Raw genomic sequence first — 56758 nt, forward strand, 5'->3', positions numbered from 1 at the left:
AACTTCTGGTCCATGGGCGTCCCCGGACCGTGCGGGCCGTGCTCCGAGCTGTACTACGACCGGGGCCCGGCGTTCGGCCGGGAGGGCGGTCCGGCGGTCGACGAGGACCGGTACATGGAGTTCTGGAACCTGGTCTTCATGCAGTACGAACGTGGCCCGGGCCCCGGCAAGTCCGGCTACCCGATCCTCGGCGAGCTGCCCCGCCGCAACATCGACACCGGCATGGGCCTGGAGCGCATGGCGACCCTCCTCCAGGGCGTGGACAACCTCTACGAGATCGACCAGACCCGCCCCGTCCTCCAGCGCGCCGCCGACCTGGCCGGGCTCCGTTACGGCGCCGATCCGGAGGTGGACGTACGGCTGCGGGTCGTCGCCGACCACGTACGTACGGCCCTGATGCTCCTCGCGGACGGCACCGCCCCCGGCAACGAAGGCCGCGGCTACGTGCTCCGCAGGATCCTGCGCCGCGCCGTCCGCTCCATGCGGCTGCTCGGCTACGAGGACCTGGCGCTGGCCGAACTGCTGCCGGTGGCCCGCGACTGCATGGCGCCGAGCTATCCGGAGGTCGCTGCCGCCTATCCCCGCATCGCCGACCAGGCCGGGGCGGAGGAGGACGCCTTCCGCTCCTCGCTCCGACAGGGCACCACGGTCCTGGACACCGCCGTCGCCCGGGTCAAGGAGAACGGCGGCCGGTCCCTGCCCGGCGCGCAGGCGTTCCTGCTGCACGACACGTACGGCTTCCCCATCGACCTCACCCTGGAGATGGCCGCCGAACAGGGCGTCGAGGTCGACCGCGAGGGCTTCACCGCGCTGATGAACGAACAGCGCGAGCGGGCCCGCGCGGACGCCCGCGCCCGCAAGGCCGGCGGCACGGCGGACACCACAGCCCTGCGTACGGTCCTGACCACGCACGGCCCCACCGACTGGCGCGCCTGGGACACCCTGGAGACCGAATCCCGCGTCCTCGCGCTGCTCGGCCCGGCCGGCCCGGTGCCGGTGGCGCGTACCGGCGACGTCGTCACCGTCGTCCTGGACCGCACCCCGTTCTACGCCGAGTCCGGCGGCCAGGACAGCGACGCCGGGCTCCTGTCCGGTACGTCGGTGGAGGCCGAGGTCCTCGATGTCCAGCGCCCACTGCCCGGCCTGGTCGCGCACCAGGTCCGCGTCACCGCGGGCGAACTCGCCCCCGACGACACCGTGCACGCCGCCGTCGACCCGGAGTGGCGGCTCGGCGCCCGCCAGGCCCACTCCGGCACCCACGTCCTGCACGCCGCCCTGCGCGAGATCCTCGGCCCGAACGCCCTCCAGGCCGGCTCCTACAACCGCCCCGGCTACCTCCGCCTCGACTTCCCCTGGCGCGGCGCCCTGTCCCCCACCGTCCGCGGCGAGATCGAGGAGGCCGCCAACCGCGCCCTGCGCCGCGACCTGCCGGTCGGCGTGCGGTGGATGACCCTGCCGGAGGCGAAGGAGCTCGGCGCGCTCGCCCTCTTCGACGAGACGTACGGGGAGAAGGTGCGGGTCGTCGAGATCGGCGGCGCCTGGTCCCGGGAACTGTGCGGCGGCACCCACGTGGACCGGTCCGCGCAGATCGGCACGGTCGCGCTCACCTCGGAGGGCTCGGTCGGCGCGGGGATGCGCCGCCTGGAAGCGGCCGTGGGCATCGAGGGCTTCGGCTACCTGGCCCGCGAACGGGACCTGGTGGCGCAGCTCGCCGAGCAGCTCGGAGCCCCGCGCACCGAACTGCCCGACCGCGTCGCCGCCCTCTTGGACCGCCTGAAGACCGCCGACCGGGAGAACGCCCGCCTGGGGCAGCAGGCCACCACCGCCCGCGCCGCCGAACTCGCCACCACGGCCACCGATGCGCACGGCGTACGGACCGTCACCACCACGACGCCCGGCACCCCCCAGGAGGCCCGCACCCTCGCCCAAGCCATCCGCGACCGCCTCCCCACCGACCTGCCCGGCGCGGTGGCGGTCGGCACGCAGGACGGGGCCCTCGTCCTCGCCCTCAACAAGGCGGCGCAGGCCACCGGCCTGAACGCCTCTCAGCTGGTGAAGCAGCTCCTAGGCGGCCGCGGCGGCGGCTCCGCGGAGGTCGCCCAGGGCGGCGGCCTCCGCCCCGAGACGGTCACCGCCACACTCGCGACCCTGCCGACGGTGCTCGCCGCGCACTGACGCGAGCGCCCGCTCTTCCTGACCGGCAGGCGGTAGCGTCCCCGGGAGACCGACTGCGAGAGGGGTCGAACGCCGGATGTCGTCCAGCACAGAGGTCTCCCACGGGCGTGAGCAGCGCGGTCTGATCCTCGACTTCGCCGGAGTGCTCACCGCCGGTCCCGTCGACGTCCACCACGCCTGGTGCGTCTCCCAAGGGCTGTCACCCGGAGCGTGGCACAGCACCCTCGGCGATCACCTCCCGGCTCACCGCCGCCCGTGCTGCAGGAGACCGCGCAACACGTCCTGATGCGTGAGGCCATCATGAAGACCAGCGGATTGGCCGAACGGCTGCGCACCGCGCAGGAAGCTCTGCGCGGGAGCGCCGGCTGAGAACGGGCAGGAGTGAGAGCCGATGGACATCAGCAGTGCCGCACTGGTCGTGATCGACATGCAGAACGGCTTCGTGAACCACCACAGTCGCCACGTCGTGCCCGCCGTCGCGGAGCTCGCCGCCAGATGGTCCGCCGCCGGGCGCCCTGTCGTCTTCACCCGCTACTTCAACTATCCCGACAGCCCCTACGAGCGCTCCTTCCCATGGCGCCGGCTCCAGGAACCACCCGAGACCGACATCGTTCCCGAGCTCGCCGAGGCGGCGGGCCACGCGCACGCAGGCGTCGACAAGACCGGATACACGCTCTTCACACCCGAGGCCGCAGAACTGATGCGACGGGCCGGCTGGACCGACCTCGTCTTCTGCGGAATCGCCACCGAGAGCTGCGTTCTGAAGTCCGCCGCAGACGCCTTCGAGCACGGATACGCGCCCTGGATCGTCACCGACGCCTGTGTCGGCGACGCCGGCCCGGACGTCCACGACGCCGGCCTGCTCGTCGCCCGGCGCCTGATCGGAACAGGCCAACTCGTGGACGCCGAACATGTGATGAGCCAACTCGATACGCGGGTGGCCGACCCGGTGCTGGAATAGCCTCATGGCCGGCACACCGCTCGACACCGACCTGATCATCATCGGCGGAGGACCGGCGGGTTGCGCCGCCGCCCGTATGGCCGCCGGCGTGGGCATGCGCTCGGTCCTGGTCGAGCCGGACCGGCTGTGCCGCAACCTCTACCGGATCCCGGCCCTGAACAATGTCCTCGGCGGCCACACCAACGGCACCGACCTGGCCGACGCCATCGTGGCGGAACTGAAGGGCACCGAGCTGTGCCGCCTCGAACTCGGCAGGCGTGCCACCGAACTCCGCGCCGATGAGGACCGGGTGACCGTCACGGTCGACACCGGTGCGCGTCTCACGGCTCCGTACGCCGTCGTCGCCACCGGCGTCCGGCCCCTCCAGCCCCACGACGTCACCTGGATCACCGCCCCCGGCGGCCTCACCTTGGCTCCTCTCTGGGAGGCCGAAGCTGACGACGCCCAGGGGCGCACCCTCCTCGTCCTGGGTGGTGACCGCCCGATCGGAACGTTCCTGCGCGCCCACCCGACCACAGACACCCGCCTGCTCGTGGTGTACCCGGCAGCCGACGCGTACAAGATCGAGGAGATCCGAGACGATCCCCGGGTCACCCTCGTTCCCGTCGAGCACCTGACGTTGAAGGCTGCAGAGGGCACATCGGTGTCGGCGGAAGCAGTGGGCCAGGACGGCACGAGGCGGAAGATCGCAGCGGATTCGGCCTATCTCAGCATCGGCAACGCCCCGACCGCCCCGCCCGGCGACCTGACCCGGGCCCCGGACGGATACTGCCCGCCGACCGACCAGCACCCCCGCATCATCGTGGCCGGCGACCTCCGCTCCGCCCGCTTCCAACGGATCATGACCGCCCTGGGATCAGGCAGCGAGGCCGCACTGCACGCCTACTACGCGACCAGGGACGTGCCGATCAAGGGCTGAGAACCCTGCGGCGGGGGCGTGACGGCCACGCACTCAGCGAGAAAGTCCTGTACGAGGCAGGCTCACGGTCGGCGAGTGGCTGGACGCCTGGTTCGCGTCGAAGAAGCACCGCAGGACCGCCCTCAGCGGCCACGTGTCGCGCATCCGCATCCACCTGAAGCCCCGCGTCGACCCCCGCCACTCCCCGTGTAACTCGGCGGCAAGACATCCCCTCCGCCTCGACAACGGAGCGCCCCGACCGATCAAACCCGGTCGGGGCGCTCCACCGCAGTTCAGGAGCCTTCCGCTGCCCTGCTGTCGGTAGGCCGTGTGGGACTCGAACCCACAACCAACGGATTAAAAGTCCCCGCCGGGTTCGGGTGGGTGGTGCCGGGCGCTGCCGCCGCGTCCCGAAACGACTGGTCGGAGGGGGTGGTCGGTGCCGCGCGGTCCGGACGCGAGCGGGCTGTGCCGGAACGTCCGCTCACGCATCGCTCACGCATGGACGGCGTTGCGGCGTGCTCGACGCCGACCCCAACGGGACGGATCCGGGGCCCGATCCGTCGGACGCCGGATCCCCGTCGGCGGAGTGGCACCTCGGGCGGTCTCGGTGGAGCGGTGGACCCGGCGGAGGGGTGTCCCGGGAGAACCGCCACGCAGGCCAGGCCACCGGCGACCGAGCCGTATGGCAGGGCGTTCGGGCCGGGCGTACCGTGAGAATCAGGGAGGAATACGGCATGTGAGGGCTGCGTGCACCGATCCGACTTGCCGGGAGGTCGCGGCATGGTACGGGGTATCCGCAACACCGTGGGGCTCGTTCTAGCCGTACTCGGCGCGGCTGCGGCGCTCTGGGCTCCCTTCCGCAACTGGAACGACGGCCGGCTCGGACGCGACTTCCGGGTATGGGAGCTGTTCACCGGCGCCGGCGTCACAGATTCTGGCGCGGGCCTCTTCGCATCCATGTTCCTGCCGCTTCTCGTCGGAGCGCTTCTCACCGTTCTCGGCGTCGCGTTCCGGTCAAGACTTCTTGTTCTGGTCGCCGGGATCATCACGCTCGGATTCGCCGTTCTCTGGATGGTTCGCCAGGCGCAGGCTCAAGGCAGCCTGACGGTGACGGGCGACAGTGACGGGCTCGGCAGCGGTGTGGGGCTGGCTCTGCTGGGTGGTCTCCTGATGCTGATCGGCTCGGCTGTCATGAGCGGGCGCGAGCGCAGGGCGGTGCGCCGTGCGCGGCGTGAGCAGGAGGGGCGGGCACAGGACGCGCTGGACCGTGAGGACGCGGAGCGTCATCGCGCCGGGGTCGAGGACTCCTACGGTACGGCCGCGCGGGACGTGGCAACGGGGAGCGAGGCCGACCGCCCCGGCGCGGCCGGTGCGCAATCCGACACGAGTGCCGGCCCCCGTCGGAGCGCTCCGGTCCGGGACGACGCACCGCCGCGCACCGTCCGTCCGTCCCGGGAACAGGCACCTGCGCCACGCGGCCGACCGGTACCGGCGAGGGACGCCGACGGTGCGGGGCCTCCGCGAGGGGAGGCGGACCGGACACAGTACGAGCAGAGCGACCAGCCCACGGGATCCCACCGGTCCGATCCTGGACGCGGCCGGACGGGCGGGACGCACCCTGGTCGCGAGGACCAGCGGTAAAGCGCTCGAACAAGCCCCTTGCCCAGATCTGCGTACCCCGTCCCGATACGGGTAGGTGGCCCGTATGCCGTCGGGTCTCCGCGGCAGCTTCTGGGGCAGGGGAATCATCGCAATGCCGATATCCACGACGGCTCCGGCCTTGGCCACGGATGCGCCGCACGCACCGCTCCCGCAGATCCGCGACCCTCGCAAGGTGGCTCCGAAGGACGCTCGCGTTCTCAGCACCATCTTCTTCGAGCGGCTGAGGGTGCTGGAAGAGGGCACGCACGAGTACCAGTACGCGCGTAACACCCTGATCGAGACGAACCTGTCACTGGTCCACTTCGCCGCACGCCGGTATCGCAGCCGCGGCAGCGGCGAGATGGAGGAGATCGTCCAGGTCGGAACCGTGGGCCTGATCAAGGCGATCGACCGGTTCGACCTCAGCCGGGAGGTGGAGTTCACCTCCTTCGCCATCCCTTACATCGTCGGGGAGATCAAGCGTTTCTTCCGCGACTCCACCTGGGCGGTCCATGTACCGCGCCGCCTTCAGGAGCTGCGCGTCACCCTGGCCAAGGCCAAGGAGGAACTCGCCGGACGGCTGGACCGGGATCCCACCGTCCAGGAACTCGCCCGCCATCTGGAACTCAGCGAAGACGAGATCATCGAGGGCCTCGTCGCCTCGAACGGATACACCGCGGGATCCCTGGACAAGCCCGTCGGGAGCGAACGGGACAACGCGTCGGCCGTCACCTACGGCGACACCGAAGGGGACATCGATCCCGCCATCGAGAGGGTCGAGGATCTCCATGCGCTGGCGCCCCTGCTCGAAGACCTGAACGACCGCGACCGGTCCATCGTGGCCATGCGCTTCGGCCAGGAGATGACCCAGTCCGAGATCGGCCGGCAGCTCGGCATCTCCCAGATGCACGTCTCCCGGCTCCTGACCCATCTGCTCGGCCGCCTCCGCACCGGGATGCTGGCGCACGGATGAATCCTGCGGAGTGAGCCTCACATACCCGAGCGAGGTCCACCGCCCCGCCGGGCGGCCACTCCGATCCGAGGGGAGTTGGCCGAGGCCGCGCCCCTTCGACCCACCAGTCCAGCGACAGCGGTCACGTCCTCGGCTGTTCCGTTCCCACCACATCGCGGTGACCGCCCAACGGCTGTCCGGTGTCGGCCACGAGAGGTTCGTACCCATGACCGCAGATGTCTCCGTCCGCCCCGAGCGGACGACCGGGAGCGATTTCGCCCGGCTGTCCAAGAGGATCGTCGATCACGGCCTGATGGCCCGGCGACCCCGCTACTACGCGGTCCGGATCGTGGCTGTGGGTGCCCTGTACGTCGCCGGCTGGACCGCGTTCGTCCTCGTCGGCGCCTCCTGGTGGAACCTGGCCGTCGCCGTCTTCCTGGCCGCGGTCTTCGGCCAGGTGGCGCTGCTGGCCCACGACATCGCCCACCGCCAGGTCTTCCGTCTGCGCAAGGCCAGCGAGAGGTCGGGGCGCATCACCGCGAACGTCGGCATCGGCATGGGCTACGGCTGGTGGCAGGACAAGCACACCCGCCACCACGCCAACCCCAACCACGAGACACTCGACCCCGACATCGAGCCCGATCTGCTGGTCTGGTCGCAGGACCAGGCCCGCGCGGCCAAGGGCCTGCCCCGGCTGATCGGCCGCTCGCAGGCGTACCTGTTCTTCCCTCTCCTCACCCTGGAAGCCTTCAACCTGCACGTGTCGGGCCTGCGGGCGCTGGCCGACCGTTCGCTCAAGCACCGGCTGCTGGAGGGGTCACTGCTCGTGGCGCACTGCGCGGTCTACCTGACGGCGCTCTTCCTGGTGCTGCCGCCCGGCATGGCGATCGCCTTCCTAGCCGTCCACCAGGGCCTCTTCGGTCTGTACCTCGGCTCCGTCTTCGCCCCCAACCACAAGGGCATGCCGATCCGGACAGGCGACGACCGCCCGGACTTCCTGCGCCGCCAGGTCCTGACGTCACGCAACGTCCGCGGAAATTGGTTCACCGACATCGCCCTGGGCGGGCTGAACTACCAGATCGAGCACCATCTCTTCCCGAGCATGCCCAGCCCCAACCTGCGCAGGGCCCAGATCGTCGTCCAGCGCTACTGCGAAGAGCTGGACGTCGCCTACCTGGAGACAAGCCTGATCGCCTCCTACCGGCAAGCACTCCGCAGCCTCCACCAGGCAGGCGCTCCCCTGCGCCGGGCGGAGGCACGCCCCGCATGATCGGTGATCCCTCACCCCGCCCACGGGGCCGTGCCCGCCACAACGGCGCGACGCTCCCGCCGCACGCGGCCGTAGGCCCCGGCCACGAGCCACGGGAAAAGCCCTCCCGCCGGGGGTCTGCGACGATGGCGGGCATGGACGTGCGGAGCAGGAACCATGTCAGGGTGACCGGGCGGACCGGTGCACCGGTGGTGATGCTGGCGCACGGGTTCGGGTGCGACCAGAACATGTGGCGTCTGGTGGTGCCGGCGCTGGAGCAGCATTTCACTGTCGTCCTCTTCGACCATGTCGGCTCGGGAAACTCGCAGCTGTCTTCCTGGAGCCGGGACCGGTACGGATCGCTGGACGGGTACGTAGCCGATGTCCTGCAAATAGTTCGGGAGTTGGCGCTGGGGCCGGTCATGTTCGTGGGGCATTCGGTGAGCGCGATGATGGGCGTGCTGGCCGCCGCGCACGAGCCGGAGGCGTTCTCCGGGCTGGTGCTGCTCGCACCGTCTCCCTGTTTCATCGACGATCCGGCCACCGGGTACCGGGGTGGCTTCAGCGCCGCCGACATCGATGAGCTGCTGGAGTCGCTGGACGCCAACTATCTCGGCTGGTCGGGCGCGATGGCACCGGCGATCATGGGGAACCCGGGGCGGCCCGCGTTGGGCGAGGAGCTGACGAACAGCTTCTGTCGTGCGGATCCGGAGATCGCGCGAGTCTTCGCCCGGGTGACGTTCCTGTCCGACAACCGCGCCGACCTCGCGGCGGTGCGGGTGCCCACGCTGGTCGCCCAGTGCTCCAGCGATGCGATCGCACCGCCGGAGGTCGGCGCATACGTCCACGCCCAGATCCCGGGAAGCCGACTGGTGACGCTGAACGCGACGGGGCACTGCCCTCAGCTCGCCGCACCGGAGGAGACCGCCGCGGCGATCGCAGCGTTCGCCGGGACGGCGCGGTGATGTGCGGGACGGGCGAGGCTGCGGACAGCAAGGACCAAGCACCGGTGGATGAGGAGGCCCGCTTCTCCGAACTGCTGGAGGACAGTGCCGAGGACCTCTACGAGCGCGCCCCGTGCGGCTACCTCTCCACCCTGCTGGACGGCAGGATCGCGAAGGTCAACGCGACGCTGCTGGACTGGCTCGGCTACCGGCGCGGCGACCTGGTGGGCCGCATGGCCTTCTCCGACCTTCTGACCGTCGGGGGCCGGCTCTACCACGAGACCCACTTCGCCCCGTTGCTCCAGATGCAGGGCGAGATCAGCGGCATCGCCCTGGAACTCAAGGCGGCCGACGGCTCCCACCTGCCCGTCATGGTCACCTCGACGGTCAAGACCGGCAGCGACGGACAGCCCCTGCTGATTCGCACCACCCTCTTCGACGCCCGCGACCGCCGCGCCTACGAGACGGAACTGCTGCGCGCCCGCCAGGAGGCCGACCAGGAACGCGACCGCCTCAAGCTCCTGAACACCACTCTGCAGAAGACGCTGCTGCCCCCCACGCTGGCCAACGTACCCGGCCTCGACGTCTCAGCGCACTACCACATCGCCTCCGTCGACGAAGTCGGCGGCGACTTCTACGACCTGTTCCCCCTCGCCGCCGGCACCTGGGGCCTCTTCCTGGGCGACGTCTGCGGCAAGGGCGCCGCCGCCGCAGCCGTCACCTCCCTGGCCCGCTACACCCTGCGCGCCGCTGCTGTCTACAACCCGGACCCGGCCGCCGTTCTCGCCAACCTCAACACCGTCCTCAACCACGAGTACCAGGGCACCGACCCCCGCTTCTGCACCGTCGTCTTCGGCCTGCTCACCCCCGACCCCGACCGCGGCGGGTTCCACATAACCCTGGCCAGCGGCGGCCACCCCCCGGCCCTGCTGATGCGCGCCGACGGCACCGCCGACTACCTGCCCACCCCCGGCGGGCAGCTCATCGGCGCCCTGCCCAACGCCCACATCGCCACCACCACCGTCCACCTCTCCCCCGGCGACACCCTGCTCCTGCACACCGACGGCCTCACCGAAGCCCACACCACGGCCGCCGGCGGCGATGACCGCTACGGCGACGACGCTCTCCTCGACTTCGGCCGCGACCTCGCCCCCACCACCGCATCGGACACCATCGGTGCCGTTCGCGACCTGCTCGACGCCTTCGGCACCGGCGTGGACGACGACACCGCCGTCCTCGCCATCCACGTGCCCCGACCCCTCAGTGAAGAGCAGCAGTGACCCAGCACTTGACCCTGAGCACCCGCACCACCGCTGCCGGCCCGGTCATGGAACTCGCCGGGGAACTCGACCACCACACCGCGCCACGGGTCCGCGACGCCCTGGCCGGTCTCGCTCTGCGCCCTGGGCAGCAGCTCGTCGTGGACCTCAAGGGCATCACCTTCTGCGACTCCAGCGGCCTCACCGTCCTCATCGCAGCCCGCAACCACGCTCTGGCCGCCGACGCGACCATCGCGCTGGCAGCCGTCCCCGAACGTCTCTCCCGGATCCTCGGCATCACCGGTCTGGACGATGTCTTCCCCAGCCACCCCACCGCACAGGACGCTGAACACGCCTGGCGAACCACCTCGGACTGACCGCCGGACCGCACGTACGAGTCACGCGGTGGTCGTAGTACCCGCTCCAGCCAACGCCCTGTCAGGTGCGGAGGGTGCGGAAGAAGGCACGGATGTCGTCGACGAACAGGTCGGGAACCTCGAAGGCGGGAAAGTGCCCGCCCTCGGCGTGCTCGCGGAAGAAGGTGGTGTCGTCACGCGGGCCGAGGACCTTGCGGACCAGCGGGTCGCTGGAGAACAGCGAGGAGGCCATGGGCACCCCGGAAGGACTGCCCCAGCCCGGGTCGTCGGCGTGGGCCAGCTCCCAGTAGAAGTCACCCGCCGCCGGTCCGGTCCGGGTGAACCAGTACAGGCTCGCGGTGATCAGCACGTTCTCGCGGCTGATCGGGGTGGCGGGATTGGCCCATTGCACGAACTTCTCGGCGATCCACGCCAACTGCAGGACCGGAGAGTCGGCGAGGCCCGCCGAGAGGGCGTTGGGTGCGGTCATGTGCAGCACCTTGTAGCCCTTCATCTGCGACCAGTTGCGCTGCGCCGCTTCGAGCCCGGCTTGCTCGTCCGGGCTCAGCCCGTCCGGCACGGGGAGGTCCTCGCCGGCCATGCCGAGCTGGAGCCGGTCGCCGTGGGTGTGCGCACCGATGACCCGGTCCGGCATCAGGGTGACCACTCGACCGGTCACGCCGGCCCCGAGGTCGCCCCCTTCGACGCCGAATCGCCCATAGCCCAGGCGGGTCATCAGCTCGCCGAAGGCCAGGGCGGTGCGCTCCAGGTTCCAGCCGCGCGCCGAGAGAGGGCTGGAGAAGGCGAAGCCGGGCAGCGAGGGAATGACTACGTGGAACGCGTCGGCGGGATCCCCGCCATGAGCGCGCGGATCGGTCAGCGGCCCGCTCGCTTCCAGGAACTCCACGAACGAGGTCGGGTAGCTGTGGTTCAGCAACAGCGGCGTGGCGTCCGGCTCCGGCGAGCGCAGATGCAGGAAGTGGATGGTCTGCCCGTCGATCTCGGTCAGAAACTGCGGATAGGCGTTCAGCCTGGCCTCATGTGCCCGCCAGTCGAATCCGTTCCTCCAGTGGTCGGCCAGTTCGTGGAGGTGGTCCGGCGAGATGCCGTGATCCCACTCCGATGCGGCGCCGGGTACCGGGTACGGCGATCGGGTGCGCGCCAGGCGGTCCTGTAGATCGTCGAGAGCGGCCTGCGGGATCTGGATCCGGAACGGGCTGATGTCAGCAGACATAATGCTGAACATATACATATATTCATTGGCGTGTCGCCATGAAAGAGTCATACAGGTGACGGCATAACCACCAGGTCCGGAGTCGCGCGGGTCCCTCAGGCAGATCGCGATCAGGGACAACAATCAGCTCGTCTCGCTGTCGAGCCGCATCGCATCAGTGCCCGCCCCGGAGCCCGGGTATTCGATCTGTGCTGACGACCTGCGCGGGATCACATGACTCGCCACTCGGCAAACTGCCATGGTGACTTCGCAGCAGCCACGAAGGCGGAGGGGCCCCTGAAGGCGGGCGAGGACGGCCAGTTAACAGGGTGCGGGAGACGCTCTCCCCGTGCATCTCAGCGGCAAGGCAGTCCCTCCGCAGGAGAACCGGTGACGATCCGCTCACGCACGAACCCCCGAACACCAGAACGCCTCGGCCGGCTTCCGCCGGCCGAGGCGCTAAGTAGCAGGTCAGAGGAGGTTTCCCCGCCCTGCTGTCGGTAGGCCGTGTGGGACTCGAACCACAACCAACGGATTGAAAGTCCTGGTCAGGGGCGGTCGGGCAATGTCGGCCGATGCCGCTTCGTCCGGAACGGCCTGGCCAGACGGGCTGCCCGGTGCCGCGCGATCCGGAAGAAACCAGGCTGTTCCGGAGCGTCTGCTCACGCGTTGCTCACGCATCCTGCGCATTGACGAGCAAACTGAGCTTGCCTGTGCAGCGCAGTCTCGTTGCACCAAGTCGGCGCCGTGACCTTCGAAGCTTCACAGTGCTCCGGTCCCGGCATGGGGGAATCAACCAGGGCTACTTCGCCTGGACATCCCAACAGCCGGACTGTCGCCCGAGACCAAATGCCCTGATGTCGGCGAACCACATCAACGTCGGCATCAAGTCATGAAGTCAATCGATCACTCATCTACTTGGTCAAAAGTCATGACTGACCTATCAGGACCGAATGTGCGCACCTTCATGCTTGCTGGGCGTCCCGGGGTGGAATCCAAAATCCCTGTTACAACGACTCGCCGCCGCTCACCATGATATTGGGCAGCGCGCCTATAGGTTGCGAGATCCAATTCGAAAGAGACGGAACGTCGGCGACCGTCAATAACCGTCTCGAGCGCGACGCGACCGCTCTCCTCGTTAGCCTTGAGTGACATTCTCCTGATCACACCATAAAGAACTGTATCTGAAGGGGTTTCCGAATCTTTAAGTTCTTTACTGATACTGGAGAGGATGGCTTCATGCTCCCGTGCGAAGAAGACATGACTCCTCAAGTCGACTGGAACGGGCGATGCGGGCGCCCAATTGAAGGCTACGTCAAAGATTCCAACCTTTCCCTTTCCGATTACCTCCAGAACTGCAGCACATAGCTCACTTGAAACTCCCTCGCCAACCGAATCAAGAACTTCACTTCGCGATGGCACCCTGTCTCGATCGACTGACATTTCAGAAAGTGTTTCCAGTGAGCGAGATAGCGTAGCAAGCACCCTTCGATCGAAGTATGTGTCCTCCGAATGGACCTCCAGGAGCGGAATCCCGTCCTCATTCCGAGCAGTGGCACCGAAACGAGCACTGCTGATGATCGGAACTACATAGGAACCTTCTCTTGTCTGACCGAGGCGGAGTCGCCGAGCATGAGCGTGGGCAGCCTTCGGAATGGAGGTGCCATAGTAACTTTGGCGATTAATTGTCGCAGCGGCAGCCGAAACCATTAGATGGTTAGCGGCATTAAAGAGTCCCATTCCCGCCTGAAGCGAGATAGTCCCCTCCGCAATATCCTCCCCCTGAGCGCGGAGATCCGTCACATCGAGAAACTGCCTAGAAATATCTCGAAGAACATCCTCCGGCAGCCTCTGCTCTCGCCTAGCGACCTCATCAGTGAGAATATTTACAATCTTCCTAAAATCTTCGGCATCTGCAGAGCGTGGAACCAGGACGGAAGAACCTGAATCTCCGTTTGGCTGCCAAAGCTCCGCCAAAGGTCCAGCCTTGGCGCGCCTCCATCCGGCGCGACTCAGATAGCTGACCATTTCGTTGAATCCCACGTCGGAGGTAATCACGCGATAGCCTCCCCAATCGAGGCACGCGGCCCCCAAAGTCGCTCGTCAGAGAATTCAAGCATTACGTCAAGGCCGAAACTATTGAGCCTCTGAGGCTGCGGAAGGTGGATTCTCTTGGTTACGCTACCTTCAGCCTCGGGAAGATCTTGAATCTGAGCGTAGAAACCGGAGCAGCGCATCAATACAGAATCGAGGCTGTGCTCAAGCCAGGTGTCAACATCGCGTGGAACGACCACCAGCCCTAGGTAGCCTGCTGCGGTCCGTCGGGGTCCACGCAGCTTGTTGTAGGTAGCTACATCAAGGTCAAAAGTGTGCGTCGTACCGTCCGCGAGGAGCTGAGGGTCGAAGGTGCACTTCATCTGCAGCTCGACGAGGGTGTGGTCACGCTTGAGTGTCACGTCGACGCCGTCCTTGTCAACGTTCCAGGTCGCGATCGTGGCGTTCGCCTGCGTAGCCACGCCAAGCACATAGGCAAGGCTGATCTGCTCCTGTTGCCAGGTTGCAGGCTCCCCCATATGGCCCCCTCCACGCTGCCCCAGCACAGGTAGCCAGAGTAGCGGCCGACACTCGCAGCAGTGAGGGTAGGGCCAAAGATCCCGCCCTGCCCACGCGATTCGACGTTCCCCATGCCGCTCTGCCTGTGCTCACAGTGCAGTCACCTCCCGGAGGCTCGGCTTTGCTACTCCCTAGGTTGGCATGCGGGTCGGACAGGTGCCTTGAGAGGCACGACAGGCCAGAGTCTTCTACCTCGTGCCCGTCGACAATAGGTACTACGCACTGGGTAGAAGCAGGGGTGGGAGCAGCGCTTTGTCTCCTATGGCCTGCGTGGATCGGCGGCAGTGGTGGGCTCTGCGCGCGATCGCTGTGGTACGCGGTAGCGTCCTCGGGAGACTAACTGCGGCAGGGAGAAACACGGGATGTCGTACAGAGCAGAGGTCGCCAACGTGCACGAGCAACGTGGGCTGATCCTCGACTTCGCCGGCGTCCTCACCGCCAGCCCCGTCGACGTCCACCGCGCCTGGTGCGTCTCCGAAGGACTAGCCCCCGGAGCATGGCGCAGGACTCTCAACGATCACCCTGAAGGGCGCCGTCTCTACACGGCGTTGGAGATCGGCGAGATAGGGCAAGCCGAGTGGAACCAGAGCACGGCCCCGCTTCTCGGTGATCACGTCGATCCCGTGAACCTTATGGGGCGGGCCTGGGCCAAGGTGCCTGTGGCTAGTCGTATGGTGGCGCTTGCCCGCGCCGCGCGGGCGGCCGGTCATCGGCTCGCGTTGCTCTCCAACAGCTTCGGCCTCGATCCGTTCAACCCGTACGAACATGTCGGCATCTGGGACCTGTTCGACGTACACGTGGTGTCCGAGCTCGTGGGGCTGGCCAAGCCCGACTCCGCCATCTATCAGCTCACTCTCGAACTCATCGGCGTCCCAGCCGAGCAGTGCGTCTTCGTGGATGATCACGCGGTCAACCTCCCGCCGGCTGCCGAGCTGGGCATCACCACCGTCCACGCGACTGACGAGGACATCGCGGTGGGCGAGCTGGAGGCGCTCCTCGGCGTGACGGCGACGACCGTCGCATAGGGCCAACTACTGTCCGGTCAAAGCCTGTCGGCACGATCGTTCCACCCAGTACTGTCCGTGTGGATCCCATCACGCGGAGGTTCTAGATCATGCAATGGTCGGAATACACCACCGCGGAGCGTATGAAGGCGCTCCGCGGCGCCATGACCCAAGAGCAGTTAGCCGAGGCCGCCGCTGTGTCCGTCGGTGTGGTCCGCAAGCTCGAACGCGGAGGAACGGCGTCCCTCCCCTCTCTGCTTTCGATCGCCGACGCGCTCGGCACGGACATCGCCGTGCTTCTCGGGCAGCAGGCTCCCCGGCGGTCCATGGACCGCGACGAACGCGCCGCTCTGCGCCTAGTTTCGGCAGCCACCCATGACGCTGCCATCGGTATCCCCGCCGATGTCGAGCCCGGCACCACCGAAGAGCTCCGTGCAGTCGTCCGTCGCGCGGACGCCGCCTACTGGGGAGGCAGGTACACCGAGCTCGGCACCCTCCTGGGCCGGCTCCTGCCCGAGGCGCGAGCCAGGCTCGACGCTGCAAGCAGCGTCGAGCGGGAAGCGGCAGCAGGCGTTCTGATCGACACCTTCCAGACTGCGGGCATGGCGGCCAACGTGCTCGGTTCGCGCGATCTCGCGTACGCGGCGCTGACGTACGGCCGCCAGATCGCCGTGCAGACCGGGGACGATCTACGGGACGCCCACCTCGCCGCGACGACCGCGTGGGTCAACCTTCGAGACGGCCGTACGAAGCAGGGCTTCCTTCTCGCCGCAGCCCAGGCCGACCGGATCGAACCCAGGATGAGCGAGCACGATCCGGACCGGTTGAGCGTGTACGGCCAGCTCGTCACGAACGCTGCTGTCGCCGCGTCCCGAGGCGGTGCCGGAGCGGACAGTGCCCGCGAATATCTGTCTCAAGCCCATGCCGTTGCCGCCCGCATAGGTGAGGAACGGGCTCGTGGCTCCCATGCCCAGCCGTACGGGCCCATGTACGCCGCCACGCAGGCCATGAGCATCGCAGTGGCGCTCGGCGACACTGCCGGAGCGCTGCGGCTGATGGATACCGTTCGCCTGGACGAGGCCGTCCCCCTGGCAACCCGGGCCCGCTACGGCTTGGACGTCGCCCTCACCCAGGTCGAATGTCGGCGGTGGGACGCCGCCGCCGACACGCTCCAAAACGTCTGCACGATGGCTCCGGGATGGGTGCGCCACCAGATGCTCCCCGGGGTAATCATCAGTCGGCTCGCCGGAGTGTCCGTTCACCGGCTCAGGGGTCTCGCTGACTCCGCAGGCGTCCCACTCGCTGTGCGCTGATCCTGGTCGGCACTGCAACGGTCCGTAGCAGTCCGGTTGCTGACATCTGCACGACTGACACGGATCGTTGCACCTAGCCAAGCTGGCTTCCCTGCCATGCCACGAGGCGTGGCAGGGCAGTTGAGTACGGGCCACCGTCGGAGTCACGGGCCGTGTCTGGGCCTGTGCCTGACAGCCCAGCAGCCTTGTGGGCATGCCGATCAATCCATCAGGCGCTCTGGGACACGTTCCCGTTGCCGTCTACGTCTGCGCCCTCGCCCCCACCGCCGTCCGTGAGGGAGAGGAGCGGGGTCGCTACTACGCCGACGCACGCCACTGGCACGTCGCCGGCGCATGGTCCGACTCCGACCCGGGCCTGCCACTCGCGGAACGCCCCGGTTGGCAGGCAGTCACGGCCGCCCTGTCCACAGGCATGATCCGGGGGATCGTCGTCGGTGCGCTGACTCATGTCGCGTCCGATGCGGCCCAGTTCGCCAGCCTCGGTGTCCTCATCCGCGAACGAGGCGGGTTCCTCACCGATGTCGCCGGGGCCTTGCCGACCCGCTACACGCCCGGCCAGCGCGAGCGGCGACGCGACATCGCAGACGCGGCCTCCGGATGGTCACCACAGAGCCAAGCGGCCGAAGAAGGTGCTTCGTGACTGCGGCAAGGGCGTGGGTCGGCGACCTCGTCAGGGACGGATGCGGCACGCGAGCGATCGTCACCGATGTCCGAGCCCGCGGCACCGTCTGGGTGTTGCGACCGCCGGTCGGCGGCGGCCCCCACTGGGAGACCGACGACCCCGACACCCTGGAGATCATCGCCCGCCGCGGAGTCCACGACAGCCCGTAGGCCCCTGCTGCTCGTCTCCTCCGACAGCCTTCGACCCGTTCGTCATGCCCGTGCACCACTCCCGGAAGGCGGATCACCCATGTACGCGTTCGGCCTGTGCATCGACCAGCAATACCTCGTCCCCGGTCTCGCCGCCCTATGCGGGCTGGCGGACGGACTCACTCCTGCGGCCCGCCGCAGCGCCGCCGTGCGCGTGCTGACGCTCGACCTCACCCGAACACAGGCCCTGCTCTTCTCCGACCTCGCCAAGCGAAGGGGCTTCGGCTCCTTCGACATTCGCCGTTGCGTCCCGTTGCGGACCTTGCGGATGGCTGACGCCTCCTACATCAGCATCACCACCTATCTGCGTTTCGAGTTCACCAGGGCCTTCGTCCATCGGCCGTACCTGATCTACGTGGACGCTGATGTCCTCGTGCAGGGAGACCTCACCGTTCCGCTGGGCTCGCTCCGGCCGGACGAGACCGGTGCCGTACGCGACGAGTTCAACCCGACCATCGGGGCATGCCCGGCCCTGCCCGGAGCTGCCGAACGCTGGCCCCACCTGCGTGGGCGCCCGTACTTCAACGCGGGCGTGCTCTGGCTCCACACCGAGCACATGCCCCGTGTCCGCCGAGGCGTCGAGCACGCCCTGACGCACACGCGGCGCCACATTCTCCACAACGACCAGGACGCCCTGAACCTGTGGCTCCTGCGATCCGGCCGAGTGCGCCCGGTGACCGGCGGCTTCAACCGGTTCGAGGTCGGCCGGTTCCTCGAACGCGGGAACTGGGTGCGCCGGGTCGTCATGCGATCGCCGAAGCCCGATCCGGCCGCCGCTCTCGTGCACTTCGTCGGTCCCGAGAAGCCGTGGCAGGCCGACTGCCCCGCCACGGAGGACGTCGTCGAGTACCGCCGGCACCTGGCGGGTGTTATGAGGCAGGTCCGTCGGCTGGGCGCCGTCGGCGTGGAACCGGCGGGTGTGCGGTGAAGGGGGCAGTCCCGGCCGTCGTCTCGCGCGCCGCCCTCGCTCTGGTCGGTGCCCCGGTTCGTACCGCGTGCCGTCTGTCCGCCCGCTCGCGCACGGCTGTGTACCGGGTGGGCCTGATGGACGGGCGAAGCGTCGTCATCAAGCTGTACGCGGCCACCGCACGTCGAAACGCGGCAACGGAGAGCGCCGCGATCCGATCGGTGGCGCACCACGTCCCTGTACCGACTGTCGTCGGATACGGCCACGTCCCTGGTCACGAGGCGACCGCCCTCATCACCTCCGACCTGGGGCCACTTACCCTCGGCAGCGCCATGCGATCTGGTCTGGTTTCCGACGAGCGAACCCTGAAGGACCTGGCCGGCCTGCTCGGGCGCCTGCACAGGGCACCCGTCCAGCCGTGGGCACCACGTCGGCCGTTCTACGAACAGGTCGCCTCGCTCGGCCGTCGCTGCCCGCCCAGCGGGCTGGACCGCATCGGTCCCGCCCTGGCTGCCATCACCGACGCCTCCCCCACGGCGCTTGTGTGGTGCCACGGCGACCTGCACGGCGACAACGTCGTACTCGCCCGCCCCCGGGCCGTCCGCCACTTGGTCGACTTCACCGACGCCGCAGCCGGTCCCCGCGAGTCCGACGTCGCCCAGACCCTGGTCATGACCGATGCCCTCTCTCCGCTCCTGGCCCGGACGGTCACCGACGTCTACCCCCTCGCCCTCGACCACCGCCTGCTGTCCGCATGGGCCGTCTTCCACACCACGCGCTCCTGGGCGTACTCCTCTCCGGGCGACGACCGCGCCCTGTGGGAACGCCGCCTGGACGACCTGAGCCGACGCACCCCGTACCTCTTCCGCAGCCACCGCCCGGAAAGGACGCACCGATGACCACACCTGCCCTGTCGGTGGTGATCCCGGCCTACAACGAGGCCGCCTACCTGCCCCGCTACCTCCCTTCCGTCCTCACCTCGCTCGCCCGCTGGGAGGAGGCCACGGGCCACATGGGGGAGGTGATCGTCGTCGACAACGCCAGCACCGACGCCACCGCCGACACGGCCGCCTCCTTCGGCGTCCGCGTCGTGACCGAGACCGTCCGCAGCATCGGCCGGGTCCGCAACACCGGAGCGACCGCGGCCCGCGGCGATCGGCTGTTCTTCACCGACGCCGACGTAGCCCTTCCCCTGGAGGCGGTCACCGCAGCTGCAGCCGCCATGAACGCCGGGGCCGTCGGCGGAGCCATTCCTCCGCTCTACACGCCCGAACGTCTCGGCGCCCGCCTGCTGTGCGCCTACTGGGACCACTACCGCACCCGGCGCGGGGGAGCCCAGGGCGTCAACCAGTTCTGCACCGCCGACGCCTTTTACCGCATCGGCGGGTACCGGGACGACCTGTTCATGAGCGAGGACGTGGAGTTCTTCGCCCGGCTCACCACTCACGGCCAGGCCCTCGGCCGCCCCGTGACGATCCTCGACGAACTGCGCGTACGTCCGTCGACCCGTCGCTACGACCAGTGGTCGAGCCTGCGGATGCTCTGGTGGCAGAACCCCGTGACCGCCCGTCTGCGCCTCCGGTCGCCCCGCAAGTGGCGCCACTGGTACGAGACCACCGTGCGATGACGAAGGAGTCCCCTGTGCGCCCGCCCTTGCCCGTGCCGGACGGCCACGGCATCTACACCTTCCCCGACGACCTCCACCGCGCCCACCAGGAGCACACCCGGCAGCTCGCCGACCGCCACCACGCCGACGACCACCACGTCCTGGAGGTGACCGCACCTCACACCCGCGTCTCTTACTACATCGAGGCCCGCGCCCCCGCCGGCCGCCCGGTCCTCGTCGTCGAACCCCACCACGACGACTTCGCCCTGTCCGCCTCCGGCACCTTCCTCGTTCGCCCCCGACCGCTCACCGTCGTGACCGTCTTCACCCGCTCCCGCAGCGTTCACCCCGCCCTGGAGACCACGTACACCGACATCGAGGCGGTGTCTGGACTGCGCGACCGCGAGGGCGCCACCGCGCTCGCACCGTTCGGCGCCCGCCGGTACCTCCTCGGCCACAAGGACGCCGACCCTCCGTACCAGCCCTACGCCCCCGAGAGACTCAACCGGATCACGGAGGAAATCCACCGGATCGCCGCCGCCCACCCTGGCGCCGAACTCCTGGCGCCCGCCGCTGTCACCCGCCACCCCGACCACCTCCTCGTCCACGAGGCGGCTGTTCGTCTCGGGTGCCGCTGGTTCTGGGAGGACCTCGCCTTCTGGTCCACGTATGCGCTCGCCGGCTGCGACCAGCACCTCTTCCATACGCGTACGGGGGCGACGATGCGACCCGAGCCTGTTGACATCACCGACGTGGTCTTGGACAAGGTCACCGTCCTGCGAATGCACGGCTCCCAGATGCACCCGGCCCGGAAGATGTACCGGCCGATCCGGCACGCCTTCACCACGGCCGCCGACCTCGTCGACCTCCCCGGCCTCGTCGACCCACCCGGCCTCTACGCCGAACGCTTCTACCGAACGGAGCCGTCGTGCTGATCGTCGCCCTGGAGGGACCTTCGTACGCCGGGAAGTCCACGGCGATACGCCACCTGCGCCGCACCGCCCTCGGCACCCGGGCGTTCTTCTCCGACTGCTATGTCGAGCACATCAGCCACCGCGACGACATCCCCCCGGCCCGCACCGCCTCTGCGGCTGCTCAACTCGGCGCCTTCGAGAGGTTCATGGAGATCGAGACCACCAGAGTCTCCGAGGCCGCCGCGAGCGGCAGACGCCTGGTGATCCTCGACCGTTCCGTGGACACGCTCCTCGCCCACGCGTACGCCTTGGACGCCCTGTTCGGGTACGGCGTCCATCACCAGCTCCGCCATCGACTCCAGACGCTTCCGTTCCTGCGCCCCGACCACACCCTCTACCTCCACGTTCCGGCCGAAGCCCTCCGCCTGCGGCGCAAGGCCGTCGGCCACACGGCCGCCGAGTCCGACTACTTCCTCCACGAACCCGACTTCCTGCGCCACGCCCACGACTACTTCGCCCACGCTGCCCAGGAGCCCTTGACACGCGAACTCACCGTCCTGGCTGCGGACACCGACCCGGACGAAGTCGCCCAGGCCGTGGAAGCCCTCGTCTCCTTCTGGGCCAGGTGATCGCCGGTGCCCACCGCCCTCTTCGCCTGGCGCCGCACCCCGCCCCCGTTCCTCATCGGCGGCGCCGAGGTCACCCAGCAACTCCTCGCCGAAGAACTCGCCGCCTCGGGCTGGCACGTCACCTACCTCGGGTCGCACGAAGCCCCCTGGAACGGGAGGACCCAGCTCCCGGAAATGCGCGCCCACCTGGACCTGCATCGCGTCCCGCACGACGAGGAAGCGGGCGCCCTGCACTACCGGTGGAACGGGGTCGCGTGCTCCGCGTTGACGCAGAACAACGTGGAGCACGCGTTCGGGAGTCTGCTGAGCACGCTCCGTCCCGACGTCGTCTTCACCTCGCAGGAAGGCTCGGCGCAGCTCGCCGTACAAGCCCGTTCGACCACACTCGTCGTCGGCCTCCTGCATTCCGTCTCCGCCACGGGTCTGAGCGTCCTCGCCGGCCGACCCCACTACGGCCTCGCCGTGTCGGAGTTCGTCCAGGCACGCGCACCTCACGCCGCCGGAACCCGCCTTGCCGTGATGTACCCGCCGTTCGCTCCACCCGGGCCGAGCACAGACGAGAACCGCTCCACGTCCGTACTGATGATCAATCCCATCCCGGCCAAGGGCTCGGATCTGCTCCATCAACTCATCCGCCTCATGCCGGAACAGCACTTCACCCTGGTCGAAGGCTGGTGGGACACGGCCGCCGACTTCGCCGCGCACCGGAACGTGACGTACGTGCCCCGCGTGTACGACATGGGGCCCCTGTACCGGAGCCACCGCCTGCTGCTGGTCCCGTCCGTCGTAGAAGACGCCTTCCCTCGCGTGATCGTCGAAGCTGCGCTGCACAGGATCCCGAGCATCGGGACCAATCGGGGCGGCATCCCTGAAGCGATCGGCAACGCGGGCATCGTCTTGCCCGGCACCGCCGGCCCTGAGACATGGACGCAAGAGATCCGGAACGCCGACTGCGAGGGCCTGGGAACAAGGGCCCTGCGCCGGGCGACCCGGTTCACACGACCGTGCCTTCCCCAACTTCTGGAACTCGGTATCCAGAGCTAGACAGTCCCGGCGAACGCCCGCTCCACCGCGTCGAGCCGCTCCGTCCACCAGTGCAGGAGTGCCTCGTCGGCAAGGAAGAGGTCGTCACAGGAGTGGTCACCCCGGTCGTAGTGGAATTCGAGCTGCCAGAAGTCCGTCATCCGCTTCCACCACAGCCGCCGGGCGGCATCGACCAGTACGGCCGGCTCCAGCCGGATCACCGACCGGTAGCCGGCCGTGAACGCCGACACCCGCTCCAGGTCGAAAACACCCTTCACACCGAACTGCACCTGCGCCGTACGCACGACCTCCTCCGCGTACGAACGAATGCCCAGTCGGTCCCAGTCCAGAACCGCGACCAGCTCACCACTCGCCCAGAGAAGGTTCCGGTACTGGAAGTCACCGTGGGTCCAACCGTGTGGCCCCGCATGGACCTCCCCCTCGGGGCGCAGGTGGGCGTGCTTGTCGAGAAGGAGCTTGCGCTCTTCGAGGGCAGCGGACGCGGCCACATCGAAGACGTCGCCGACACCCCCGGTCGGCACCGCCCCCGCAAGCCGATCGGCCTTCTCCACAGCTCGCCCGGCCTCCGTCACCTCCGCGGTGACCGATGGCGGCACGGCGGGCAGCCCTGCGCCCTCGGCAGCGCGGTTCAGTACCGTATGGAGCCGCGCGAGGTGTGCGCCGAGATCGGACACCTGCGACAAGCACAGGTCGATTCCACGCACATGTTCACCGTCCGACCAGGGGAACAGGCAATAGCCGCTGCCGCCGACTTCGGCGATCACATCGCCCGAAACGGTGGGTAGCGGAGCATGTACGGGGACGCCGTGCGAAACGAGGACGGGGAGGACCGCGAGGTTGCGCCGGAGCAGGTCGATCGGCACATCCGTGACCCGCTTGAGGGCGAACCTCCCGACCGGGGTGTCCAGCCGCCAGTTCACGTTCATCAGGCCATCGGCCAAGTGCCGCCGGTCCAGCACCTCGCCGATGTCGAACACTTCGATCAACTCGGCAAGATCGTCTACAGGGATGTGCGTCCTGCCCGCCACGTTCGCGTCGGTCACCTGGGCGACGATACGGGAGCCAGCTACCCAGGCGCACAAGGATCACTGACTGCTTCTGCGAGGCCGGACGTCTAAGGCGGGAACCACTCTGACCACCGTGATCAACGTCGCCGTACATGTGGCTGCTGCGGTGCAGCGGCCGGTGTGGCCGTCGCAGGGTGGATCGGAGTGCCGGGGCGTCGTGTGGTGCTGCGGGCCATGGCTGCTTGGGCGCGTGGGCTGGGGGTGTGGCGTTGGCCGAGGCAGCGGCAGCGCTCATTCCTCGACGGCGCCAAGAGCCGCCCGCAGTAGGATGAGGTCGGATTTCGACATCACCCAAATTCCCTCACCACCAAGGGCATTGAGGATTTTGGCTGTTTTCTTCCCCAGGACGGCTCCGAGCGGCATGCTCAGGACCATGGGACGAAACAGCCAGCGCCGTCGGAGCGCACGCGACACCCGAGCCGCAAACAACCTGACGCCCGACCTCTCCGAGATCTCCCGCGTCCGGACGCAGAGGCGCCTGCGAGCGGACATCGCGACCTGGATGGCGAACCCCTCGAAGGGACCCGGACGGTCCTTCCTCGAAGGTGAGCATCCTTCCGACCCCACCATGGTCATGGCGATCCTCATGGCCTGGCTCGTCGGGGCGAGGGAGCAAATCACCGAGGACCAGGCCCGAGATACCGTCCTGTGGGTGTCCGACAATCTGGGAATCCAGCACGACGACCTACTCCAAGTGGCGGGGTTCATCGGCCACCCGGACGCCCCCAACCTGACCCTGAACCAGGCGGTGGAGGGCTACGGAGACCCGATGGCCTTCGTTCTCTCCATGGTGCTGCTGTCAGGCGGCTTGGTCGCCGCAGTCGGCGGCGCGGACCCGGACTGGCTCAAGCAGTTCGACCTGGCTTCCTGAACAGGTTGGGCCCTTTGCGGCAACCATTTGACCTGCCTCCTCACGTACAGCCCCCGCACACGCCCCTCACAGCAGACGGTGGACGCACAGCGAAACCCGCATACGGGGTGCTGTACTGAGGTGCCAGGTCAGTCAGGTGCTGCGGCTACGCCATCACCGCGCTGCCGCCAAGGCTTCTGACGTTTTCCAGCATGGCGTGGAGCAGGAACGGCGCGTCCGTCGCCACGGTGCGCGTCGTCTCCAGGTAGGTCGCTGCATTCTTCCCGTCGACGCCTTCGCCCGAGCGCACCAACTCCCTCCTACGGAGATCCCAGGCCGGCCAGTGCTGGCCAAGGTAGCTTTCCAGGTTGTCCTCAAAAACCGTGTACCTGGCGGTGCTCTCATCCGGTGGCTGGGGTGCGGGCGTAGTACCGAGGTATCGCAAAAGGTCGGCGTTCTTCTGTCGAGTTCGCCGGGCCTCTCGCTCATACTCCAGGTCCTTCTCCCGCCGCTGTTGCTCCGGGATCGTGTGCTCTGTCGACTGCCGTTTGCGCTCTGCTTTACGCGCATCCCCGTCGAAAACCACGTGACAGGGCACACCCAGCGTCCTGAAGAGCACGTCAGAGATCATCAGGTTGTCCTTACCGGTCACCTCGACGACGCTAATCCCTTCCGCTCCGAGGTTGATGCCGGCCCGCTCCGCGCAACCCACGATCACCCCTTCGTCCCCCTTACCCTCAACCAGCACCACCGCGTGGGCAAAGAAGCCCTCGGCGAATACCCCAGTCAGTCTGCCGACCGTCCGGCTCTTGACGGTGTTCGGATCGATCATGCCGTCGAGAGCCCGACACAGGTCGTCCTGAGATGCCTGACGCACCTGGGTGACGGGATGCGCCTCGCCGACGACACGGCACAGACGGCGAATTTGGTGGTAACCCGCTGGGTCGAGGAAGACAGGGCTATGGGTGGCGTACATGACCTGAGTTCGTCCCGCAGGAGAGGTGGCCACCAACTCGCGCAGCACCTTAGCAAAGGTCCGTGCCTGCGGCGGATGCTGGAAAAGCTCGGGCTCCTCGATTGCCAAACACAACGTTCGCGCGTCGCCCTCTGGACGCCGACGATCGGCCAGGTACTTCAGAGCGGCGATGATCAAAGCTCGCTGGAAGCCATGTCCCTGCCGGTGGACTGAGGTCTCTGCTGCACCGTCGCGGATACTCACCTGAAAGGTAGTTCGAGCCGGCCTCGGTGCATGGACTGTGGGGGTCACCACTACCTGACGTCCCGTGGTGAACTTCGCGACCTCGAAAGACAGAGCAGACGAGATGTCATCCAGCACCGGCCCGTACACCTTCGCGTGTACCTCCTGCCGGGCTACGTGGGCGCTCTCCTCGATCTCGCCAAGCCGCTCATTCGCCTCTGTTCGATCCACGGCGTGGTCCAGAATTCGGCCGAGCGCTGTGGTCTTCTGGTCGTCCGCCTCCTCGTACGCCCGAAGGTCCGCAGAGACAAAGACGAAGTCGATCAGTTGGCCGAGCTTGCTCTGCCCTGCGAAGCCAAAGAAATGGGTGTCCTCGATCTCCGACTCGGTGAGTTGCTCCCGATGGGCCAGCTCCCAAGCCCGCATGGCGTCAAGCGCCTTGTCCTTGCTCCCAACCTTCGGCAGATCCAGACCGGCATCTCCCTCACGCAGCTCGTCGTACGCCTGGCGAAGGTCAGTTGCTTTCTCGCACTTCCTCACCTCCTCGAACGGACGGTATGCAAGCGCCTTCCCCGTGATCTTGTCCTCACCGTTCTGCCAGGTCCGCCATACGCTCACGCTCTCTGCCCCGTCGGGCGCGTACCGCCCGAGGACCTCCCGGTCATGAGCAGTGAGTCCATCGAACTCCACCTCGACAACAATGCGGCCGCCCTTCGCCGCCGAGTGGACGTCGTCGTCACTCAGCGAGAGCGACCTTTCGCCGTTGAAGAACCAATCGAGTGCGCGCAGCACGGTGGACTTGCCAACACCAGTCGGCCCGATGAAGGAGGTGATCTCTTCGAAGGAGACATCCACGTTGTGCAGACAGCAGAAGTTCTCGATGCGTGCGCGCTTGATCTTCACGATCGTCCTGAGCATGAGGTGCCGGATGGGGTGAGTGATCCCCAAGATGATGATCATCACGCTAGCAGCCGACTCGGTACGAGATGAGCGGTTTTCCGGAACCCGATCTGCCACCAAAAACAGCAACGCTATCCGCCTCCGATCTGGTAGTAGAAGCTCGCAACGCCGCGTCCGTCGCACCTCCTGCCGGGCCATCCGCTCACGCATCGCTCACGCACGAGGCCGGAAACGACGAAGCGCCCCGGCCGGCCGAAGCCGGTCGAGGCGCTAAGTAGCAGGTCAGAGGGGGTTCCCCTGTCCTGCTGTCAGTAGGCCGTGTGGGACTCGAACCCACAACCAACGGATTAAAAGTCCGCTGCTCTGACCAATTGAGCTAACGGCCCCTGCAACATCACCCCCGAGCATAGCCCGCCCGGTCCCGGCAGCCGATCCGGTATCCGTGTCGGGCCCTGCCACCCTCCCGAGATGCCCCTTTCGTTCCGGTTTGCGCCCTTGGTGTGCCCCTCTGCGCGTCGGGAGGCGAGCCCCTGGGCTTGTGAGCGACCCCGGGGAACAGCAACAGGGCCCGTACGTCACCGAGTCGGTTCGGTGGCGTACGGGCCCTGCCGGTCTGTCAGGCGGACCTGCCCGGCCGGGAGTCGGCCGGTGCGGGGTCAGCCGTTGCGCTTCCAGCGCGGCTTGTCGTCGCGGCGGCCGAAGGTGCCGGTGTTGGTGCCGGTGTTGGCGCCGCGGTGGTCATCCCGACGGCCGGTCGGGCGGTCGGTGCCACCCGAGCGGAAGCCGCCCGCGGGGCGGTCGTCGCGACGGTCACGGTTGAACGGGCGGTCGCTGCCGCCGGAGCGGAAGCCACCCGAGGGGCGCTCGTCGCGACGGTCGCGGTTGAACGACGGGCGGTCGTTGTCACGACGCTCGAAGGGGCGGCCACCACGGTCGTCCCGACGGTCACCGCCGCCGGAGCGGAAGCCACCGGACGGGCGGTCGCTGCCGCCGGAGCGGAAGCCACCCGAGGGGCGCTCATCGCGACGGTCGCGGTTGAACGACGGGCGGTCGTTGTCACGACGCTCGAACGGACGGCCACCACGGTCGCCGCCGCCGGAGCGGAAGCCACCCGAGGGGCGCTCGTCGCGACGGTCGCGGTTGAAGGAGGGGCGGTCGTTGTCCCTGCGCTCGAAGGGGCGGCCACCACGGTCGTCCCGGCGGTCACCGCCGCCGGAGCGGAAGCCACCGGACGGGCGGTCGCTGTTGCCTCGGTAGCCGCCACGGTCGCCACCGCGGTTGTCGCGGCGCTCGTAGTTGCCCCGCTCGTCGCGGCGCTGCTCGTCACGGGCGGCTGGCTGCTCGGGGACGGAGATGGCGGCCACCAGGGCGGCCTCCGCCTCGGCGGTGACCTCGGCCACCGCCGCCTCCGGGTCGTCGCCCCGCTCGCGCGCGGCACGGGCGACCAGGCGGTCGGCCTCCTCGCGGAGCTCGACGGCACGGCGCTGGACGCGCTCCAGCTGCTTCGTCAGGTCGGCGGCCTCGCGCTCGGCCTGCTTGGCGGCGTTGTTCGCGGAGTCGGCCTGGACCTCGGTGAGCGAGCGGGCGCCGGTGATCTCGGCGACCTCCGGCTCGAAGACGCCCGCGCCCTGGACGATGTGGCGCGAGGCGTCGACGCCCGCGTCTTCCATCAGGCGGAAGATCTGGCGGCGCTGGTGCGGGAGCGCCAGCGAGACGACGACACCGGACTTGCCGGCCCGGGCGGTACGGCCCGAGCGGTGCAGGTAGTCCTTGTGGTCGCCGGCCGGGTCCACGTTCAGGACCAGGTCGATGCCGTCCACGTGGATACCGCGCGCGGCCACGTCGGTCGCGACGAGCGCGTTGACGTAACCCTTCTTGAAGTCCTCCAGGACCCGCGTACGGGCGCCCTGGGTCATGCCGCCGTGCAGCGCGTCGGCCTTCACGCCGGACTCGATGAGCTGCTCGGCGATGCGGTCGGCGCCCAGCTGGGTGCGGACGAAGATGATCGTGCGGCCCTTGCGGGCGGCGATCGCGGAGGTGACCGGCGCCTTGTCCTTCGGCTTCACGACGAGGACGTGGTGCGACATGGTCGTGACGTTGCCCTGGGCGCTGTCGACCTCGTGCGTCACGGGGTTGGAGAGGTAGCGCTTGACCAGCGTGCCGATCTCGTTCTCCATGGTGGCGGAGAAGAGCATCCGCTGACCGCCACCGGGGATCTGGTCGAGCAGCTCGGTGACCTCGGGCAGGAAGCCCAGGTCGGACATCTGGTCGGCCTCGTCGAGGACGGCGACCTGGACGTTCTCCAGCGAGCAGGCGCCGCGGTTGATGATGTCGCGCAGACGGCCCGGCGTGGCGACGAGGACGTCGACGCCGCGCTCCAGCGCGTAGATCTGGTTGCCCATCGACGTACCGCCGCAGACGACCTTCATCTTGAGGCCGAGCACGTCACCGTACGGCTGCAGCGCGTCCGCGACCTGCATCGCGAGCTCACGGGTCGGGGTCAGGATGACCGCGCGCGGCTTCTTCTTCTCGGTGTGACCGCCGGCCAGCGCGGCCAGGGTCGGCAGGCCGAAGGAGAGCGTCTTGCCGGAGCCCGTACGGCCACGGCCGAGGATGTCCTTGCCGGCCAGGGCGTCCGGGATGGTCGCGGCCTGGATCGGGAAGGGGGTGGTGACACCGTTCTGCGCGAGCTTGCGGACGATGCCGTCGGGCAGGCCCAGGTCGCCGAAGGTGATGGTCGGCTCGGCGTCGGCGTCAGCCTCGGGAGCCTGGTCGGAGGACGCGTCAGCCTCGGGCGCCTCGTCGGAGGCCTCGGGGGCCGCGTCGGTCTCGGCGGAGGCCACGGGAGCCTTGGCCGGCTTGTCCTCGGTGATGAAGTCGGCGACGGACTTCTCGGCCGCCTTCTCTGCCACCGGAGCCTGCTCGGCCGCGGCGGCCGCCGCACCCGCCGGGGCCTCGGTCACAGCGGACTCGACGAGCTCGGTGAGCTCGTCGGTGTCGATGTTCTCGGGCATGACGGTGCGGTCAGAACTGGAAATTGACATGCGAAATGCGAAACCTTCCGGAGTCTCGGCACGCGCCCATAACTCCGTGATTCGCAATTTCGACCGCCTCAATGCGGTCCAGCCACGGCAAGGGAGAGTACGCGCCACACGGCGCTCTTCTGTGTCGGCGCCGGGCAATGGGATCAAACGATCTACCACCATACGCACTCTCCCCCACCTTGCGCAACCCGGCCCCTCCGCCGCCTCCGCTACACCGGCCTCACCTGCGGTGATGCCTCCGGAGTCCGCAGCGGTCGGCTCTCCTCCGCGCCGCCCATCGACTGCGTCCGCAACTGCGCGGCGGGCGAGGCGGAAGGCGGCGGTTCGGCAGGCTCGGTGGGCGCGGGCGGTTCGGGTTCCGGGTCCGGGTCGGGCGCGGGCGGCGGAGCGGGCGGCTCCGGGACGACCGGCGGCGGCTCTCCCGGGCCCGGCGCGGAGGGCGTCGGGGCCGGCGGGCGGCCGGGGCGGGAGGGCTGCGGGGCGCCGGGCTCGGGGCGCGGGGCGCCCCTCTTCGGTGTGGCCGACGGCACAGCGCCGGACGCCTTCGGGCTCGGCGTGCCCTTGGGGTTCTTCGGGTCGGCGTCGGCGGCCCCGGCGTTGTCGGAGTCGGAGTGGGGGTGGGCGTCACCGCCTCGGTGTCCGGTGCCGCCGGATCCGGTCACCGTCTCACCGTTCGGCTCGACGACCCGGCCCTTCGAGTCGGTGGAGCCCGAAGGCCCCGGCTCGGCGCCGTCGTCGCCGACGCTCATACAGCCGGTGGACGCGGCGATCGTCAGCGCGGTGACGGCTGCCCAACGGGCAGGGGCGGACAGTGTGCGCACGGGTGGCACCTCCGGGGCGGGGAGAGCGGGACGGAGAAGGGGGCGGGGCCGGGCGAGGAAGGGGGCGGGGGCGGGGGCCGGGCGAGCTGTACGACACGGAGCACGCCGTACGCGGTGGCGGTTGCCGTGCCCAACTCCCCGGACCCCGCCGGAGACACGCCCGAAGCGCCGACCGCCCGCACCGCCCCGGGCCGAAGTCCCCTCCCGAGGCCCCCGCCCTACCCCCCGAACCCGCCCGCCAGCTCCGCCCCCAGGAACACCGCTCCCAGCCCCACCAGCAGCGACGCCACCACGTTGGCCGCGGCGAGGAAGGCCCGGCCCGTCTCGGCGAGGCGCAGGGTCTCGTAGGAGAACGTCGAGTACGTCGTCAGCGCCCCGCACAGCCCCGTCGCCAGCAGGGCGTGCACCGGCGAGGAGACCGCGGCGCCGGTCAGCACCCCGAGGACCAGGCTGCCCGCCGCGTTGGCCGTGAACGTGCCCCACGGGAAGACGTACGCGACTCCCCGCCCCTGGTGCGCCTGGACCGCCCGGTCCGTCAGATAGCGCAGCGGCGCGCCCACCGCCCCGCCGACCACCACGAGCAGCCAGTTCACACGACCCGCCCCCGCTCCACGGACCGTTCACCCCGGGCCGGCAGACGCCGCGTCACCACCGCCCCGGCCCAGACGGCCGCCAGCGCCGCCACGACCGTCGCCGCCATGTACGCCACCGCCGCCACCGGCTCCTGACGCACCAGCAGGCCCGAGACATCGGCCGCGTACGTCGAGAAGGTCGTGAACCCGCCGAGCACGCCGACCCCGAGGAACGGCCGGACCAGCGGGTGCGTCACCCGGCCCCGCTCCACGGTCAGCACCATCAGGACGCCGATCAGGGCGCAGCCACTCACGTTGACGGTGAACACCGTCCACGGGAAGCCGCCCTCGGCCGCCGGCCACAGCACCAGCGCCCCGTACCGCGCGAGCGCACCCAGCGCGCCGCCCGCCGCGACCGCGCCCAGCACCCGTCCCTGCGAGGCGGCGGGCGGTCCGGGTTCCGGGAGTTCGTCCGGTGCCTGCTCGCTCATCCGTAACCCAGGGCGTGCAGCCGTTCGTCGTCGATGCCGAAGTGATGGGCGATCTCGTGGACGACGGTGATCTCGGTCTCGGCCACGACGTCCTCGTGGGACTCGCACATGCGCAGGGTCGGGCCGCGGTAGATGGTGATCCGGTCCGGCAGCACCCCGGCGTACCACTCGCCGCGGTCGGTGAGCGGCGTGCCCTCGTAGAGCCCGAGCAGGTCGGGGTCGCCGGGCTCCGGCTCGTCCTCGACGAAGACCGCCACGTTGTCCATCAGCCGCATCAGCTCCGGCGGAATCCGGTCAAGTGCCTGGCTCACCAGCTCTTCGAACTGCTCCCGCGTCATCTCCAGCACACCGCCATTGTCACGTACCGGGGCCCGCCACGGGCAGGTGGCGGCGCTCCGCACCAGGCTCTCCGCACCCGGCGCTCGGCATGGCCGGGCCCTGACCGGGGCATACGCGCCCAATGGTCCGCGCCCCGTTCCGTGCCGCTGCCGACCGCGTCCGGCACCTCCTCAGCCCGTCCGCCCGCCCGAAGTCCGCGTCACGCAAGCCCGTCCCCGGCGATCTGACGGAATCCGGCCACCCCAGGCCGTACGTACGCGCCCTCTCGATGCTCGCCGTCGTCGTGCTCGGGGCCTGGCTCGGGCTGCTCGCCGTCGGGTCCATCCGTACGCCGGTCGGCCCCATGGACACCAACATGACCCTGCGGCCGTCCCTCACCGGCGGCAGCAAGATCAACGTGTCGCCGCTCGGCGCGCTGGAGCTGGACTCGCACATCGCCCCGCTCCGCCTCGACGTGGACGTGGACCGCCTCGACCCGGTGCGCTCGCAGGCCCTGGTGGACCAGCCGGAACGGTTCTCCGGCCTCCAGGACGAGGTCACCCGGGACGTCGCCGCCGGCACCCGGGAGCTGGCGTTGCGCTCCTGCGTCGCCGTGATCTCCGGGGCGACCGCGCTCGGCCTCGTCGTCTACCGCCGCCCGCGCCGCGCCCTGGCCGCCGGGGGGCTCGCCCTCACCCTGCTGGCCGCGTCGGGCGTCAGCGCGTACGCCACCTGGAACCCGAAGTCCGTCCTGGAGCCCAAGTTCTCCGGGCTGCTCTCCAGCGCCCCGTCCCTCGTCGGCGACGCCCGGTCGATCGTCACCGAGTTCGACATCTACCAGCAGGAGCTGGCCCGCCTGGTCACCAACGTCACCCGGCTGTACGACGCCACCTCCACGCTCCCCGTCTACCAGCCGGACCCCGGGACCATCCGCGCCCTGCACGTCTCCGACATCCACCTGAACCCGGCGGCCTGGCACATCATCGCCTCGCTCGTGAAGCAGTACGAGATCGACGTGATCATCGACTCCGGCGACACGATGGACCACGGCTCGGCGGCGGAGAACGGCTTCCTGGACCCGATCCGCGACCTCGGGGCGCCGTACGTCTGGGTGCGCGGCAACCACGACTCGAAGGTCACGCAGGCGTACCTGGAGAAGTTCCGGAACGTGCGCGTCCTGGACAACGGCCGGACCGTGAACGTGGCCGGCCTCCGCATCGCCGGCACCGGCGACGCCTCCTTCACCCCGGACCGCACCAAGCCGGTCGGCGGCAAGGCGGCCGCGGAGCTGGAGGGCGCGCGCCTGGCGTCCGCCCTCCGCGACCAGGAGCAGGCCGGCACCCCGGTGGACATCGCGGTCGCCCATGACCCGAACACCGCCCGGCAGACCGACGGCACCGTTCCGTTGGTCCTCGCGGGCCACCTCCACAACCGGATCAACAAGCAGCTCGCGCTCGGTACGCGGCTCAAGGTCGAGGGCTCCACGGGCGGCGGCGGGCTGCGCGCGGTGCAGAACGACAAGCCGGAGAAGGTACGCGCCTCGGTGCTCTACCTGGACCGCGAGAGCCGCCGCCTCCAGGCCTGGGACGAGATCACGCTCGGCGGTCTCGGACTGACGACGGCCGAGGTCAGCCGCCATCTCCCGGAGGAGAACCTGAAGAAGGACGCCCCTGCCTCGCCCTCCCCCACGCCCTCCCCGACGGGCTCTCCGACGCGGCCGACGCCCTCGCCGTAAACCGTTTTGGCGATAGCTCCACCCATCCCATATGCTTCTCACGTCCCCGACGCGCTGCAAAGCGAACAGGCGGGCCAATAGCCCTCATCGTCTAGTGGCCCAGGACGCCGCCCTTTCAAGGCGGTAGCACGGGTTCGAATCCCGTTGGGGGCACGTTTCACCGTGTGCGAGACTTGTTTCGCACATTGCTTGGTCCTGTGGAGCAGTTTGGAGTGCTCGCCACCCTGTCAAGGTGGAGGCCGCGGGTTCAAATCCCGTCAGGACCGCTTGCAGCCCCAGCGGCTGCGTGGCTGGGTAGCTCAGTTGGTACGAGCGATCGCCTGAAAAGCGATAGGTCGCCGGTTCGATCCCGGCCCCAGCCACCTCTCGAAGGCCCCGTCCGCTGGACGGGGCCTTCGCCGTTCTCACCCCTCCCCGGCCTTCCCAGCCTCCTTCACCGCCGGCTCGCGCCGCCGCCAGGTCCGTACGCCGAGAGCCAGCAGCACCACCAGCACCACCGCCCCCAGCAGTACCGCGTCCGAGACGCGCTCACCCAGCTTCTGCGCCCACTGCTCCACCGCGAACGAGGCGTCGACCCCGAGCAGGCCGGGGAGCGCGGTCGTCCCGTCGTAGACGAGGAACAGCGCGCCCAGGCCGATGAAGAACAGGCCCGAGAGCAGCGAGGTCGTGTGCAACTGGAACCGGCCGCCGAGCCGGACGGTCCGGCCGCGCAGCCAGGTGCGGCGGCCCAGGTCGAACCGCTCCCAGAGCAGGGCGAGGACGAAGAGGGGGACCGCCATCCCGAGCGCGTAGACCGCCAGCAGCAGCCCGCCGTAGACCGGGCTGCCGCTCACCGCCGCCACGGTGAGGACGCTGCCGAGGATCGGGCCGGCGCAGAAGCCGGCCAGGCCGTAGACCGCGCCCAGGGCGTAGACGGAGAAGGCCGTGGTCGGACGGATGCGGCCACTGAGCGCGGCCATGCGGCGCGAGGCGAAGCCCAGGCCGACGATCTGCGCGACGCCGAGCGCGATGATCAGCCAGCCCGCGCCCGTCACCAGGGCGTCGCGGTGCCCGTAGAAGAGCCGGCCCGCGTACGAACCGGCGGCGCCGAGCGGGACGAGGGTGGTGGCGAGCCCGGCATAGAAAATGCCGGTACGGGCGAGCAGGCGCGAGGTGGAGTCGATGGAGTACGCGAAGAAGGCCGGGAGCAGCAGCGCGCTGCACGGGCTGACCAGGGCGAGCAGCCCGCCGAGGAAGGCCGCGAAGTAGCCGATGTCCGGGCTCACTTGGCGGAGTCCTCGGAGCCTGCGGAGCCCTCGGAACCGTCGGAGTCCGTGGAGCCCGTGGAGCCCGCAGAGCCCTCGGAGCCCGTGGAGTCCTCGGTGCTGCCCGCCTTGCCGGTGGTCTTCGCCTGTTCCGCCGCCGCCTCGATGGCCTGGGTGAACGCCTCCTTCGGCTGCGCCCCCGCGATCGGGCGGCCGTTGATCAGGAACGACGGGGTGGACGTCGCGCCGATCCCGTAAGCCTGCTCCTGGTCCTTCGCGACGGCGGCGCGGGCGGCCTCGCCGTCCAGGTCCTTCATGAACCGGGCGAGGTCCTTGACCCCGGCCTCCTGGGCGAGGGCCTTGACCCGGTCCTTGGAGAACCCCTTCTCCTTCGCCCCCTCGGCGTAGGCGGCCGCGTGGAACTCCCAGAAGCGGTCCTGCTGCCCGGCGGCCCAGGCTCCGCGCGCGGCGTTCTCGGACTCCTCGCCGAAGATCGGGAAGTTGCGCCACTCGATGCGCAGGGTGCCGTCCTCCACGTACTCCGTGATCAGCTCGGGCTCGGTGTCCCGGGCGAACTTGCCGCAGTAGCCGCACTTGAAGTCGGCGTACTCGATCAGGACGACGGGCGCGTCGGCGCGGCCGACCGCCAGCTTGTCGCCGGCGTCACGGCGGGCGAGCTTCGCCAGCTCGGGGTAGACGCCCGCCTGCGGGTCGGCGGAGACCTCGGCGGCGGGGGTGGTGGACGTGTTCGTCGAGGAGCTGTCAGGGGCGGTCGCCTTGTAGGAGGCGAAGCCGAGGAGACCGGCGGCGACGACGATCACGGCGCCGTAGACGAGGGGCTTCCGGGAGGACGGCTTGGTGCTCTTGGGCAGGGGCTTCTTGGGCGTGGGCATGCGGCACTCCGTGCTGGTGGTGCGGAAGGAAAGGGAGAGGGAGGGTGCAGGTCAGGCGGTGGCCCGGCCTACACCCGCAGCACGGAGAGCTCTACGGGGGTCGGGGTGGCCGGCACCGGGGCCCGGACCCGTATCCCCGACGGCGGCTCGGCCGGCAGGGCGCCCGTCGCGGCGGGCAGGCCCCAGGGCGCGAGGCCGGGGGCCTGGTCGTGCGCGGCGCGGGCCCGGGTCGGGACGGCGGGCTCGCTTTCGTGGTCGCCGGACTGCCCGCAGCCGGGGACCGGGGCACCCGCGTCGAAGGCCTCCACGACGGGGGCCGGGGCGGCTTGTCCCACAGTGACCACGACGCCCTCAGAGGGTGACGCGTCAGCATAAGAAGGAGCCGCGCCCGCAGGTCCGCCCAGAAGCCCCATCACGAGCGCGAGCAGCGCCGTCAGGCAGCACCACTGCGTACGGGACACGGGACCGGCACCTTTCATGCGGAAGGCGGAAGGCGGGAGGCGGAAAGCGGAGGGCTGAGCGTTCGACTGCCCGAAATGGTACGTGGCACGTGACGCAGTCCGCGCGAAATGAGGTCGCCACTCCTCACACCCGGGTGAGATCCTGGGATCCGTATGTCTACTTCCTTCGCCGATCTCCAGTCCCTGCTCGGACAGCTCTCGCTCCGTGACGCGAACCGGCTCGGCCGGCGCCTCGAAGGAGCGCGCCGCATCCGCAAGCCCGAGGCCCGCCAGTCCGTGCTGGACGAGATCGCGGCCGAGGCGGGCAAGGCGGCGAGACGGCTCGCGGCGCGCGCGGCCCGGCTGCCGGCCCTGTCGTACCCGGAAGAGCTGCCGGTCAGCCAGAAGAAGGACGAGATCCTGGAGGCGATACGCGACCACCAGGTCGTGATCGTCGCCGGTGAGACCGGGTCCGGGAAGACCACGCAGATCCCCAAGATCTGTATGGAGCTGGGGCGCGGCGTCCGGGGCATGATCGGGCACACCCAGCCCCGCCGCATCGCCGCCCGCACGGTCGCGGAGCGCGTCGCGGACGAGCTGAAGACGCCGCTGGGCGAGACCGTCGGCTGGAAGGTCCGCTTCACCGATCAGGTGAACCCGGAGTCGACGTATCTGAAGCTGATGACGGACGGCATCCTGCTCGCCGAGATCCAGACGGACCGCGAGCTGCTGGCGTACGACACGATCATCATCGACGAGGCCCACGAGCGGTCGCTGAACATCGACTTCCTGCTCGGCTATCTGGCCCGGCTGCTGCCGAAGCGCCCGGATCTGAAGGTCGTCATCACCTCGGCGACCATCGACCCGGAGCGGTTCGCGCGCCACTTCGGCGAGGCGCCGATCGTGGAGGTCAGCGGGCGGACGTATCCGGTGGAGGTCCGCTATCGGCCGCTCCTCGAAGGGGCCGACGAAGACACAGCGGACTCCGACCGCGACCAGATCACCGCGATCTGCGACGCCGTCGACGAACTCTCGGGCGAGGCCCCCGGTGACGTCCTGGTCTTCCTCTCCGGCGAGCGCGAGATCCGGGACACGGCGGACGCGCTGAACAAGCGCAACCTCAGACACACCGAGGTGCTCCCCCTCTACGCGCGCCTCTCGCACGCCGAGCAGCACCGCGTGTTCCAGCGCCACACGGGCCGCCGCATCGTCCTCGCGACGAACGTCGCCGAGACCTCGCTGACCGTCCCCGGCATCAAGTACGTGATCGACCCGGGCAACGCCCGTATCTCCCGCTACAGCCACCGCACCAAGGTCCAGCGGCTGCCGATCGAGCGGATCTCCCAGGCCAGCGCCAACCAGCGCAAGGGCCGTTGCGGCCGTACGTCGGACGGCATCTGCATCCGGCTGTACTCGGAGGACGACTTCACCACCCGGCCGGAGTTCACCGACCCGGAGATCCTGCGGACCAACCTGGCCTCCGTCATCCTCCAGATGACCGCCGCCGGGCTCGGCGACATCGAGAGGTTCCCGTTCATCGACCCGCCGGACCACCGCAACATCCGCGACGGCGTGCAGCTTCTCCAGGAGCTGGGGGCGCTGGAGCAGGGCGAGAAGTCCCCCCAGGAGGGGAAGAAGGGGCAGCGGCTCACCCCGCTCGGCCGCAAGCTCTCTCAGCTCCCCGTCGACCCGCGCCTGGCCCGGATGGTCATCGAGGCCGACAAGAACGGCTGCGCCCGCGAGGTCATGGTCATCGCCGCCGCGCTCTCCATCCAGGACCCGCGTGAGCGGCCGCAGGAGAAGCAGACGCAGGCCGACCAGAATCACGCCCGGTTCAAGGACGAGACGTCCGACTTCCTGGCGTACCTGAACCTCTGGGCCTACGTCCGGGAGCAGCAGAAGGAGCGTGGCTCGTCCTCGTTCCGCCGGATGTGCAAGCAGGAGTATCTGAACTTCCTGCGCATCCGCGAATGGCAGGACATCTACGCGCAGCTCCGTACGGTCGCCAAGCAGATGGGCATCGTCGTCGAGGAGCCCAAGGGCGACGCGTCGATTCCCGAGCAGGCGGTGCACACCTCGCTGCTGGCCGGTCTGCTGTCGCACATCGGGCTGAAGGACACCGAGAAGAACGAGTACCTGGGCGCGCGCAGCGCCAAGTTCGCGATCTTCCCCGGATCCGCGCTGTTCAAGAAGCAGCCGCGGTTCGTGATGTCGGCGGAGCTGGTGGAGACCTCGCGGCTCTGGGCGCGGGTCAACGCCAAGGTCGAGCCCGAGTGGATCGAGCCGCTGGCGCAGCACCTGCTGAAGCGCACCTACAGCGAGCCGCACTGGGAGAAGGACCAGGCCGCGGTGATGGCGTACGAGCGGGTCACGCTCTACGGGGTGCCGATCATCGCCCAGCGCAAGGTCAATTTCGGCCGTATCGACCAGGAGGCCTCGCGGGACCTGTTCATCCGCAACGCCCTGGTCGAGGGCGACTGGCGCACCCACCACCAGTTCTTCCACGACAACCGCAAACTCCTCGGCGAGGTCGAGGAGTTGGAGCACCGCGCTCGGCGCCGCGACATCCTCGTGGACGACGAGACGCTCTTCGACTTCTACGACCAGCGCATTCCGGAGCATGTCGTCTCCGGGGCGCACTTCGACTCGTGGTGGAAGAACAAGAAGCGCGAGGAGCCGGAGGCGCTCGACTTCGAGCGTTCCATGCTGATCAACGAGAAGGCCGGGGCCGTCACCAAGGACGACTACCCGGACTCCTGGCGGCAGGGGAAGCTCAAGTTCAAGGTGACGTACCAGTTCGAGCCCGGCGCCGATGCGGACGGCGTCACCGTCCACATCCCGCTCCAGGTGCTCAACCAGGTCACGTCCGAGGGTTTCGACTGGCAGATCCCGGGGCTGCGCGAGGAGGTCGTCACCGAGCTGATCCGCTCGCTGCCCAAGCCGATCCGCCGGCACTACGTCCCCGCGCCGAACTACGCGGACAAGTTCCTCGACCGGGCGGTCCCGCTCCAGGAGCCGCTGCCGTTCACCCTGGCGCGGGAGCTCCAGCGGATGGTCGGCGTCCCGGTCACGGCGGACGACTTCGACCTGTCCCGTGTCCCGGACCATCTGAAGATCACGTTCCGGATCGTCGACGAGCGGCGCCGCAAGGTCGCCGAGGACAAGGACCTGGAGGCGCTCAAGCTCCAGCTCCGCCCCAAGGCCCGTCAGGCGCTCTCCCAGGCCGCCGCGGCGACCGCGGGGCCCTCCGGCGAGTCCATCGAGCGGTCCGGCCTCACGGACTGGACGATCGGCACGCTGAACAAGGTCTTCGAGACCAGGCGGGCCGGGCAGCCGGTGAAGGCGTACCCCGCCCTCGTCGACCAGGGCGACACCGTCGCCGTACGCCTCTTCGACACCGAGGCCGAGCAGCAGCAGGCGATGTGGCGCGGCACGCGGAAGCTGATCATGCTGAACATCCCGGTCAACCCGGCGAAGTTCGCGTCGGACCGGCTGAGCAATCAGCAGAAGCTGGCGCTGTCCCGTAATCCGCACGGCTCGGTGCAGGCCCTCTTCGAGGACTGCGCCACCGCCGCGGCCGACCGGCTGATCGCCGCGTACGGCGGGCCCGCGTGGGACGAGAAGGCGTTCCGGACGCTCTACGACAAGGTGCGCGCGGACCTGGTGGACCTGACCGTCCGCACGATCGACCAGGTGCAGCAGATCCTGGCCGCCTGGCAGGCCTGTGAGCGCCGGCTGAAGTCGACGAACAGCCTGACGCTGGTCGCCAACGTCGCCGACGTACGGGAGCAACTGGCCCGTCTCGTACCGCCCGGTTTCGTTACGGCGACGGGGCTGCGCCGGCTGCCCGACCTGATGCGGTACCTCGTGGCGGCGGACCGGCGGCTCCAGCAGATGCCGACGGCCGTCCAGCGGGACACCACGCGGATGGCGAAGGTCCACGAGATGCAGGACGAGTACGCGTGGCTGCTCGAACAGCTCCCGCAGGGACGGCCGGTGGGGCAGGAGGTGCTGGACGTCCGCTGGATGATCGAGGAGCTGCGGGTCAGCTACTTCGCGCATGCCCTGGGCACGGCGTTCCCCGTCTCGGACAAGCGGATCGTGAAGGCGATCGACGCGCTCGCGCCCTGAGACAGGGGCGGTGAGGCGGTGACGGTGTCACCACCAGGAGTGAAGTCGACCTGGGCCTCCCACCTCCTGTACAGTCTGGTTTCGCAGCAAGCCGCAAGGCAAGCGGCGAAAACCTGGTCCTGTGGAGCAGTTTGGAGTGCTCGCCACCCTGTCAAGGTGGAGGCCGCGGGTTCAAATCCCGTCAGGACCGCAGTAAGAGAAAGCCCGGATCATTTCGATCCGGGCTTTCTCGCGTCCTGACCGGTTCTCGCACCCTTGACGGCGCCTTCCGCCGCGGGTACCCCGTAGGGACGAGGCTGTCCCTGTTTCCCTCGGCGAGGGGCGGCCGGGTCCACCGGGAGGTGGCTCACATGTCCGCGTCCACAGCACGACACGAGACCCGCGCACTGCTCCGCGCCCATCTGGCGGCCGCCTACGGCTACGGACACCTCACCCGCCACTGCCCGGTCTGCCACCGGCTGCTGCGCCTCGCCATGGAGCCGGGAGACGGCGGCCGTGACGGAGCCCGGGACGGTGCTCGGGACGCCGCCCGGGACGGTGACAGGGAGGCGCGGGGACCGGGAGCGGCCCCGGGCCCCGGTGCGGCCCCGGAGCCCCCGAACGAGCCGCAGGAGCCCCGGAGCCGGGCCGGAGGCCCCGCAGCTCCGGAGAGCGCCGCCGCGCCCCCGGAGGCCGCGCCCCTGGAAGCCGCACCCCCGGGAGCCGCACCTCTGGAAGCCGCGCCCCCGGACGGCGCTCCCCCGGACGGCGACAAGGACGAAAGGCCCGTCGCTCCGTGACCATCGGCCGGATGATTCCGCGTCCGGACAGTGGCAGGCTCGGAGTTGGCAAGCATCAGGCGGTGTGACGGGTGTCACCGAACGAGTTTTCAGACCGGGGTAGTTTACGCCTCCCCTACAACTGGCGAATTTAATATGTGCAATTGCACCGGGGCACCTCTTCGGCCGGACCGTTCCGTCCGGGGCTGTCCCACCGAGTCCGGGACGCTCACCCACACTCCCGCACAGACCCGCTCACAGACCCACGAAGGGCGCCGGGACGGACGGCAGGTCGGCCCGCCGGACGCCGCGTGAGGCCGGGAAGCCGACCGACCACCCGGTTATTCGGCCCTCCGCCCAGGAGCCGCCCAGGGGGTGTGGGAACGGCCTACGGGGGCACGAGAGCCCCGGCGGAGCGCCGTCGGCCGAGGCTGCCGGGACAGGGGTGCCGGGACATACAAAGATCGCGCTGGACCCGGCGGAGTCCAGCGCGATCAAAGACGACGTACCCGTACACAGGTATGACGCCCGTTGGGGCAGGCGTCCGTCGAGTGGAGCTGTATAGGGGCGGCCTGAGGTTGGGGGACCTGGCGGCTGCCCTGTGGTGATGCGGTGCTGCTACTGCGTTGAGCTGCGAGGCAGGGGTGTGTCAGGCCTCGCTGCGCTGCTGCGGAATACCCGCAAGCAGTGCGCGGACCTCTGCCTCGCGGTACCGGCGGTGTCCACCGAGCGTGCGGATGGACGTGAGCTTGCCAGCCTTGGCCCAACGGGTGACCGTCTTCGGGTCCACGCGGAACATCGTGGCAACCTCAGCCGGGGTCAGCAGCGGCTCGGCATCAGGGGTGCGAGCGGTCATGAGCGGCCTCCTCGGGAGAACCGAACCTTCTCGGTTCTTTCCTCTAAATTCTGCACCTTGACCCGCGTTGCCCGAAATGGCGGACGCGGGCCGAGTCGGTTATAGGACGAACGGCTTGTCCTCGGCACTACAACTACACCATCCGTCCAGCCGCGTCGGCCAAACCGATGGAATTGCCCTCCCAGGTGTTCATCAGCGACGGAAGCCGATGGACCATGCCATAGCGGACAGTCACACCACCGTGACGATCAGTCACAGAGCGATCAGGAGTCCTCAGACCCCCCATAGCGTGCAATGCTGAGTATTCCGCCCTTACTTGGACAGAAGGAGCCCTCCCCGGACTCCTTGTCCTATTTTGGCACGAGGAGTAGGGATGAGCGCAAGGGCCCCGTTAGTGCTATCCATCACGCTTGAGGCAAAGGCCCGGTTCGGGACGTAGGTCCTGGGTCGAGAGACGTACTCTTCTGCCCCACCCACCACACGTGTCCCACGGGACGCAGGTTCACGGCCCGTCAGCTCTCTCCTCCTTCCCGCACTTCACTCGGTCCGCCGGTCCGGCCGGCCTTCCGGTCCGTCCTGGATGAAGGATGCCCCGGTTCCGTCACGTTGATGCCGCTGTGGGTCTTTTCACGTCAATTGGTGAACTGGCGGTCCCGCACCGCCCGCCACCGCTCCGCGAGCCGCGCGTACGCCTCCCCGGCGCCCTCACTGTCACCGCTCCCCAGCGCGGCGAGCCTCTCCGCCACATCCGCGGCCGACCGGTCCCCGGCGAGCTGTCCGGCGGGGAGCGCGTGCACCAGGCCCCCGTAGTCCAGCTCCACCAGCGAGCGCGGATGGAACTCCTCCAGCCAGCGCCCCACGTCCACCAGCCCCTCGGTGAGCGGGCCGTCGGCGGCGTGCTCGCGCAGCGTCCGCAGCCCCCGGGCCAGCCGGCGCCGGGCCTCCACCATCGGCGTCCGGTAGCGCAGCACCGGCTCCCCGCCCTCGCCGTCGGCCGCCACGTACTCCCGCTCCTCGTCCCGGAAGAGGACGAACCACCGCACCGGGACCTGCCACACCGTCGTACGGATCCACGGCCGCGCGTCCGGGTTCCGGCGCTGCCAGCGCTCGTGGTCCGCCCGCGCCTGACCCCGCACCACCCCGGGCAGCAGGGCGTCCAGCACGTTGGCCGGAAACATTCCCCCCGGCCCGCCCGACCCCTCCAGCTCCTCCAGCGCGAGCCACCCCCGCAGCCGGGTCCGCCACGGGCAGACGCACACCACCCCGTCCAGCTCCGCCACGAACGCGTCGCCGCTCTCGTGCACGGGCACCCCGACCGGCGGGGTCGGCACCAAGTCGGCCAGCGCACGGCGCAGTTCGTCCTGGGCGGTGGGCAGCACCGGGCGCTGCGCGTAACGGGCCCAGTGACTGCGCTCGGGCTCCGCGAAGGCGGCGAGCGGCTCGTACACCCGGAGATAGGACGTGTAAGGGACGACCACGGAAGACACCACCGACATGCAGCGCATCGTGCCACGCGCGTACACCCCCTTGGGGTGATCCTCGGCACGGGGGCAGATCCGCGCCGCCGGAGGACTTACGCTCTTGCCCATCGGTCCGGCCGTGCCGGCCGGACCGTGGCCTGTCCGACGACAGGTCCCGAGGCCCTCCCCACCCCTAGGAGGGCATCGCCGCCGCTTCGTACTTGGGAGTCACCACCGTGACCGATGTGACTAACGGCGTCCTGCACACCCTGTTCCACTCGGATCAGGGAGGCCACGAGCAAGTCGTGATCTGCCAGGACCGTGCCACCGGCCTCAAGGCCGTCATCGCCCTCCACAACACCGCCCTCGGCCCCGGCCTCGGCGGCACCCGCTTCTACCCGTACGCGACCGAGGCCGAGGCCGTCGCCGACGCGCTGAACCTGTCGCGCGGGATGTCGTACAAGAACGCCCTCGCCGGGCTCGACCACGGCGGCGGCAAGGCCGTCATCATCGGCGACCCCGAGAAGATCAAGACCGAGGAACTCCTCCTGGCCTACGGCCGGTTCGTCGCCTCGCTCGGCGGCCGGTACGTCACCGCCTGCGATGTCGGCACCTACGTCGCCGACATGGACGTCGTGGCCCGGGAGTGCCGCTGGACCACCGGCCGCTCCCCCGAGAACGGCGGCGCCGGCGACTCCTCCGTCCTCACCGCGTTCGGCGTCTTCCAGGGCATGCGGGCCTCGGCCCAGCACCTGTGGGGCGACCCGACGCTGCGCGGCCGCAAGGTCGGGGTCGCCGGGGTCGGCAAGGTGGGCCACCACCTCGTCGAGCACCTGCTCTCCGACGGGGCCGAGGTCGTGATCACCGATGTCCGCGAGGAGTCGGTGCGCCGCATCACCGATCTGCACCCCGAGGTCACCGTGGTGGCCGACACCGAGACCCTGATCCGCACCGAGGGCCTCGACATCTACGCGCCCTGCGCGCTCGGCGGCGCCCTGAACGACGCGACCGTGCCGGTGCTCACGGCGAAGGTGGTCTGCGGCGCGGCCAACAACCAACTGGCCCACCCGGGCGTCGAGAAGGACCTGGCCGACCGGTCGGTTCTCTACGCGCCGGACTACGTGGTCAACGCCGGTGGCGTGATCCAGGTCGCCGACGAGCTGCACGGGTTCGACTTCGACCGGTGCAAGGCGAAGGCCACGAAGATCTTCAACACCACGCTGGAAATATTCGCACGTGCGAAGGCGGACGGGATTCCGCCCGCCGCCGCGGCCGACCGGATCGCCGAGCAGCGGATGGCCGAGGCGCGCGGCCACTGACGCGCGGCCGTACCGCACCCGTACGGCACACGTACGACCCGGGTGCGGCACACGTACGACCCGCGTGCGGATACGCGTACGACCCGCAGGCCGGCGGGAGACAAGACTCACGCCGGTCGGCGGGTCGTGCGTGCAGAAGAGGTTAAAATCGCAGTTGACCAGCGGGGACGGGGCTCCTCGTTGACCCTGCACCGGGGCGCAAGACGCGGGCGGCGTACCGTATGGCCACGGAAGCAGGTACCGTTAAAGCCCTACGGGCGCGGTCTCTCTGTCGAGAGTCCGTCCTGAAACATGAACGCGTGTCAAGACTCTGGGGCCGTCGAGCCCCGTCACCGAGGGGGTCGAGCCATGGGGCGCGGCCGGGCAAAGGCCAAGCAGACCAAGGTCGCCCGCCAGCTGAAGTACAGCAGCGGCGGGACGGACCTGTCGCGTCTGGCCAATGAGCTGGGCGCATCGCCTTCGAGTCAGCCACCGAACGCCGAGCCGTTCGAGGACGACGACGAGGAAGATGACCCGTACGCACAGTACGCGGATCGCTACAACCAGGACGATGACGAGGATCAGGACGACCAGTCCGGTCCGTCGTCACAGCGCCGCGGCGCTTGACCTCGCGCTGACACATCAACCCGGTCCGGGCCTGCCCCGGGCCGGGTTCTGTGTGTCCTGATCCGGGTCCGGCGCCTGCGGTGTGCGCCGGGCGGGGAGCCCGGCGCACACCGCACCGTAGTCACGGATCAACGGTTCAGCGGGCGTAGCTGCCGGTCAGCTCGGCGCCCGTGGTGTGCTCCCCGCGGTCGGTGATCTCACCGGCGACCCAGGAGTCGACCCCGCGGTCGGCCAGGGTCGTCAGCGCGGCGTCCACCGAGTCGGCCGGGACGATCGCGATCATGCCGACGCCCATGTTCAGCGTCTTCTCCAGCTCCAACTGCTCGACCTGACCGGCCTTGCCGACGAGGTCGAAGACCGCGCCCGGCGTCCAGGTGGAGCGGTCCACGGTGGCGTGCAGCCCGGCCGGGATGACCCGGGCCAGGTTGTTCGCCAGGCCGCCGCCGGTGACGTGGCTGAAGCCGTGCACCTCGGTCGTGCGGGTGAGCGCCAGGCAGTCCAGGGAGTAGATCCTGGTCGGCTCCAGGAGCTCTTCGCCGAGCGTCCGGCCGAACTCCTCGACCTCGCGGTCCAGCGTCCAGCCGGCCCGGTCGAAGACCACGTGGCGGACGAGCGAGTACCCGTTCGAGTGAAGACCGGAGGACGCCATCGCGATCACGGCGTCACCCTTGCGGATACGGTCCGGGCCGAGCAGTCGGTCGGCCTCGACCACGCCCGTACCGGCGCCGGCGACGTCGAAGTCGTCCGGGCCGAGGAGCCCCGGGTGCTCGGCCGTCTCGCCGCCGACCAGGGCGCAGCCCGCGAGGACACAGCCCTCGGCGATGCCCTTCACGATGGCCGCGACACGCTCGGGGTGCACCTTGCCGACGCAGATGTAGTCGGTCATGAAGAGCGGCTCGGCACCACAGACGACGAGGTCGTCCACGACCATGCCGACGAGGTCGTGGCCGATGGTGTCGTACACGCCCATCTGACGCGCCAGGTCCACCTTGGTCCCGACGCCGTCGGTGGCGGAGGCGAGCAGCGGACGCTCGTAGCGCTTGAGCGCGGAGGCGTCGAAGAGGCCGGCGAAGCCGCCGAGCCCGCCGAGGCCCGCGACCTCGGGGCGCTGCGTCTTCTTCACCCACTCCTTCATCAGCTCGACGGCACGGTCACCGGCTTCGATGTCGACGCCGGCCGCCGCGTAGGAGGCACCTGTTGTCTCAGACATGGCCTGGGATCTTTCGTGTGGAGATACGGGGCTGGTGGGAGGGGCGGCGGCGCCGTCCGGGTCACGGACGGCGCAGCGCGTCGGCCGCGGCGGTGGCCGCGGGTCCTGCCGCCAGCTCGGTCTCCAGGAGCTGCTTGCCGAGCAGCTCCGGGTCCGGGAGGTCCATGGGGTACTCACCGTCGAAGCAGGCGCGGCACAGGTTGGGCTTGTCGATGGTCGTCGCCTCGATCATGGAGTCGATCGAGATGTACGAGAGGGAGTCGGCCCCCATCGAGGTGCGGATCTCGTCGACGGTCATGCCGTTGGCGATGAGCTCGGCGCGGGTGGCGAAGTCGATGCCGAAGAAGCAGGGCCACTTCACCGGCGGCGAGGAGATCCGGATGTGGATCTCGGCGGCACCGGCCTCGCGGAGCATCCGGACCAGGGCGCGCTGGGTGTTGCCGCGGACGATCGAGTCGTCGACGACCACCAGGCGCTTGCCCTTGATGACTTCCTTCAGCGGGTTCAGCTTGAGCCGGATACCGAGCTGGCGGATGGTCTGCGAGGGCTGGATGAAGGTCCGGCCGACGTAGGCGTTCTTCACCAGTCCGGCGCCGAACGGGATCCCGCTGGCCTCCGCGTAACCGATCGCGGCGGGGGTGCCGGATTCCGGGGTCGCTATGACGAGATCCGCCTCGACGGGCGCCTCGGCGGCCAGCCTGCGGCCCATCTCCACGCGGGAGAGGTACACGTTCCGGCCGGCGATGTCGGTGTCGGGACGGGCCAGGTAGACGTACTCGAAGACACAGCCCTTGGGCTTCGCTTCTGCGAAGCGGGAGGTGCGCAGGCCGTTCTCGTCGATGGCGACGAGCTCGCCCGGCTCGATCTCGCGTACGTAGCTGGCGCCGCAGATGTCGAGTGCGGCGGACTCGGAGGCGACCACCCAGCCGCGCTCCAGGCGGCCGAGCACCAGCGGGCGGATGCCCTGCGGGTCACGGGCAGCGTAGAGGGTGTGCTCGTCCATGAAGACGAGCGAGAACGCGCCCTTGACGTCGGGGAGCACCTTGGCGGCGGCTTCCTCGATGGTCAGCGGCTTGTCGTCCTCGTCGCGCTGCCCGGCGAGCAGCGCGGTCACCAGGTCGGTGTCGTTGGTCGCGGCGACCTGGGTGGCGCGGCCGTCCTTGCGCGGGAGGTCGGCGACCATCTCCGCGAGCTGGGCGGTGTTGACCAGGTTCCCGTTGTGGCCGAGGGCGATCGAGCCGTGCGCGGTGGCACGGAACGTCGGCTGCGCGTTCTCCCACACCGAGGCACCGGTGGTGGAGTAGCGGGCATGACCGACCGCGATATGGCCCTGGAGGGAACCCAGAGACGTTTCGTCGAAGACCTGCGAGACCAGTCCCATGTCCTTGAAGACGAGGATCTGGGACCCGTTGCTCACTGCGATGCCCGCGGATTCCTGTCCGCGGTGCTGCAGGGCATACAGTCCGAAATAGGTGAGCTTGGCGACCTCTTCACCCGGAGCCCAGACACCGAAGACGCCACAAGCGTCCTGGGGGCCTTTCTCTCCGGGGAGCAGGTCGTGGTTGAGTCGTCCATCACCACGGGGCACGACACCGAGTGTAGGCGAGATCGACCACTGGTCCGAATTGGGTACCGGTCGGCAAAGCCGGTACGGAACACGGGGAACGGCTCGGTGGGACGCAGGGGGGACGCGGGGAGCGGGTGATTCGCGGGGCTTCGGGTGGTCACGGTGCGTGATCATCGGATAGGGGTCGCGGAGCCCGCGGATCGGGTGCGGCGCTCACTGCCGGGCCGGGAGGCCGGTTACCGATGGGTAGGAGCGGTGGGCGGGGACCCGGCGGCGGCCGTCCGGCCGTGGCGCTCGGTGAACCCGCCCCGAACCCGTCCCGAAGCCACCCCGGCCGCCGTCCGAACGCCCGTTTCGTGGTGAGCCTCACACCGGGGCGCCGGATTCAGCCGTGCTCCTGGGTGCCCTCGGTCGTCTGCGTGCCCTCGGTCGGCGGCGTGCCCTCCGTCGTCTCGGGGGTGGCCGTGGCGGTCGCGGGGGTGGCCGTGGCGCCGACGCCCTTTCCGTCCTTCGAGGTGACGGTGAGCGTGGAGCCCTTGATCGTGTACGTCGCCGGGCCGTCCAGAGCCGCGAGGACCGCGCGCTCCGTCGCCATCTCCACCTCCGGGCACATCTTCCGGGTGCCGGCCGGCGGGCCGAAGGTGATCGTGGAGCCCTTGACCTCGGCCTTGCCGTGGAAGGAGTTGCAGCCGGAGTTGCCGTGCACGGTGCCGTCCTCGCCGAAGGTCAGGTGGGGCACCCGCTCCTTCGGGAGGTCGGCGGGTACGGAGGTCGCCGTCTCGCCGCTGAGCAGGGTGGTCACCGCCCACCGGGTGCCGGCCAGGGCGGCCGGCTTCTCCTCGCTGAGCGCGAAGGTGTCGCCGCCCCCGGTGGTGAGGGTCAGCTTCTCGCCGGAGAGCTTCGCGGTGAGTTCGCCGTCCATCGCGGCGAGGGCGGCCTTCTCGAACTTCTCGGACTTCTCGTCGCACGCCACCTGCGTGGAGACGGGCTTGGCGAAGGTGATCCTGTCCCCCTCCACGCGGGCGTCCGCGCCGATCTGGTTGCACCCGAAGCCGGCCTTGGCCCGCCCCTTCGGGTCGAACTCCAGCCGGGAGCCCTCCGGGGCCTCGGTCGTCTTCCCGCCGACGGTCATGGAGTCGACGCTCCACGCCACCCCCGTGACGGGCACATCGCTCTGCACGGTGTCACTGCCGTCCCCGCCGTCGCCGCCGGAGCCGGAACCCGGCTCCGTACCGCAGGCGGCGAGGGTGAGGAGGGCCAGGACGCTGACGCTGACTGCCATACGTTGTGTGTGCATGGCGATGTGACGGGCCGAGCCCCCGATCCGGTTCCGTCGCCTCCGGTTCCGCGTCCGGTTCCGTCGCCTCCGGTTCCGCCTCCGCCTCCGGTTCCGCCCTGGCTCCCTCAGCGCAACAGGGGCAGCCACTCCGCCAGATCGGCGCGCTCGCCGCTCGCGCTGACCTCGGCGTCCGCCAGGGCCCGCGCCCACTCCGTACGGCCGGTGGCGAGCCGGATCCAGGTCAGGGCGCCGGTCTCCACGACGTTGGGCGGGGTGCCCCGGGTGTGCTTGGGGCCGCCGATGCACTGGACCACCGCGAACGGCGGGACCCGCACCTCGACCGAACCGCCGGGCGCCCGGTCCGCGAGGGTGTCCGCCAGCAGCCGGGTGCAGGCGGCCAGCGCCTGCCGGTCGTACGGGATCTCCGCCCCGAGCGCCTCGTTGAGGTCATCGGTGTGGACGGTCAGCTCGACGGTCCGGGTGACCAGGTAGTCGGCCAGCCGCATGGATCCGACCCGGGTGGGCAGCAGCCGGTCCCCCGTGGAGGAGTCCGGGACGTCCGTGCGGAAGGCCGCCTCCACCTCCGCGTACAGCGCGAGGAGGTCGGGGTGGCCGGCCGCCGGGGCCGGGGCTTCGGGGTCCCTGACGACCGCCGCGACGGCCGGCGGCCACTCCAGGAGGGTGGTCGCGGGCTTGGGCCCCGGCGGCTCCGGCAGGGCCAGGTCCCGGCTGACCGAGCCGAGCCCCTGCGCGATGTGCGCGACCAGGTCACGCACCGTCCAGTCGCCGAGCCGGGTCGGCAGGGCGAGCTGCTCGGGCGTCAACGCGGCGACGGCATCGCGGACATGGGCGAACTGGGCGAGGACCGCGGTCCGGGTCCTGAGGTGGTCGTAGGCGCGCGGGCGCTTCTTGGCCGGGGGCATGGGGGCGAGACTAACCGGCCGCACCGACATCGGTGCCGACGGTGAACGTCTCCCCGTTCGCGGGTACTCCGACGCCCCGCCAGGTGAACGGGATGCCCCGGGCGGAGTCCGGATCCGGGCCGTCCATCAGGTGGAAGTGGAGGTGGGGCTCGGTGGTGTTGCCGGAGTTGCCCACGCGCCCGAGCTCCTGCCCGGCGCGGACCCGGTCCCCGGCCGCCACCTTCAGCGAGCCGCGCCGGACGTGGGCGTAGACCGCGTGCGTACCGTCGCCGAGGTCCAGGATCACGTGGTTGCCGAGGACGCGGTGCACGCCGAGCGCCGAGCGGACGCTGCCCTCGATGACCATCAGATAGGCGAGGGCGGGGAGCGAGGTGCGGCTGAGGTGGTCGCGCTGGCCGTCGCTCGCCGCGACCACCGTGGCGTCGGCCACCGCGAGCAGCGGGGCGCCGAAGGCCGGAAAGGCGCGGTTGCGGCGGAAGAGCGGCCACACCCAGCGGAACGGCGGCCGGGCGGGGGGCTCGCCGTCCGGCACCTCCGGCTCGGCCACGATGTCGATCGCGTACGTCTGCCCGTACAGGTGCACCCCATGGCTCGGGACCTTGTCGGCCGGGCTGTTGAGGGCGCTCCAGCGGCCGCTCACCGGCGGGGCGACCTCGACCGGGTCACGCGGTTCGCCCCGGGGTGCTCCGGCCCTCGCCTGGAGCGCCAGCACCGCCATCAGAAGGAGGAAGACGAGCGTCGCCGGCAGCGACGTCGTCACCCAGCCCGGGCCGGGCAGGTCCACGAAGAACTCGGCGATCACCAGCGCGATCAGCACCACCCAGGCGATCCGGTGGGCCTTCTCCACAACAGTGCGGACGGACATGTCTCCCCCATGGCGTCGGTCGGTCGTTCCTGGCGTCGTGTCGGTCGTTCCTGGCGTCGCGACGGTCGGTCGAGGCGCGGCGTCGGTCGGTCGAGGCGCGGCGTCGGTCTCTCCGGTCAGGGCCGCGCCGCCGTCAGCACCACCAGCAGCGGCACGACCCGGGCGGGCGGCACCTCGTACCTGCCGCGCCCGGCCGCGTGCAGCCAGCCCGCGCCGGTCAGTTGGCGCAGGTGGTGGTAGATCTGGCCGGTGGTGCCGACCGCGTCGAGCGCGGCCAGTTCGGCGGCGGTACGGCGGCCGCCGAGGATCTCGCGGAGCAGGCGCAGCCGTACCGGGTGGCCGAGCGCGGCGAACGACTCGGCCGCGTCCGTCCAGTCCCCGTCGAACAGGGCCTCGGTGAACGCGCCGTACTGCCACCCGTACTGCTCGCCGGTGGGCAGCCGGACCGAGCCCGTGTAGAGCACTCCCCCGTCGGCCCCGGCCTCCCCGACGCCCGCGAGCTGCTGTTTCAGCCCTTCCAGCGCCCAGAAGTCGCCGTCGCCCAGGCGGGGGGACCCGGACTCGGAGTCCTGCTGCTCCAGTGCCGTGAGTCGTCGCTCCAGCTCGGCGACCCGCTGCTCCAGCTCCATGACACCAACCTTACGTAATTACGTAATCCCTATCAAGAGGACGGGGAAGAACTGCCGAAGCCCCCGCCCGGAGGTCCGGGCAGGGGCTTCGCAGACGCCGGTCGGCGCGCGGCTCAGGCGAGCAGCGCGGGGATCGTCGCCTCGTGCGCCGTACGGAGCTCGCTCAGCGGGATGCTGAACTCGCCCTGGATCTCGATCTCCTCGCCGTCCACGACACCGATCCGGGCGACGGGCAGACCCCGCGCGCCGCACATGTCGTTGAAGCGGAGCTCCTCGCTGCGCGGGATCGCGACGACCGCGCGCCCCGCCGACTCGGAGAAGAGGAACGTGAACGTGTCCAGGCCGTCCGGCACGACCAGCCGGGCGCCCTTCCCGCCGCGCAGGCAGGACTCGGTGACCGCCTGGATCAGGCCGCCGTCGCTCAGGTCGTGCGCGGCGTCGATCATGCCGTCGCGCGAGGCGGAGATGAGGATCTCGGCGAGCAGCTTCTCGCGGCCGAGGTCCACCTTGGGCGGCAGGCCGCCGAGGTGGTTGTGGACGACCTCGGACCAGGCCGAGCCGCCGAACTCCTCAGCCGTGTCGCCCAGCAGGTAGAGGAGCTGGCCCTCTTCCGCGAAGGCGACCGGCGTACGCCGGGTGACGTCGTCGATCACGCCGAGCACGGCCACGACCGGCGTCGGGTGGATCGCCGTCTCACCGGTCTGGTTGTAGAGCGAGACGTTGCCGCCGGTGACCGGGGTGCCCAGCTCCAGGCAGCCGTCCGCGAGACCACGGGTGGCCTCGGCGAACTGCCACATGACGTCCGGGTCCTCGGGGGAGCCGAAGTTGAGGCAGTCCGAGATGGCGAGCGGCTTGGCGCCGGAGGCGGCGACGTTGCGGTACGACTCCGCCAGCGCGAGCTGCGCGCCGGTGTACGGGTCGAGCTTGGCGTACCGGCCGTTGCCGTCGGTCGCCATCGCCACGCCGAGGTTGGACTCGGCGTCGATGCGGACCATGCCCGCGTCCTCGGGCATCGCGAGCACGGTGTTGCCCTGCACGAAGCGGTCGTACTGGTCGGTGATCCACGCCTTGGAGGCCTGGTTCGGGGAGGCGACCAGCTTGAGGACCTGCTCGCGCAGCTCGGCGGCGTTCGCCGGACGGGCGAGCTTTCCGGCGTCGTCCGCCTGGAGCGCGTCCTGCCAGGACGGGCGGGCGAACGGGCGGTGGTAGACCGGGCCGTCGTGGGCGACCGAGCGCGGCGGTACGTCGACGATCTGCTCGCCGTGCCAGAAGATCTCCAGCTGCGAGCCGTCGGTCACCTCACCGATGACGGTGGCGATGACGTCCCACTTCTCGCAGATCTCCAGGAAGCGGTCCACGTGCTGCGGCTCGACGATCGCGCACATGCGCTCCTGCGACTCGCTCATGAGGATTTCCTCGGGCGAGAGGGAGGAGTCGCGCAGCGGCACGGTGTCCAGCTCGACGCGCATCCCGCCGGAACCGGCGGAGGCCAGCTCGCTGGTGGCGCAGGAGAGCCCGGCGCCGCCGAGGTCCTGGATGCCCGCGACGAGCTTCTCCTTGAAGATCTCCAGGGTGCACTCGATGAGGAGCTTCTCCTGGAACGGGTCGCCGACCTGGACCGCCGGGCGCTTGGCCGGGCCGGTGGACTCGAAGGTCTCGCTCGCCAGCACCGAGACGCCGCCGATGCCGTCGCCGCCGGTACGGGCGCCGTACAGGATGACCTTGTTGCCGGGGCCGGAGGCCTGCGCGAGGTGGATGTCCTCGTGCTTCATCACGCCGATGCAGCCGGCGTTGACCAGCGGGTTGCCCTGGTAGCAGGAGTCGAAGACGACCTCGCCGCCGATGTTGGGCAGGCCCAGGCAGTTGCCGTAGCCGCCGATGCCCGCGACGACGCCCGGCAGGACGCGCTTGGTGTCGGGGTGGTCGGCGGCGCCGAAGCGCAGCGGGTCGACGACCGCGATCGGACGGGCGCCCATGGCGAGGATGTCGCGGACGATGCCGCCGATGCCGGTGGCCGCGCCCTGGTAGGGCTCGATGTACGAGGGGTGGTTGTGCGACTCGACCTTGAAGGTGACCGCGTACCCCTGGCCGACGTCCACGACGCCGGCGTTCTCGCCGATGCCGACGAGCATCGCGTCGTTGGCGGGGACCTTCTCGCCGAACTGCTTCAGGTGGACCTTGCTGCTCTTGTACGAGCAGTGCTCCGACCACATCACCGAGTACATGGCGAGTTCGGCGCCGGTGGGACGGCGGCCCAGGATCTCGCGGATCCGGGCGTACTCGTCCTCCTTGAGGCCGAGCTCCTTCCAGGGCTGCTCGGCGTCCGGGGTCTCGGCCGCGTGCTTGACCGTATCCAGGCTCATGCGTTGACCAGCTTCTTGATGATCGAGGTGAAGAAACCGAGGCCGTCGGTGCGGCCGGTGCCGATGAGCGGCTCCACGGCGTGCTCCGGGTGCGGCATCAGGCCGACGATGTTGCCCGCGGCGTTGGTGATGCCCGCGATGTCGCGGAGCGAGCCGTTGGGGTTGCCGTCCAGGTAGCGGAAGGCGACGCGGCCCTCGGCCTCCAGCTCGTCGAGCGTGTGCTCGTCGGCGGTGTACCGGCCGTCCATGTTCTTGAGCGGGACCTTGATCTCCTGGCCGGCGCTGTAGTCCGAGGTCCAGGCGGTCTCCGCGTTCTCCACCCGCAGCGACTGGTCGCGGCAGATGAAGTGGAGGTGGTTGTTGCGCAGCATCGCGCCGGGCAGCAGGTGCGCCTCGGTCAGGATCTGGAAGCCGTTGCAGATGCCGAGGACCGGCATACCGCCCTTGGCCTGCTCGATGAGCGGCTCCATCACCGGCGAGAAGCGCGAGATCGCGCCGGCCCGGAGGTAGTCCCCGTAGGAGAAACCGCCGGCCAGGACGACCGCGTCGACCTGGTGCAGGTCCTTGTCGCGGTGCCACAGCGATACGGGCTCCGCGCCCGCGATCCGGACGGCCCGCAGAGCGTCCTGATCGTCGAGGGTGCCGGGAAAAGTGACGACGCCGATACGGGTGGTCACTTCTCCTCCTCCACCTTCACGGTGAAGTCCTCGATGACGGTGTTGGCGAGGAAGGTCTCGGCCATCTCGTTAATACGGGCGAGGGCGGCGTCGTCGACCGGTCCCTCGACCTCCAGCTCGAAACGCTTTCCCTGACGAACGTCCGCGATTCCCTCAAAGCCGAGACGGGGCAGCGCACGCTGCACCGCCTGTCCCTGCGGGTCGAGGATCTCCGGCTTGAGCATGACGTCGACTACGACGCGTGCCACTGGCACTCCCGGTGTGGTGGTGTGGTGCGGCTGTCTCTCCGGGGGGTTCCCCAGACCCCCGCGGGTCCACTCAGCGTACCTGGCCGAAAATTCTACGCGGGTAGATATCGGACGGAACGGAGGCCGGGCGCGGACGCCGCCATCCCGGCGCAGATCACGCCGCGATATCGACCGCGACAACGTGCGGGAAAAGTCCTGGAAAAAAATCATGCCCGGATTGCCTGCGGACACGCGGAAGTAATTGGCTGGGCTTCACAATGCGGTACCGACCGCTGTACAAATGATTACCGGGGAAAGCAGCATTGCTCCGGGACACCGAACGACCGGAACAACCCGGAACACACCGGAACAGTCGACAGCAGTCGATCCGTATCCGTATCCACATCCGCATCCGCCTGACAGCCGGAAGGCCGGCCCATCGGCGCACGCACGACGCGCCGACGCCGTAGGAAAGGACCGATATCCGTGGCTCAGCGCGTAGTGGTTACGCTCTCCGACGACATCGACGGAGGAACAGCGGCGGAAACGGTCACCTTCGCCCTGGACGGGAAGACGTACGAGATCGACCTCAATCCCGCCAACGCGAAGAAACTGCGGAAGGCCCTGGCCCCTTACGTGGCGGCCGGCCGAAAGCAGACAAATGCCGGTAAGCACGGCAGGACCCCCGCGTCGTACCACCACACCTCCCTCGCCCCGGACCCCGCGGCCGTCCGCGCCTGGGCCCGCTCGCACCGGATGGAGGTGCCGGCCCGCGGCCGGATCCCGAAGAAGGTCTACGAGGCGTTCAACGCGTCCGGTTGAGCCCGGGGCGTGAGCGTCCGTCCGCCGCGCGGCGGACGCTCCGTCAGGCGCCGTGCGGACGGGGTGCGCAGGGGCGGGACCGGGGTCCGGAGAGCCGGCCGGCGGCGCGCTCCGGGGGACCCGCCGGGAGCCGACTTGCGCGACACCCCCGCAGGTCGGCTAGAGTCTGGAGCACGCCGAGGGGCGAGGCCGAAAAGCCGGATCCCGAGCCGCGTGCGGGTGTAGTTCAGTAGTAGAACATCCCCCTTCCAGGGGGAAGGCGCAGTGTGCAATTCCTGTCACCCGCTCTGCACGACTCTTCAGACCACTCCGTTGGATCAGGTAGAGTAGTGCTCGCTCCACCGGTGAAAGCCGAGTGGCTGCACTGCGGACGTAGCTCAGTTGGTAGAGCGCAACCTTGCCAAGGTTGAGGTCGCCAGTTCGAACCTGGTCGTCCGCTCCGGAAGACAAAGGCCCTGATCGATTTCGATCAGGGCCTTTGTCGTGTCCGTCTGTCGTGTCCGTCTGTCATGTCCGTCTCCGCCATGACGTTTGTCATGAGCAGTCGTGACAGCGCGCACTGCTCGCGGGCCCGCTCCGGCGGAAGACTCGAAGCATGACCAGCCAAGACTTTCTCAGCGACCGAACGACAGGTGGCCCGGCAGACGCGGAGACGGTGATCGCGGCGGACGGGGTCCGCCGCAGCTACAAGGACGGCTTCGAGGCCGTGTCCGGGGTCTCCTTCTCCGTGGCACGGGGCGAGCTGTTCGCCCTGCTCGGGACGAACGGCGCGGGCAAGACCTCCACCGTGGAGCTCCTCGAAGGACTGGCCCTCCCGACCGCCGGGACCATCAAGGTCCTCGGCCACGACCCGTACCGCGAACGCGCGGCCGTCCGGCCCCGGACCGGGGTGATGCTCCAGGAGGGCGGCTTCCCCTCCGACCTCACGGTGATGGAGACCGC

General features: G+C 69.5%; 52 protein-coding genes, 7 tRNA genes and 1 pseudogene (1 of these 60 cut by a window edge). 33 read left to right on the forward strand and 27 right to left on the reverse strand.

Features of this window, described 5'->3' with window-relative positions:
- The 4 genes and pseudogenes from alaS to ACFWRT_RS32410 all read left to right on the forward strand — a co-directional run.
- A partial coding sequence (alaS, locus tag ACFWRT_RS32395; protein WP_381121382.1) for an alanine--tRNA ligase occupies positions 1-2175 on the forward strand: 2175 nt, incomplete at its 5' end.
- Between the two features lie 76 nt (positions 2176-2251).
- Positions 2252-2428: pseudogene (locus ACFWRT_RS32400) on the forward strand (HAD family phosphatase); the annotation flags it as partial.
- Positions 2429-2566: 138 nt separating this feature from the next.
- A complete protein-coding gene (locus tag ACFWRT_RS32405) occupies positions 2567-3136 on the forward strand; it encodes a cysteine hydrolase family protein (RefSeq protein ID WP_380953109.1) in 570 nt (189 codons plus the stop codon).
- A 4-nt stretch (positions 3137-3140) separates the two neighbouring features.
- Positions 3141-4055, forward strand: coding sequence for an FAD-dependent oxidoreductase (locus ACFWRT_RS32410; protein ID WP_380953110.1), 915 nt, complete (start codon positions 3141-3143; stop codon positions 4053-4055).
- A 996-nt stretch (positions 4056-5051) separates the two neighbouring features.
- Here ACFWRT_RS32410 and ACFWRT_RS32415 read toward each other — a convergent pair.
- A complete protein-coding gene (locus ACFWRT_RS32415) occupies positions 5052-5324 on the reverse strand; it encodes a hypothetical protein (protein ID WP_380953111.1) in 273 nt (90 codons plus the stop codon).
- A 466-nt stretch (positions 5325-5790) separates the two neighbouring features.
- Here ACFWRT_RS32415 and ACFWRT_RS32420 point away from each other — a divergent pair, with 466 nt between their 5' ends.
- The 5 genes from ACFWRT_RS32420 (at position 5791) to ACFWRT_RS32440 (ending at position 10459) form a co-directional block, all read left to right on the forward strand.
- Positions 5791-6651, forward strand: a complete 861-nt coding sequence (locus ACFWRT_RS32420) for a SigB/SigF/SigG family RNA polymerase sigma factor (RefSeq protein ID WP_376155090.1) — start codon at positions 5791-5793, stop codon at positions 6649-6651.
- Between the two features lie 205 nt (positions 6652-6856).
- Positions 6857-7900 (forward strand): fatty acid desaturase family protein, encoded by a 1044-nt coding sequence (locus tag ACFWRT_RS32425; RefSeq protein ID WP_367525767.1) that lies wholly within the window; start codon positions 6857-6859, stop codon positions 7898-7900.
- A 134-nt stretch (positions 7901-8034) separates the two neighbouring features.
- Positions 8035-8844, forward strand: coding sequence for an alpha/beta fold hydrolase (locus ACFWRT_RS32430; RefSeq protein WP_380953112.1), 810 nt, complete (start codon positions 8035-8037; stop codon positions 8842-8844).
- Positions 8844-10103 (forward strand): PP2C family protein-serine/threonine phosphatase, encoded by a 1260-nt coding sequence (locus ACFWRT_RS32435; RefSeq protein ID WP_380953113.1) that lies wholly within the window; start codon positions 8844-8846, stop codon positions 10101-10103. The genes ACFWRT_RS32430 and ACFWRT_RS32435 overlap by 1 nt, the downstream gene beginning before the upstream one ends.
- Positions 10100-10459, forward strand: coding sequence for an STAS domain-containing protein (locus ACFWRT_RS32440; protein WP_380953114.1), 360 nt, complete (start codon positions 10100-10102; stop codon positions 10457-10459). The genes ACFWRT_RS32435 and ACFWRT_RS32440 overlap by 4 nt, the downstream gene beginning before the upstream one ends.
- Before the next feature lie 61 nt (positions 10460-10520).
- On the opposite strand, the gene ACFWRT_RS32445 is transcribed toward ACFWRT_RS32440, so the two are convergent.
- The 3 genes from ACFWRT_RS32445 to ACFWRT_RS32455 form a co-directional block, all read right to left on the reverse strand.
- Positions 10521-11672 (reverse strand): epoxide hydrolase family protein, encoded by a 1152-nt coding sequence (locus ACFWRT_RS32445; RefSeq protein WP_380953115.1) that lies wholly within the window; start codon positions 11670-11672, stop codon positions 10521-10523.
- Between the two features lie 885 nt (positions 11673-12557).
- Positions 12558-13709 (reverse strand): hypothetical protein, encoded by a 1152-nt coding sequence (locus ACFWRT_RS32450; RefSeq protein ID WP_380953116.1) that lies wholly within the window; start codon positions 13707-13709, stop codon positions 12558-12560.
- Complete coding sequence (locus tag ACFWRT_RS32455) at positions 13706-14224, reverse strand: DUF4365 domain-containing protein (RefSeq protein ID WP_380953117.1); 519 nt, start codon at positions 14222-14224, stop codon at positions 13706-13708. Before ACFWRT_RS32455 ends, ACFWRT_RS32450 begins: the two co-directional genes overlap by 4 nt.
- Positions 14225-14626: 402 nt before the next feature.
- On the opposite strand from ACFWRT_RS32455, the gene ACFWRT_RS32460 reads away from it, so the two are divergent.
- From ACFWRT_RS32460 to ACFWRT_RS32505, 10 genes are all read left to right on the forward strand, one after another.
- Positions 14627-15289, forward strand: a complete 663-nt coding sequence (locus tag ACFWRT_RS32460; protein WP_191047395.1) for an HAD-IA family hydrolase — start codon at positions 14627-14629, stop codon at positions 15287-15289.
- 122 nt (positions 15290-15411) lie between these two features.
- Positions 15412-16581 carry a helix-turn-helix domain-containing protein gene (locus tag ACFWRT_RS32465; protein WP_380953118.1) on the forward strand — a complete coding sequence of 390 codons (1170 nt, stop codon included), beginning with the start codon at positions 15412-15414 and terminating at the stop codon, positions 16579-16581.
- Positions 16582-16774: 193 nt separating this feature from the next.
- On the forward strand, positions 16775-17221 hold the full coding sequence (locus ACFWRT_RS32470; RefSeq protein WP_181009306.1) for a recombinase family protein: 447 nt from the start codon (positions 16775-16777) through the stop codon (positions 17219-17221).
- Entirely contained in the window at positions 17218-17412 is a 195-nt protein-coding gene (locus ACFWRT_RS32475; protein ID WP_191047394.1) for a hypothetical protein, read from the forward strand. Before ACFWRT_RS32470 ends, ACFWRT_RS32475 begins: the two co-directional genes overlap by 4 nt.
- Positions 17413-17491: 79 nt before the next feature.
- Positions 17492-18379, forward strand: a complete 888-nt coding sequence (locus tag ACFWRT_RS32480; RefSeq protein WP_380953119.1) for a glycosyltransferase — start codon at positions 17492-17494, stop codon at positions 18377-18379.
- Positions 18376-19257, forward strand: a complete 882-nt coding sequence (locus ACFWRT_RS32485; RefSeq protein ID WP_380953120.1) for a phosphotransferase — start codon at positions 18376-18378, stop codon at positions 19255-19257. The genes ACFWRT_RS32480 and ACFWRT_RS32485 overlap by 4 nt, the downstream gene beginning before the upstream one ends.
- The gene (locus ACFWRT_RS32490; RefSeq protein ID WP_030725400.1) at positions 19254-19985 is read left to right on the forward strand and encodes a glycosyltransferase; all 732 of its coding nucleotides are present in this window, start codon (positions 19254-19256) and stop codon (positions 19983-19985) included. Before ACFWRT_RS32485 ends, ACFWRT_RS32490 begins: the two co-directional genes overlap by 4 nt.
- 32 nt (positions 19986-20017) lie before the next feature.
- Positions 20018-20899: a PIG-L deacetylase family protein gene (locus tag ACFWRT_RS32495; RefSeq protein WP_191047409.1), complete on the forward strand. Its 882-nt coding sequence runs from the start codon at positions 20018-20020 to the stop codon at positions 20897-20899.
- Positions 20893-21507: a hypothetical protein gene (locus ACFWRT_RS32500; protein WP_030725394.1), complete on the forward strand. Its 615-nt coding sequence runs from the start codon at positions 20893-20895 to the stop codon at positions 21505-21507. The genes ACFWRT_RS32495 and ACFWRT_RS32500 overlap by 7 nt, the downstream gene beginning before the upstream one ends.
- Before the next feature lie 6 nt (positions 21508-21513).
- Positions 21514-22551 (forward strand): glycosyltransferase, encoded by a 1038-nt coding sequence (locus tag ACFWRT_RS32505; protein WP_191047392.1) that lies wholly within the window; start codon positions 21514-21516, stop codon positions 22549-22551.
- Here the strand turns inward: ACFWRT_RS32505 and ACFWRT_RS32510 are convergent.
- Both ACFWRT_RS32510 and ACFWRT_RS32515 read right to left on the reverse strand, forming a co-directional pair.
- A complete protein-coding gene (locus ACFWRT_RS32510) occupies positions 22548-23594 on the reverse strand; it encodes a phosphotransferase (protein WP_234307086.1) in 1047 nt (348 codons plus the stop codon). The two genes, ACFWRT_RS32505 and ACFWRT_RS32510, sit on opposite strands and share 4 nt — an antisense overlap.
- Before the next feature lie 255 nt (positions 23595-23849).
- Positions 23850-23981 (reverse strand): hypothetical protein, encoded by a 132-nt coding sequence (locus ACFWRT_RS32515; protein ID WP_380953121.1) that lies wholly within the window; start codon positions 23979-23981, stop codon positions 23850-23852.
- A 10-nt stretch (positions 23982-23991) separates the two neighbouring features.
- Here ACFWRT_RS32515 and ACFWRT_RS32520 point away from each other — a divergent pair, with 10 nt between their 5' ends.
- A complete protein-coding gene (locus ACFWRT_RS32520) occupies positions 23992-24489 on the forward strand; it encodes a hypothetical protein (protein WP_380953122.1) in 498 nt (165 codons plus the stop codon).
- A gap of 145 nt (positions 24490-24634) precedes the next feature.
- Here the strand turns inward: ACFWRT_RS32520 and ACFWRT_RS32525 are convergent, their stop codons facing one another.
- The 7 genes from ACFWRT_RS32525 to ACFWRT_RS32555 form a co-directional block, all read right to left on the reverse strand.
- On the reverse strand, positions 24635-26626 hold the full coding sequence (locus tag ACFWRT_RS32525) for an ATP-dependent nuclease (protein WP_380953153.1): 1992 nt from the start codon (positions 26624-26626) through the stop codon (positions 24635-24637).
- 252 nt (positions 26627-26878) lie between these two features.
- Positions 26879-26952 (reverse strand) — tRNA-Lys (locus ACFWRT_RS32530).
- Positions 26953-27222: 270 nt separating this feature from the next.
- The gene (locus tag ACFWRT_RS32535; protein ID WP_380953154.1) at positions 27223-29580 is read right to left on the reverse strand and encodes a DEAD/DEAH box helicase; all 2358 of its coding nucleotides are present in this window, start codon (positions 29578-29580) and stop codon (positions 27223-27225) included.
- Positions 29581-29819: 239 nt separating this feature from the next.
- Positions 29820-30431: a hypothetical protein gene (locus ACFWRT_RS32540; RefSeq protein WP_380953123.1), complete on the reverse strand. Its 612-nt coding sequence runs from the start codon at positions 30429-30431 to the stop codon at positions 29820-29822.
- Positions 30432-30649: 218 nt separating this feature from the next.
- A complete protein-coding gene (crcB, locus tag ACFWRT_RS32545; protein ID WP_380953124.1) occupies positions 30650-31024 on the reverse strand; it encodes a fluoride efflux transporter CrcB in 375 nt (124 codons plus the stop codon).
- Positions 31021-31494 (reverse strand): FluC/FEX family fluoride channel, encoded by a 474-nt coding sequence (locus ACFWRT_RS32550; protein ID WP_380953125.1) that lies wholly within the window; start codon positions 31492-31494, stop codon positions 31021-31023. The genes crcB and ACFWRT_RS32550 overlap by 4 nt, the downstream gene beginning before the upstream one ends.
- Positions 31491-31841: a metallopeptidase family protein gene (locus tag ACFWRT_RS32555; RefSeq protein WP_199863126.1), complete on the reverse strand. Its 351-nt coding sequence runs from the start codon at positions 31839-31841 to the stop codon at positions 31491-31493. Before ACFWRT_RS32555 ends, ACFWRT_RS32550 begins: the two co-directional genes overlap by 4 nt.
- 113 nt (positions 31842-31954) lie before the next feature.
- Between ACFWRT_RS32555 and ACFWRT_RS32560 the strand changes: the two genes are divergently transcribed.
- The 4 genes from ACFWRT_RS32560 (at position 31955) to ACFWRT_RS32575 (ending at position 33909) form a co-directional block, all read left to right on the forward strand.
- Positions 31955-33547 carry a metallophosphoesterase family protein gene (locus ACFWRT_RS32560; protein WP_380953126.1) on the forward strand — a complete coding sequence of 531 codons (1593 nt, stop codon included), beginning with the start codon at positions 31955-31957 and terminating at the stop codon, positions 33545-33547.
- Between the two features lie 80 nt (positions 33548-33627).
- Positions 33628-33700 (forward strand) — tRNA-Glu (locus ACFWRT_RS32565).
- Positions 33701-33738: 38 nt separating this feature from the next.
- Positions 33739-33813 (forward strand) — tRNA-Asp (locus ACFWRT_RS32570).
- A gap of 22 nt (positions 33814-33835) precedes the next feature.
- Positions 33836-33909, forward strand: a tRNA-Phe gene (locus ACFWRT_RS32575).
- A 42-nt stretch (positions 33910-33951) separates the two neighbouring features.
- Here the strand turns inward: ACFWRT_RS32575 and ACFWRT_RS32580 are convergent.
- The 3 genes from ACFWRT_RS32580 to ACFWRT_RS32590 all read right to left on the reverse strand — a co-directional run bounded on the left by ACFWRT_RS32580 (position 33952) and on the right by ACFWRT_RS32590 (position 36145).
- On the reverse strand, positions 33952-34812 hold the full coding sequence (locus ACFWRT_RS32580) for a cytochrome c biogenesis CcdA family protein (protein WP_380953127.1): 861 nt from the start codon (positions 34810-34812) through the stop codon (positions 33952-33954).
- Complete coding sequence (locus tag ACFWRT_RS32585; RefSeq protein ID WP_380953128.1) at positions 34809-35684, reverse strand: DsbA family protein; 876 nt, start codon at positions 35682-35684, stop codon at positions 34809-34811. Before ACFWRT_RS32585 ends, ACFWRT_RS32580 begins: the two co-directional genes overlap by 4 nt.
- A gap of 68 nt (positions 35685-35752) precedes the next feature.
- Complete coding sequence (locus ACFWRT_RS32590; protein ID WP_380953129.1) at positions 35753-36145, reverse strand: hypothetical protein; 393 nt, start codon at positions 36143-36145, stop codon at positions 35753-35755.
- Positions 36146-36298: 153 nt separating this feature from the next.
- Here ACFWRT_RS32590 and hrpA point away from each other — a divergent pair, with 153 nt between their 5' ends.
- The 3 genes from hrpA to ACFWRT_RS32605 all read left to right on the forward strand — a co-directional run bounded on the left by hrpA (position 36299) and on the right by ACFWRT_RS32605 (position 41034).
- Positions 36299-40255 carry an ATP-dependent RNA helicase HrpA gene (gene hrpA, locus ACFWRT_RS32595; RefSeq protein ID WP_380953130.1) on the forward strand — a complete coding sequence of 1319 codons (3957 nt, stop codon included), beginning with the start codon at positions 36299-36301 and terminating at the stop codon, positions 40253-40255.
- 115 nt (positions 40256-40370) lie between these two features.
- Positions 40371-40445, forward strand: a tRNA-Asp gene (locus ACFWRT_RS32600).
- Positions 40446-40605: 160 nt separating this feature from the next.
- Positions 40606-41034: a DUF6274 family protein gene (locus ACFWRT_RS32605; RefSeq protein ID WP_380953131.1), complete on the forward strand. Its 429-nt coding sequence runs from the start codon at positions 40606-40608 to the stop codon at positions 41032-41034.
- Between the two features lie 628 nt (positions 41035-41662).
- Here ACFWRT_RS32605 and bldC read toward each other — a convergent pair.
- Positions 41663-41869: a developmental transcriptional regulator BldC gene (gene bldC / locus ACFWRT_RS32610; protein ID WP_003949541.1), complete on the reverse strand. Its 207-nt coding sequence runs from the start codon at positions 41867-41869 to the stop codon at positions 41663-41665.
- A 632-nt stretch (positions 41870-42501) separates the two neighbouring features.
- Positions 42502-43365, reverse strand: coding sequence for a hypothetical protein (locus tag ACFWRT_RS32615; protein WP_380953132.1), 864 nt, complete (start codon positions 43363-43365; stop codon positions 42502-42504).
- 200 nt (positions 43366-43565) lie between these two features.
- Here ACFWRT_RS32615 and ACFWRT_RS32620 point away from each other — a divergent pair, with 200 nt between their 5' ends.
- Complete coding sequence (locus ACFWRT_RS32620; protein ID WP_380953133.1) at positions 43566-44648, forward strand: Leu/Phe/Val dehydrogenase; 1083 nt, start codon at positions 43566-43568, stop codon at positions 44646-44648.
- Between the two features lie 348 nt (positions 44649-44996).
- Entirely contained in the window at positions 44997-45254 is a 258-nt protein-coding gene (locus ACFWRT_RS32625; RefSeq protein ID WP_007447468.1) for a DUF3073 domain-containing protein, read from the forward strand.
- A 136-nt stretch (positions 45255-45390) separates the two neighbouring features.
- On the opposite strand, the gene purM is transcribed toward ACFWRT_RS32625, so the two are convergent.
- The 9 genes from purM to purS all read right to left on the reverse strand — a co-directional run bounded on the left by purM (position 45391) and on the right by purS (position 55015).
- Positions 45391-46464, reverse strand: a complete 1074-nt coding sequence (gene purM, locus ACFWRT_RS32630) for a phosphoribosylformylglycinamidine cyclo-ligase (protein ID WP_380953134.1) — start codon at positions 46462-46464, stop codon at positions 45391-45393.
- A 61-nt stretch (positions 46465-46525) separates the two neighbouring features.
- Complete coding sequence (purF, locus tag ACFWRT_RS32635; RefSeq protein WP_380953135.1) at positions 46526-48052, reverse strand: amidophosphoribosyltransferase; 1527 nt, start codon at positions 48050-48052, stop codon at positions 46526-46528.
- Positions 48053-48416: 364 nt separating this feature from the next.
- The gene (locus tag ACFWRT_RS32640; RefSeq protein WP_380953136.1) at positions 48417-49328 is read right to left on the reverse strand and encodes an META domain-containing protein; all 912 of its coding nucleotides are present in this window, start codon (positions 49326-49328) and stop codon (positions 48417-48419) included.
- A gap of 107 nt (positions 49329-49435) precedes the next feature.
- Positions 49436-50233, reverse strand: coding sequence for a maleylpyruvate isomerase family mycothiol-dependent enzyme (locus ACFWRT_RS32645; protein WP_380953137.1), 798 nt, complete (start codon positions 50231-50233; stop codon positions 49436-49438).
- Positions 50234-50243: 10 nt separating this feature from the next.
- Positions 50244-51098 carry a M23 family metallopeptidase gene (locus tag ACFWRT_RS32650; protein ID WP_380953138.1) on the reverse strand — a complete coding sequence of 285 codons (855 nt, stop codon included), beginning with the start codon at positions 51096-51098 and terminating at the stop codon, positions 50244-50246.
- Between the two features lie 116 nt (positions 51099-51214).
- The gene (locus ACFWRT_RS32655; protein ID WP_380953139.1) at positions 51215-51727 is read right to left on the reverse strand and encodes an ArsR/SmtB family transcription factor; all 513 of its coding nucleotides are present in this window, start codon (positions 51725-51727) and stop codon (positions 51215-51217) included.
- A 113-nt stretch (positions 51728-51840) separates the two neighbouring features.
- Positions 51841-54090, reverse strand: a complete 2250-nt coding sequence (purL, locus tag ACFWRT_RS32660) for a phosphoribosylformylglycinamidine synthase subunit PurL (protein ID WP_380953140.1) — start codon at positions 54088-54090, stop codon at positions 51841-51843.
- Entirely contained in the window at positions 54087-54767 is a 681-nt protein-coding gene (gene purQ, locus ACFWRT_RS32665) for a phosphoribosylformylglycinamidine synthase subunit PurQ (protein ID WP_380953141.1), read from the reverse strand. Before purQ ends, purL begins: the two co-directional genes overlap by 4 nt.
- On the reverse strand, positions 54764-55015 hold the full coding sequence (gene purS, locus ACFWRT_RS32670) for a phosphoribosylformylglycinamidine synthase subunit PurS (RefSeq protein WP_015610108.1): 252 nt from the start codon (positions 55013-55015) through the stop codon (positions 54764-54766). The genes purQ and purS overlap by 4 nt, the downstream gene beginning before the upstream one ends.
- A gap of 465 nt (positions 55016-55480) precedes the next feature.
- On the opposite strand from purS, the gene ACFWRT_RS32675 reads away from it, so the two are divergent.
- The 4 genes from ACFWRT_RS32675 to ACFWRT_RS32690 all read left to right on the forward strand — a co-directional run.
- Positions 55481-55816: a histone-like nucleoid-structuring protein Lsr2 gene (locus ACFWRT_RS32675; protein ID WP_380953142.1), complete on the forward strand. Its 336-nt coding sequence runs from the start codon at positions 55481-55483 to the stop codon at positions 55814-55816.
- A 215-nt stretch (positions 55817-56031) separates the two neighbouring features.
- A tRNA-Gly gene (locus tag ACFWRT_RS32680) sits at positions 56032-56103 on the forward strand.
- 79 nt (positions 56104-56182) lie between these two features.
- Positions 56183-56255, forward strand: a tRNA-Gly gene (locus tag ACFWRT_RS32685).
- Between the two features lie 156 nt (positions 56256-56411).
- Positions 56412-56758, forward strand: the beginning of a protein-coding gene (locus ACFWRT_RS32690; protein ID WP_380953143.1) for an ABC transporter ATP-binding protein. Its footprint extends 709 nt past the window's final position; only the first 347 of its 1056 coding nucleotides appear in the window; the start codon lies at positions 56412-56414; its stop codon lies off the right edge, out of view.

The sequence above is a fragment of the Streptomyces cyaneofuscatus genome (assembly GCF_042718795.1).
Taxonomy (GTDB): Bacteria; Actinomycetota; Actinomycetes; order Streptomycetales; family Streptomycetaceae; genus Streptomyces; species Streptomyces cyaneofuscatus_A.

Coding starts and splice junctions, on each gene's coding strand:
- ACFWRT_RS32425 (WP_367525767.1), top strand. CDS start 6,857: ATGACCGCAGATGTCTCCGTCCGCCCCGAGCGGACGACCGGGAGCGAT.
- ACFWRT_RS32605 (WP_380953131.1), top strand. CDS start 40,606: ATGTCCGCGTCCACAGCACGACACGAGACCCGCGCACTGCTCCGCGCC.
- ACFWRT_RS32645 (WP_380953137.1), bottom strand. CDS start 50,233: ATGCCCCCGGCCAAGAAGCGCCCGCGCGCCTACGACCACCTCAGGACC.
- ACFWRT_RS32520 (WP_380953122.1), top strand. CDS start 23,992: ATGGGACGAAACAGCCAGCGCCGTCGGAGCGCACGCGACACCCGAGCC.
- hrpA (WP_380953130.1), top strand. CDS start 36,299: ATGTCTACTTCCTTCGCCGATCTCCAGTCCCTGCTCGGACAGCTCTCG.
- ACFWRT_RS32405 (WP_380953109.1), top strand. CDS start 2,567: ATGGACATCAGCAGTGCCGCACTGGTCGTGATCGACATGCAGAACGGC.
- ACFWRT_RS32640 (WP_380953136.1), bottom strand. CDS start 49,328: ATGCACACACAACGTATGGCAGTCAGCGTCAGCGTCCTGGCCCTCCTC.
- purM (WP_380953134.1), bottom strand. CDS start 46,464: ATGTCTGAGACAACAGGTGCCTCCTACGCGGCGGCCGGCGTCGACATC.
- ACFWRT_RS32420 (WP_376155090.1), top strand. CDS start 5,791: ATGCCGATATCCACGACGGCTCCGGCCTTGGCCACGGATGCGCCGCAC.
- ACFWRT_RS32435 (WP_380953113.1), top strand. CDS start 8,844: ATGTGCGGGACGGGCGAGGCTGCGGACAGCAAGGACCAAGCACCGGTG.
- ACFWRT_RS32655 (WP_380953139.1), bottom strand. CDS start 51,727: ATGGAGCTGGAGCAGCGGGTCGCCGAGCTGGAGCGACGACTCACGGCA.
- ACFWRT_RS32445 (WP_380953115.1), bottom strand. CDS start 11,672: ATGTCTGCTGACATCAGCCCGTTCCGGATCCAGATCCCGCAGGCCGCT.
- ACFWRT_RS32585 (WP_380953128.1), bottom strand. CDS start 35,684: ATGCCCACGCCCAAGAAGCCCCTGCCCAAGAGCACCAAGCCGTCCTCC.
- ACFWRT_RS32490 (WP_030725400.1), top strand. CDS start 19,254: ATGACCACACCTGCCCTGTCGGTGGTGATCCCGGCCTACAACGAGGCC.
- ACFWRT_RS32430 (WP_380953112.1), top strand. CDS start 8,035: ATGGACGTGCGGAGCAGGAACCATGTCAGGGTGACCGGGCGGACCGGT.
- ACFWRT_RS32515 (WP_380953121.1), bottom strand. CDS start 23,981: ATGCCGCTCGGAGCCGTCCTGGGGAAGAAAACAGCCAAAATCCTCAAT.
- ACFWRT_RS32470 (WP_181009306.1), top strand. CDS start 16,775: ATGCCGATCAATCCATCAGGCGCTCTGGGACACGTTCCCGTTGCCGTC.
- ACFWRT_RS32550 (WP_380953125.1), bottom strand. CDS start 31,494: ATGAGCGAGCAGGCACCGGACGAACTCCCGGAACCCGGACCGCCCGCC.
- ACFWRT_RS32535 (WP_380953154.1), bottom strand. CDS start 29,580: ATGCCCGAGAACATCGACACCGACGAGCTCACCGAGCTCGTCGAGTCC.
- ACFWRT_RS32625 (WP_007447468.1), top strand. CDS start 44,997: ATGGGGCGCGGCCGGGCAAAGGCCAAGCAGACCAAGGTCGCCCGCCAG.
- ACFWRT_RS32650 (WP_380953138.1), bottom strand. CDS start 51,098: ATGTCCGTCCGCACTGTTGTGGAGAAGGCCCACCGGATCGCCTGGGTG.
- ACFWRT_RS32465 (WP_380953118.1), top strand. CDS start 15,412: ATGAAGGCGCTCCGCGGCGCCATGACCCAAGAGCAGTTAGCCGAGGCC.
- ACFWRT_RS32525 (WP_380953153.1), bottom strand. CDS start 26,626: ATGATCATCATCTTGGGGATCACTCACCCCATCCGGCACCTCATGCTC.
- ACFWRT_RS32415 (WP_380953111.1), bottom strand. CDS start 5,324: ATGACGCTCCGCGTCCTCACGGTCCAGCGCGTCCTGTGCCCGCCCCTC.
- ACFWRT_RS32455 (WP_380953117.1), bottom strand. CDS start 14,224: ATGGGGGAGCCTGCAACCTGGCAACAGGAGCAGATCAGCCTTGCCTAT.
- ACFWRT_RS32460 (WP_191047395.1), top strand. CDS start 14,627: ATGTCGTACAGAGCAGAGGTCGCCAACGTGCACGAGCAACGTGGGCTG.
- ACFWRT_RS32560 (WP_380953126.1), top strand. CDS start 31,955: ATGGTCCGCGCCCCGTTCCGTGCCGCTGCCGACCGCGTCCGGCACCTC.
- ACFWRT_RS32410 (WP_380953110.1), top strand. CDS start 3,141: ATGGCCGGCACACCGCTCGACACCGACCTGATCATCATCGGCGGAGGA.
- purL (WP_380953140.1), bottom strand. CDS start 54,090: ATGAGCCTGGATACGGTCAAGCACGCGGCCGAGACCCCGGACGCCGAG.
- ACFWRT_RS32615 (WP_380953132.1), bottom strand. CDS start 43,365: ATGTCGGTGGTGTCTTCCGTGGTCGTCCCTTACACGTCCTATCTCCGG.
- ACFWRT_RS32480 (WP_380953119.1), top strand. CDS start 17,492: ATGTACGCGTTCGGCCTGTGCATCGACCAGCAATACCTCGTCCCCGGT.
- bldC (WP_003949541.1), bottom strand. CDS start 41,869: ATGACCGCTCGCACCCCTGATGCCGAGCCGCTGCTGACCCCGGCTGAG.